This is a genomic window from Rhodoligotrophos appendicifer (assembly GCF_007474605.1).
Classification (GTDB): domain Bacteria; phylum Pseudomonadota; class Alphaproteobacteria; order Rhizobiales; family Im1; genus Rhodoligotrophos; species Rhodoligotrophos appendicifer.
Map to the genome: position 1 here is coordinate 228,951 of NZ_VHKL01000001.1, position 56,886 is coordinate 285,836.

General features: G+C 61.1%; 56 protein-coding genes and 1 tRNA gene (2 of these 57 running past the window's edge). 29 read left to right on the forward strand and 28 right to left on the reverse strand.

Annotated elements, in window-relative coordinates:
• The 6 genes from FKM97_RS01035 to FKM97_RS01060 form a co-directional block, all read left to right on the forward strand.
• Positions 1–1,227 carry the 3' portion of a heavy metal translocating P-type ATPase gene (locus FKM97_RS01035; RefSeq protein WP_143957281.1) on the forward strand. The gene continues 1,113 nt to the left of window position 1, outside the view, so the window shows 1,227 of its 2,340 coding nt (coding positions 1,114–2,340); the start codon falls outside the window, past its left edge; its stop codon occupies positions 1,225–1,227.
• A gap of 264 nt (positions 1,228–1,491) precedes the next feature.
• Positions 1,492–1,665: a Flp family type IVb pilin gene (locus tag FKM97_RS01040; protein WP_143957282.1), complete on the forward strand. Its 174-nt coding sequence runs from the start codon at positions 1,492–1,494 to the stop codon at positions 1,663–1,665.
• Between the two features lie 122 nt (positions 1,666–1,787).
• Positions 1,788–2,300, forward strand: a complete 513-nt coding sequence (locus FKM97_RS01045) for an A24 family peptidase (protein ID WP_143957283.1) — start codon at positions 1,788–1,790, stop codon at positions 2,298–2,300.
• Between the two features lie 56 nt (positions 2,301–2,356).
• The gene (locus tag FKM97_RS01050; RefSeq protein ID WP_246104888.1) at positions 2,357–3,751 is read left to right on the forward strand and encodes a leucyl aminopeptidase family protein; all 1,395 of its coding nucleotides are present in this window, start codon (positions 2,357–2,359) and stop codon (positions 3,749–3,751) included.
• A gap of 71 nt (positions 3,752–3,822) precedes the next feature.
• Entirely contained in the window at positions 3,823–4,173 is a 351-nt protein-coding gene (locus FKM97_RS01055) for a MarR family winged helix-turn-helix transcriptional regulator (protein ID WP_143957284.1), read from the forward strand.
• The gene (locus FKM97_RS01060) at positions 4,170–5,018 is read left to right on the forward strand and encodes a C40 family peptidase (protein WP_143957285.1); all 849 of its coding nucleotides are present in this window, start codon (positions 4,170–4,172) and stop codon (positions 5,016–5,018) included. The genes FKM97_RS01055 and FKM97_RS01060 overlap by 4 nt, the downstream gene beginning before the upstream one ends.
• An 84-nt stretch (positions 5,019–5,102) precedes the next feature.
• Here FKM97_RS01060 and pheT read toward each other — a convergent pair whose 3' ends face one another.
• The 4 genes from pheT to rpmI form a co-directional block, all read right to left on the reverse strand.
• Positions 5,103–7,505, reverse strand: coding sequence for a phenylalanine--tRNA ligase subunit beta (gene pheT, locus FKM97_RS01065; protein WP_143957286.1), 2,403 nt, complete (start codon positions 7,503–7,505; stop codon positions 5,103–5,105).
• Positions 7,502–8,575, reverse strand: a complete 1,074-nt coding sequence (gene pheS, locus FKM97_RS01070) for a phenylalanine--tRNA ligase subunit alpha (protein ID WP_143957287.1) — start codon at positions 8,573–8,575, stop codon at positions 7,502–7,504. The genes pheT and pheS overlap by 4 nt, the downstream gene beginning before the upstream one ends.
• A gap of 116 nt (positions 8,576–8,691) precedes the next feature.
• Positions 8,692–9,045 carry a 50S ribosomal protein L20 gene (gene rplT, locus FKM97_RS01075; RefSeq protein WP_143957288.1) on the reverse strand — a complete coding sequence of 118 codons (354 nt, stop codon included), beginning with the start codon at positions 9,043–9,045 and terminating at the stop codon, positions 8,692–8,694.
• A gap of 27 nt (positions 9,046–9,072) precedes the next feature.
• A complete protein-coding gene (rpmI, locus tag FKM97_RS01080; protein WP_143957289.1) occupies positions 9,073–9,273 on the reverse strand; it encodes a 50S ribosomal protein L35 in 201 nt (66 codons plus the stop codon).
• Between the two features lie 321 nt (positions 9,274–9,594).
• Here rpmI and FKM97_RS01085 point away from each other — a divergent pair, with 321 nt between their 5' ends.
• Positions 9,595–10,506, forward strand: a complete 912-nt coding sequence (locus FKM97_RS01085) for a DMT family transporter (protein WP_143957290.1) — start codon at positions 9,595–9,597, stop codon at positions 10,504–10,506.
• A gap of 127 nt (positions 10,507–10,633) precedes the next feature.
• On the opposite strand, the gene infC is transcribed toward FKM97_RS01085, so the two are convergent.
• Positions 10,634–11,173 (reverse strand): translation initiation factor IF-3, encoded by a 540-nt coding sequence (infC, locus tag FKM97_RS01090; protein ID WP_143957291.1) that lies wholly within the window; start codon positions 11,171–11,173, stop codon positions 10,634–10,636.
• Positions 11,174–11,343: 170 nt separating this feature from the next.
• On the opposite strand from infC, the gene FKM97_RS01095 reads away from it, so the two are divergent.
• The gene (locus FKM97_RS01095) at positions 11,344–12,159 is read left to right on the forward strand and encodes an alpha/beta hydrolase (RefSeq protein ID WP_143957292.1); all 816 of its coding nucleotides are present in this window, start codon (positions 11,344–11,346) and stop codon (positions 12,157–12,159) included.
• Here FKM97_RS01095 and FKM97_RS01100 read toward each other — a convergent pair.
• Genes FKM97_RS01100 through FKM97_RS01115 form a run of 4 tightly spaced genes read right to left on the reverse strand, consistent with a single transcriptional unit; the run spans position 12,131 to position 15,830 of the window.
• A complete protein-coding gene (locus FKM97_RS01100; protein ID WP_143957293.1) occupies positions 12,131–12,997 on the reverse strand; it encodes an SDR family oxidoreductase in 867 nt (288 codons plus the stop codon). The genes FKM97_RS01095 and FKM97_RS01100 overlap by 29 nt on opposite strands.
• Entirely contained in the window at positions 12,994–14,109 is a 1,116-nt protein-coding gene (queG, locus tag FKM97_RS01105) for a tRNA epoxyqueuosine(34) reductase QueG (protein WP_143957294.1), read from the reverse strand. Before queG ends, FKM97_RS01100 begins: the two co-directional genes overlap by 4 nt.
• A gap of 24 nt (positions 14,110–14,133) precedes the next feature.
• Positions 14,134–14,823, reverse strand: coding sequence for a glutathione S-transferase family protein (locus FKM97_RS01110; RefSeq protein ID WP_143957295.1), 690 nt, complete (start codon positions 14,821–14,823; stop codon positions 14,134–14,136).
• Between the two features lie 38 nt (positions 14,824–14,861).
• Entirely contained in the window at positions 14,862–15,830 is a 969-nt protein-coding gene (locus tag FKM97_RS01115) for a complex I NDUFA9 subunit family protein (RefSeq protein ID WP_143957296.1), read from the reverse strand.
• A gap of 192 nt (positions 15,831–16,022) precedes the next feature.
• On the opposite strand from FKM97_RS01115, the gene FKM97_RS01120 reads away from it, so the two are divergent.
• The 7 genes from FKM97_RS01120 to ptsN all read left to right on the forward strand — a co-directional run bounded on the left by FKM97_RS01120 (position 16,023) and on the right by ptsN (position 21,576).
• Positions 16,023–16,109 (forward strand) — tRNA-Leu (locus tag FKM97_RS01120).
• Between the two features lie 65 nt (positions 16,110–16,174).
• The gene (locus FKM97_RS01125) at positions 16,175–16,783 is read left to right on the forward strand and encodes a ribonuclease D (protein ID WP_143957297.1); all 609 of its coding nucleotides are present in this window, start codon (positions 16,175–16,177) and stop codon (positions 16,781–16,783) included.
• 165 nt (positions 16,784–16,948) lie between these two features.
• Positions 16,949–17,536: an LPS export ABC transporter periplasmic protein LptC gene (gene lptC, locus FKM97_RS01130; protein ID WP_170240674.1), complete on the forward strand. Its 588-nt coding sequence runs from the start codon at positions 16,949–16,951 to the stop codon at positions 17,534–17,536.
• Positions 17,537–17,558: 22 nt separating this feature from the next.
• Positions 17,559–18,086 carry an LptA/OstA family protein gene (locus FKM97_RS01135; protein WP_170240675.1) on the forward strand — a complete coding sequence of 176 codons (528 nt, stop codon included), beginning with the start codon at positions 17,559–17,561 and terminating at the stop codon, positions 18,084–18,086.
• An 85-nt stretch (positions 18,087–18,171) separates the two neighbouring features.
• A complete protein-coding gene (lptB, locus tag FKM97_RS01140) occupies positions 18,172–19,026 on the forward strand; it encodes an LPS export ABC transporter ATP-binding protein (RefSeq protein ID WP_246104889.1) in 855 nt (284 codons plus the stop codon).
• Positions 19,027–19,104: 78 nt separating this feature from the next.
• Positions 19,105–20,586: an RNA polymerase factor sigma-54 gene (gene rpoN / locus FKM97_RS01145; protein WP_143957301.1), complete on the forward strand. Its 1,482-nt coding sequence runs from the start codon at positions 19,105–19,107 to the stop codon at positions 20,584–20,586.
• A gap of 519 nt (positions 20,587–21,105) precedes the next feature.
• Entirely contained in the window at positions 21,106–21,576 is a 471-nt protein-coding gene (gene ptsN, locus FKM97_RS01150; protein WP_143957302.1) for a PTS IIA-like nitrogen regulatory protein PtsN, read from the forward strand.
• 31 nt (positions 21,577–21,607) lie between these two features.
• Here the strand turns inward: ptsN and FKM97_RS01155 are convergent, their stop codons facing one another.
• Both FKM97_RS01155 and FKM97_RS01160 read right to left on the reverse strand, forming a co-directional pair.
• Positions 21,608–21,871, reverse strand: coding sequence for a DUF1150 family protein (locus FKM97_RS01155; RefSeq protein ID WP_143957303.1), 264 nt, complete (start codon positions 21,869–21,871; stop codon positions 21,608–21,610).
• A gap of 87 nt (positions 21,872–21,958) precedes the next feature.
• On the reverse strand, positions 21,959–22,390 hold the full coding sequence (locus FKM97_RS01160) for an Hsp20 family protein (protein WP_143957304.1): 432 nt from the start codon (positions 22,388–22,390) through the stop codon (positions 21,959–21,961).
• 161 nt (positions 22,391–22,551) lie between these two features.
• On the opposite strand from FKM97_RS01160, the gene FKM97_RS01165 reads away from it, so the two are divergent.
• Positions 22,552–22,953 (forward strand): MAPEG family protein, encoded by a 402-nt coding sequence (locus FKM97_RS01165; RefSeq protein WP_143957305.1) that lies wholly within the window; start codon positions 22,552–22,554, stop codon positions 22,951–22,953.
• Between the two features lie 4 nt (positions 22,954–22,957).
• Here the strand turns inward: FKM97_RS01165 and FKM97_RS01170 are convergent, their stop codons facing one another.
• Both FKM97_RS01170 and FKM97_RS01175 read right to left on the reverse strand, forming a co-directional pair.
• Positions 22,958–23,767 carry an MBL fold metallo-hydrolase gene (locus FKM97_RS01170; RefSeq protein WP_143957306.1) on the reverse strand — a complete coding sequence of 270 codons (810 nt, stop codon included), beginning with the start codon at positions 23,765–23,767 and terminating at the stop codon, positions 22,958–22,960.
• Positions 23,768–23,868: 101 nt separating this feature from the next.
• Entirely contained in the window at positions 23,869–24,765 is an 897-nt protein-coding gene (locus FKM97_RS01175; protein WP_143957307.1) for a DMT family transporter, read from the reverse strand.
• Between the two features lie 175 nt (positions 24,766–24,940).
• Here FKM97_RS01175 and FKM97_RS01180 point away from each other — a divergent pair, with 175 nt between their 5' ends.
• The 5 genes from FKM97_RS01180 (at position 24,941) to FKM97_RS01200 (ending at position 30,017) form a co-directional block, all read left to right on the forward strand.
• On the forward strand, positions 24,941–25,732 hold the full coding sequence (locus FKM97_RS01180; RefSeq protein ID WP_246104890.1) for a DUF1194 domain-containing protein: 792 nt from the start codon (positions 24,941–24,943) through the stop codon (positions 25,730–25,732).
• Between the two features lie 51 nt (positions 25,733–25,783).
• A complete protein-coding gene (locus FKM97_RS01185; protein WP_143957308.1) occupies positions 25,784–26,386 on the forward strand; it encodes a DedA family protein in 603 nt (200 codons plus the stop codon).
• Positions 26,387–26,391: 5 nt separating this feature from the next.
• Complete coding sequence (locus FKM97_RS01190; protein ID WP_143957309.1) at positions 26,392–28,422, forward strand: hydantoinase/oxoprolinase family protein; 2,031 nt, start codon at positions 26,392–26,394, stop codon at positions 28,420–28,422.
• Between the two features lie 83 nt (positions 28,423–28,505).
• On the forward strand, positions 28,506–29,273 hold the full coding sequence (locus tag FKM97_RS01195) for a class II aldolase and adducin N-terminal domain-containing protein (protein ID WP_143957310.1): 768 nt from the start codon (positions 28,506–28,508) through the stop codon (positions 29,271–29,273).
• 165 nt (positions 29,274–29,438) lie between these two features.
• Positions 29,439–30,017, forward strand: a complete 579-nt coding sequence (locus tag FKM97_RS01200) for an HPF/RaiA family ribosome-associated protein (RefSeq protein ID WP_143957311.1) — start codon at positions 29,439–29,441, stop codon at positions 30,015–30,017.
• A gap of 59 nt (positions 30,018–30,076) precedes the next feature.
• Here FKM97_RS01200 and FKM97_RS01205 read toward each other — a convergent pair whose 3' ends face one another.
• The 3 genes from FKM97_RS01205 to FKM97_RS01215 are packed head-to-tail and all read right to left on the reverse strand — an operon-like array spanning position 30,077 to position 34,618.
• Complete coding sequence (locus FKM97_RS01205) at positions 30,077–32,170, reverse strand: SpoIIE family protein phosphatase (protein ID WP_143957312.1); 2,094 nt, start codon at positions 32,168–32,170, stop codon at positions 30,077–30,079.
• A 2-nt stretch (positions 32,171–32,172) separates the two neighbouring features.
• Positions 32,173–33,858 (reverse strand): MFS transporter, encoded by a 1,686-nt coding sequence (locus tag FKM97_RS01210; protein WP_143957313.1) that lies wholly within the window; start codon positions 33,856–33,858, stop codon positions 32,173–32,175.
• On the reverse strand, positions 33,845–34,618 hold the full coding sequence (locus tag FKM97_RS01215; RefSeq protein WP_143957314.1) for a hypothetical protein: 774 nt from the start codon (positions 34,616–34,618) through the stop codon (positions 33,845–33,847). Before FKM97_RS01215 ends, FKM97_RS01210 begins: the two co-directional genes overlap by 14 nt.
• Positions 34,619–34,764: 146 nt before the next feature.
• Between FKM97_RS01215 and FKM97_RS01220 the strand changes: the two genes are divergently transcribed.
• Genes FKM97_RS01220 through FKM97_RS01235 form a run of 5 tightly spaced genes read left to right on the forward strand, consistent with a single transcriptional unit; the run spans position 34,765 to position 40,254 of the window.
• Positions 34,765–35,397 (forward strand): hypothetical protein, encoded by a 633-nt coding sequence (locus FKM97_RS01220; RefSeq protein WP_143957315.1) that lies wholly within the window; start codon positions 34,765–34,767, stop codon positions 35,395–35,397.
• Position 35,398: 1 nt separating this feature from the next.
• Complete coding sequence (locus FKM97_RS01225; protein ID WP_143957316.1) at positions 35,399–37,393, forward strand: MFS transporter; 1,995 nt, start codon at positions 35,399–35,401, stop codon at positions 37,391–37,393.
• Positions 37,390–38,400: an ABC transporter substrate-binding protein gene (locus FKM97_RS01230; RefSeq protein WP_143957317.1), complete on the forward strand. Its 1,011-nt coding sequence runs from the start codon at positions 37,390–37,392 to the stop codon at positions 38,398–38,400. Before FKM97_RS01225 ends, FKM97_RS01230 begins: the two co-directional genes overlap by 4 nt.
• A 49-nt stretch (positions 38,401–38,449) precedes the next feature.
• Complete coding sequence (locus tag FKM97_RS26170; protein ID WP_170240677.1) at positions 38,450–39,130, forward strand: GNAT family N-acetyltransferase; 681 nt, start codon at positions 38,450–38,452, stop codon at positions 39,128–39,130.
• Positions 39,127–40,254: an alanine racemase gene (locus FKM97_RS01235; protein ID WP_170240678.1), complete on the forward strand. Its 1,128-nt coding sequence runs from the start codon at positions 39,127–39,129 to the stop codon at positions 40,252–40,254. Before FKM97_RS26170 ends, FKM97_RS01235 begins: the two co-directional genes overlap by 4 nt.
• 21 nt (positions 40,255–40,275) lie before the next feature.
• Here the strand turns inward: FKM97_RS01235 and FKM97_RS01240 are convergent, their stop codons facing one another.
• Together FKM97_RS01240 and FKM97_RS01245 are read right to left on the reverse strand one after the other, a co-directional pair.
• A complete protein-coding gene (locus tag FKM97_RS01240) occupies positions 40,276–40,611 on the reverse strand; it encodes an STAS domain-containing protein (protein ID WP_143957319.1) in 336 nt (111 codons plus the stop codon).
• Between the two features lie 9 nt (positions 40,612–40,620).
• A complete protein-coding gene (locus tag FKM97_RS01245; RefSeq protein ID WP_170240679.1) occupies positions 40,621–42,285 on the reverse strand; it encodes an ATP-binding protein in 1,665 nt (554 codons plus the stop codon).
• A 113-nt stretch (positions 42,286–42,398) separates the two neighbouring features.
• Here FKM97_RS01245 and FKM97_RS01250 point away from each other — a divergent pair, with 113 nt between their 5' ends.
• On the forward strand, positions 42,399–43,502 hold the full coding sequence (locus tag FKM97_RS01250; protein ID WP_143957321.1) for a RuBisCO large subunit C-terminal-like domain-containing protein: 1,104 nt from the start codon (positions 42,399–42,401) through the stop codon (positions 43,500–43,502).
• A 22-nt stretch (positions 43,503–43,524) separates the two neighbouring features.
• Positions 43,525–43,971: a cupin domain-containing protein gene (locus FKM97_RS01255; protein WP_143957322.1), complete on the forward strand. Its 447-nt coding sequence runs from the start codon at positions 43,525–43,527 to the stop codon at positions 43,969–43,971.
• Here FKM97_RS01255 and FKM97_RS01260 read toward each other — a convergent pair.
• On the reverse strand, positions 43,968–44,387 hold the full coding sequence (locus FKM97_RS01260) for a hypothetical protein (protein ID WP_143957323.1): 420 nt from the start codon (positions 44,385–44,387) through the stop codon (positions 43,968–43,970). The genes FKM97_RS01255 and FKM97_RS01260 overlap by 4 nt on opposite strands.
• A complete protein-coding gene (locus FKM97_RS01265) occupies positions 44,384–45,229 on the reverse strand; it encodes a TIGR02587 family membrane protein (protein ID WP_143957324.1) in 846 nt (281 codons plus the stop codon). Before FKM97_RS01265 ends, FKM97_RS01260 begins: the two co-directional genes overlap by 4 nt.
• Before the next feature lie 189 nt (positions 45,230–45,418).
• Here FKM97_RS01265 and FKM97_RS01270 point away from each other — a divergent pair, with 189 nt between their 5' ends.
• Complete coding sequence (locus FKM97_RS01270; protein WP_246104891.1) at positions 45,419–46,615, forward strand: lytic murein transglycosylase; 1,197 nt, start codon at positions 45,419–45,421, stop codon at positions 46,613–46,615.
• An 11-nt stretch (positions 46,616–46,626) separates the two neighbouring features.
• Here FKM97_RS01270 and FKM97_RS01275 read toward each other — a convergent pair whose 3' ends face one another.
• The 8 genes from FKM97_RS01275 to FKM97_RS01310 all read right to left on the reverse strand — a co-directional run.
• Positions 46,627–47,013, reverse strand: a complete 387-nt coding sequence (locus tag FKM97_RS01275) for a hypothetical protein (protein WP_143957326.1) — start codon at positions 47,011–47,013, stop codon at positions 46,627–46,629.
• Between the two features lie 142 nt (positions 47,014–47,155).
• Entirely contained in the window at positions 47,156–48,610 is a 1,455-nt protein-coding gene (locus FKM97_RS01280) for a UdgX family uracil-DNA binding protein (RefSeq protein WP_143957327.1), read from the reverse strand.
• 9 nt (positions 48,611–48,619) lie between these two features.
• Positions 48,620–49,831 (reverse strand): putative DNA modification/repair radical SAM protein, encoded by a 1,212-nt coding sequence (locus FKM97_RS01285; protein ID WP_143957328.1) that lies wholly within the window; start codon positions 49,829–49,831, stop codon positions 48,620–48,622.
• A 486-nt stretch (positions 49,832–50,317) separates the two neighbouring features.
• On the reverse strand, positions 50,318–51,259 hold the full coding sequence (locus FKM97_RS01290; RefSeq protein WP_143957329.1) for a 2-hydroxyacid dehydrogenase: 942 nt from the start codon (positions 51,257–51,259) through the stop codon (positions 50,318–50,320).
• Between the two features lie 26 nt (positions 51,260–51,285).
• The gene (locus FKM97_RS01295; RefSeq protein WP_143957330.1) at positions 51,286–52,929 is read right to left on the reverse strand and encodes an ABC transporter ATP-binding protein; all 1,644 of its coding nucleotides are present in this window, start codon (positions 52,927–52,929) and stop codon (positions 51,286–51,288) included.
• Positions 52,930–52,962: 33 nt separating this feature from the next.
• Entirely contained in the window at positions 52,963–54,078 is a 1,116-nt protein-coding gene (locus tag FKM97_RS01300; protein ID WP_205014695.1) for an ABC transporter permease, read from the reverse strand.
• Between the two features lie 69 nt (positions 54,079–54,147).
• Entirely contained in the window at positions 54,148–55,257 is a 1,110-nt protein-coding gene (locus FKM97_RS01305) for a microcin C ABC transporter permease YejB (RefSeq protein WP_143957331.1), read from the reverse strand.
• A gap of 3 nt (positions 55,258–55,260) precedes the next feature.
• Positions 55,261–56,886, reverse strand: partial view of an extracellular solute-binding protein gene (locus FKM97_RS01310; protein ID WP_143957332.1) — the 3' portion only. It continues 210 nt past the right edge of the window; the window shows 1,626 of its 1,836 coding nt (coding positions 211–1,836); its start codon lies off the right edge, out of view; its stop codon occupies positions 55,261–55,263.

Consider the following 56,886-nt stretch of genomic DNA (forward strand, 5'->3'; position numbering starts at 1 on the left):
GCCCCCATCCAGCGACTGGCCGATCAATTCGCCGGCTGGTTCGTACCGGCGGTGATGACAGTGGCGCTGGTGGCTTTCGTGGCCTGGGCGAGTTGGGGCCCTGAGCCGCGATTGGCTTATGCGCTGGTGATAGCGGTGTCTGTGCTGATCATCGCCTGTCCCTGCGCCCTGGGACTGGCGACGCCTATGGCCATTATGGTCGGCACCGGCCGGGGCGCACAGATGGGCGTTCTCGTGAAGAGTGCCGAAGCACTCGAGCGGCTGGCAGAGACGAATGTCCTTGTTGTCGACAAGACCGGCACATTGACTGAGGGGCGCCCTCGCCTGACCGATGTCATACCGGCCGAGGGGATCTCCGAGGCCGACCTTCTCGGCTTCGCTGCCGGCCTCGAAATCGGTAGCGAGCATCCGCTTGCGGAAGCGATTGTCGGGGGTGCCAAAGAGCGGAATGTGACGCCCGTTACGGTGACGAGCTTCGATTCCGTCACCGGCAAGGGGGTCAAGGGGGTCACCGGGGGCCGCAACATCTTCCTGGGGAATGATGTGTTCATGGCCGACCAGAAGGTGGCCATCTCTGAATTGTCTGACCGACTGGACTCCCTTCGAGCGGAGGGCAAGACCGTGATGCTGTTGGCGGATGATAGCCGCCTCTTGGGTCTCGTGGCCGTTGCTGATGCCATAAAGGAGACTGCACCAGCGGCCATTCGGGCCTTGCAGTCGGAGGGCCTCCGCATCGTCATGGCAACGGGGGACAATGCGGTAACCGCAGCAGCCGTGGCCGCAAAGCTCGGGCTGGACGAGGTGCGGGCCGGCGTGACTCCCGAGGGGAAGGTATCGCTGGTGAAGGAGCTGCAGTCCCAGGGGTTCAAGGTAGCCATGGCGGGAGACGGCGTGAACGATGCACCGGCCCTCAGCGCTGCAGATGTCGGCATTGCCATGGGGACGGGGTCCGACATCGCGCTGGAGAGCGCTGGCGTAACCTTGGTGAAAGGCGACCTCAACGGCATCGTCCGCGCGCGCAAGCTCTCAAGAGCGGTCATGCGCAACATCAAGGAAAATCTGTTCTTCGCTGCCATCTATAACGTGCTTGGCGTACCCGTTGCGGCAGGCGTGCTCTATCCGATGATTGGATTGCTCCTGTCGCCCATGGTTGCGGCAGCGGCCATGAGCCTCTCCTCGGTCTCTGTGATCGGCAATGCTTTACGGCTGCGCCGCGTCAGTCTTTGAGCCTCTCATGACAGCTGGATTGACTGTGGGGAGATCGCCACGAGGGAGCGACTTGATCTTCGACAGCTTAGTTAAGTAATCAAGAATATATTGTTCTGAACACCAGTTGTTAACTGTATCGGCAACTCGGATCTCGACTGCCGTATTGCCGATCACCCTTTAGGACTGCATTAAATTACCTGCTGTACGTTCGTCTTCAGTTCAGATGAAGAAAGCCGCAACGGCGCCGTCGAACTGGTGTTGTCAAACGTTCGGAGAGTCTAGATGTCGAAGTTCGTAAAGTTCTTGAGGGATGACTCCGGATCCACTCCTATCGAATACGGATTGATTGCAGCCGGCATCTCGCTGGCAATCATCGCGGTGGTCTTCAGCATGGGATCGACCCTTGTGACGTCATTCGCGGAAATCCGTCAGGAGCTGGCTGGCAAGACCGAGTGACTTGGGGATCGGGATGAAGTTCAGGGCTCATCCCACACGATCTACGCAGGGAGGCAGGACGGCTGCGACGCAGAATTCGCAGCCGTCCTCCGTTTGAGACGACCGATCCGTGATCGAGGGTGATGAGCGATAAGATGATCGAGAACCCGGCGCTCCTGGTTTTCCCATTGCTGGTGATCATTGCCGCCCTGAGCGACCTTCTCACGATGCGAATCCCGAACTGGATCTCATCAGCGCTGATCATCGGCTTTGTCGTTCTTGGCCTCTTGATGGGCATGACTTGGCAAATGGTGGGCGCTCATCTTATGACGGGCGTCCTTGCCCTTGCCGTCTGCTTTGGATTGTTCAGTGGCGGATTTCTCGGAGGCGGCGATGCCAAGCTGATCGCCGCCGTGTCGCTGTGGATCGGCTGGACGAACGCTGCGTCGTTCATCCTTGCGACAGCATTGTTCGGCGGCATTCTGGCGATGATGATCCTGTCCTGCCGGCGCTTCCCGTTGCCGGCAAGCCTGATGAGCCAGGCTTGGATCCAGCGCATCGCCTTGGGCCCCGGCGCGATCCCTTATGGCATCGCTATCGCCATGGGCGCGCTTGTGGTTTATCCCAACACGGTGTGGGTTCATTTGGCTGGCTAGCCGACGAGATCCCCGGTTTGATACACGGCGGAACGCCTCCTGCTTGAGAGGAACGGATGACTGATTTTGATAAGTTGCTCTTGGGCGCCGACATGTCCGGCTCTGCAATTCCCATCTGGACGGTGACCAAGGAAACAGCAGCCGAGACCGTCAACGAGCTCTCGCCCTTGCAGGCCGCCTGGGCTGCGGCCCAAGGGTTCGACGGAGGCGCGGGCAAGCTCGTTCTCATCCCGAACGATCAAGGCCAGATTGGCGTCGTCCTCTACGGTCTGGGCGCCGCAAAGAACAACGACGACGCATTTGCGGGCGGCAAACTATCCTCGCTCCTGCCGGAAGGCGTCTACCGGTTCGCCGGCACTATGACTTCGGCCCGCTTGGCCGCTCTTGGCTGGCTCCTCGAGGCTTACCGGTTTGACGCCTACAAGAAACTGACGCCTTCGCGAGCCGCTCTGGTCACGCCGGAAGGAGTGGATCGTGAAGAGATCTTGAGCCAGGCGCGCGCAGTCGCCCTTGCCCGTGACCTGATCAATACCCCCTCCAATGATATGGGCCCTTCGGAACTTGAAGCGGCCGCGCGCACGCTCAGCGAAAGCCACGGCGCTGTCATATCCGTGATCACGGACCAATCGGAACTCGAGCATGATTTCCCGATGGTTCATGCCGTAGGCCGGGCCAGTGAGCGGCTGCCGCGCTTGATCGATTTCACCTGGGGACCGGCCAGTGGCCCGAAGGTGACCCTGGTCGGTAAGGGCGTCTGCTTCGACACCGGCGGCCTGGACCTTAAGCCGGCCTCGAACATGCTGATGATGAAGAAGGACATGGGCGGGGCTGCGAACGTGCTCGCGCTCGCATCGATGATCATGGATGCGAAGCTCCAACTGCGGCTCCGGGTTCTGATTCCCGCCGTCGAGAACAGCGTCTCCGGATCCGCCTTTCGTCCTGGCGACATCCTCCAGAGCCGCAAGGGGCTGACGGTCGAGATCGGCAACACCGACGCCGAGGGCCGCCTCGTGCTCGCCGATGCCCTCAGCCTGGCCGATGAGGAAGAGCCGGAACTGATCATCGACATGTCGACCCTGACGGGGGCCGCCCGCGTGGCGCTGGGCCCCGACCTCCCCGCTTTCTTCACAAGTGACGAAGCGTTGAGCCAGGAGCTTTCCGATCATGCAACGGCGGAGAACGACCCCGTCTGGCGCCTTCCACTTTGGAGACCGTATGCAAGCTGGCTCGACAGCAAGGTCGCCGACATGAACAATGTCTCCGACGGCGGCTTCGCCGGCGCCATCACCGCTGCTCTGTTCCTCAAGAAGTTCGTCGACCCGCAGCATTCCTACATCCATTTCGACATCTTCGGCTGGACGCAGAAGCCAAAGCCTGGGCGCCCTGTTGGCGGCGAGGCTCAGGCCATCCGCGCCCTCTTTGCGGTCTTGAAGAACCGCTACGGGCGGTAAGGCTTGCGCCGCCGCAGCGAAGCGCCGTAAAATGATACGGTACCGTAACGGTCGGGGGAGCGGGTCTGCTGGTGAAGTCTTCCCTGAGCACGATCCAGGCACTGAGGCTCTGGCAGGCGGTCAATCTCGAGCAGGTCCTCGATGACCAGCCGGACCTGTCGGTACGTCAGGTCACGATACTGCTGACGGTCTATCTGGAGCCTCCGCCCCACACGGTCCGCGGCCTTGCTGCGAAACTCTCGGTATCGAAGCCGGTGATCACCAGGGCTCTGGACAGCATGGGGAAACTGGAGTTGATCAGTCGTCGACGTGACGAAAGCGATCGCCGGAACGTCCTCATTCAGCGTACGGTCAAGGGGTCGCTTTATCTGGAGCGGTTGGCCGATGTCATTGCCAAGCATGCTGGAGGTTTGACGCCATGAGCTTGCAGCTGGATCCCAGACTCCACCCTTACCGAAGCGACCTCGCCGCCAAATGGCTGGAGGGACAGGTCGAGGCCGACCGCTTCGTCGACGCCAGGAAGATGCAGGTTTCTGCACCTTCGGCACCGATGCGGAATCGTCCGCGCTTTGATGCGTCCTTCGCCACCGAAGCCTTGCTGGGGGAAACGGTCCACGTCCTGGACCAGCATGAGGGTTGGGCGTGGTGCCAGCTCGAGGATGACGGTTATGTCGGCTATATGTCCATCGATGCCTTGAGCGAGGCAGACGCACTGCCCACCCATAAGGTGGCCGTGCCGTTCACGACCCTCTATCCAGCGCCGGACATCAAGACGCAACCCGCCCGCCCCATCGGCATGGGAGCGAAGCTCGCAGTTACGGGCCAGGCGGGGAAGTTCTCTGCCCTGAGCAACGGACACTTCGTGTTCTCGGGGCACCTTCTGCCGATGGGCGAGACTCGCGCGGATTTTGTGGAGATCGCAGAGGGTCTCCTGCGCGTCCCCTATGTCTGGGGCGGAAAGCAATGGACCGGGATCGACTGCTCGGGTCTCGTTCAACTCGCGATGCAGACGGCCGGCTTGCGCTGCCCCCGCGACAGCGACATGCAGGAGGCGAGCCTCGGCCAGTCCATCGATACGCACGGTTTCGATGAGCTTCACCGGGGCGATCTCGTCTTCTGGCCTGGCCATGTGGGCATGATGGTCGATGCCGACATCTTGCTCCATGCCACCGCGCATTACATGCAGGTCGTCATGGAGCCGCTGTTCGAAGCCGTTGAACGCATCCGCGAAGGAGGCACCGAGATCAGAAGCATTCGGCGGGTTTAGGCGGTCGGTTGCAGGGACCCCGGCCGAGGCGTGCCTCGCCGGAATCCTCAACTAAGGGAAGACAGGATCGAGCCCGAAGACCCCCTAACCTCGCAGCTGTCCACCCGTCGCCTTCTCGACCGCCGCGATGATCTTGGCGGCCACCGCTTCGATTTCCTCCTCGGTGAGGGTCTTGGCTTTGGGCTGCAGGGTGACCTCGACAGCGATCGACTTCTTGCCCGTACCCAATGCCTTCTCCGCAGCCTCTCCTTCAAAGAGGTCGAAGACGGCGACGCCGGTAATCAATTGCTTATCGACCCCCTTGACGGCCCGAACGAGCTTGTCGGCAGGAACCTTGCTGTCGAGAACAAAGGCGAAGTCGCGGGTCAACGCCATCAGATCGGACTGGGCAAGCGCCGGTCTTGCAGTCCCCTTCGAGCGCTTCTCCGGAACGGCGTTGAGCACCAGCTCGAAGGCAACCAGCGGCCCCTTGACGTCGAGCGCGTCGAGCACGCGGGGGTGTACCTCGCCGAACCAGCCCAGCTGATTCTTTGGACCCAGTTGCAATGTGCCGGAGCGCCCGGGATGGAACCAGGCAGGTGCGCCCGCGACGACCTGGATCGACTCGAGCGACGCGCCGATGGCATCGAGAAGGGCCAGAGCATCGGCCTTGGCGTCGAAGAGATCGACCGCCCGAGGCTGTGCCGACCAGTGCCGAGGCCCCATGCGGCCCCTGCGCACGCCGGTCGCACGCAGCGTCTCGTCCTCCGGCTCGTCTCCGGCATAGGCCTGACCGACCTCGAACAGGCCGACATCGCTGAAACCACGGGCGATATTGCGCCCGACCGCGGCGATCAGGGTCGGCAGGAGTGACGGTCGCATGTCCGAGAGCTCCGACGAGATCGGATTGGCGAGCTCAAGCGCCGGCTGTCCACCGCCGAACAGCTCCGCCTGCCGCTTCGATACGAACGACCAGGTCACCGCTTCGTTGAGGCCTCGGGCGGCGAGCACATGCTCGGCCATGGAGGCGCGCCTCTGCAGGGGTGTCAGAACCGGCCTCGCCACGGCATCTGGCCGCTCCATGGCAACGGACGGGACGTTGTCGAGGCCGACGATACGGCAGATTTCCTCCACCAGATCCGCTTCACCGTGGACATCCGGCCGCCACGACGGAACGGCACAGGAAAAACCTGCTGGCGTGTCGGTGACGTCGAAGCCGAGCGCCGTGAGGATCGCCTTCTGCCGTTCGGGCGCAACCTCGAGACCGCCCAGGGTCTTTACCCGGTCCTTGCGCAGCATGAAGCTACGCTCATGGGCGGGAACCTGCCCGGCAATGACCAGCTCCGACGCTTCACCGCCGCAGAGATCGAGGATCATGGCCGTGCCGATCTCGGCACCGTTTTGTACGAACCGGGGATCCGCCCCGCGCTCGAAGCGATAGCGGGCATCCGTCTGAACGCCCAGCTTCCGCCCCGTGGCGGCCGTCCGGATCGCATCGAAATAGGCGGATTCCAGGAAGACGTTCACCGTCTCGTCGCTGCAGCCGGAATGTTCCCCGCCGATGATGCCGCCAATGGCTTCCGGGCCGGCATCGTCGGCGATGACCGTCATGCCCGGCTCCAGCGTGTAGGTTTTGCCGTCGAGAGCCAGGAACGTCTCGCCAGCTCGAGCATCGCGCGCCGAGATGTTGCCGGTCACCTTGTCCGCGTCGAAGACATGCAGCGGACGGCCATAGGCATGAGTGACATAATTGGTGACGTCGACCAGGGCCGAAATCGGCCGCAATCCGATGGCCCGCAGGCGCCGCTGCAGCCACAGAGGTGAGGCCCCGTTCTTCACGCCGCGGATCATGCGGCCGACGAACATCGGGCATCCCTCGGGAAAACTGATCGAGACGCTGATCGGCGAGGTGAAGCCGCCGGGTACAGGAGCAGCCGCAAGCGGCTTCAGCGTCCCGAGCCCCTTGGCGGCAAGATCACGCGCGATGCCGTAAATCCCGAGGGCATCTGGCCTGTTGGGTGTGACGGCAACATCCAGCACGGGATCGTCTAAGCCTAACGCCACCGCGGCGGGCGTTCCTACGGCGAAGTCCTCCGCCAGGTCGATGATGCCGTCATGGTCTTCCGAGATCAGCAGCTCGCGCTCGGAGCACAGCATTCCGTTCGACGTGACCCCACGGATCTCGGCCTTCACCAGGTCGAGGCCGGTCCCCGGCACATGCGATCCGACGGGTGCGAAGATGCCGCGGAGGCCGGTCCGCGCATTCGGTGCACCGCAGACAACCTGCAGGATGCCCTCCTCCGTCTCAACCGTGCAGACCCGCAGCCGCTCGGCATTGGGATGCTGAACCGCCTCGCGCACATAGGCGACTTTGAACGGTGCCAAGACATCGCGCATGTCGGTGACACCCTCGACCTCGAAACCGCACCCGACGAGACCGTCGAGGATCTCCTCCAGGGAGGCGTCGGTATCGAGATAGTCCTTGAGCCAGCTCAGGGTGAACTTCATGACAGTCCTCCCGCCAATGTCGGCAGGTCGAGGGCGCTGAAGCCGTAATGGCGCAGCCAGCGGAGATCGGCTTCGAAGAACGCCCGCAGATCCGGAATGCCATATTTCAGCATGGCGATGCGGTCGAGCCCCATGCCAAAGGCGAAGCCTTGATAGCGGTCGGGGTCAACGCCCGAGGCGGACAGCACCTTGGGATGGACCATGCCGGAGCCGAGGATCTCGAGCCAGCTATCGCCTTCTCCGATGCGGATCTGTGCACCGTCACGGGCATAGCCGATATCGACTTCCATGGACGGCTCGGTGAACGGGAAATGCGAGGCGCGGAACCGCATCTTGACCTTGTCCACCTCGAAGAAGGCCTTGCAGAATTCCTCCAGAACCCATTTGAGATGACCGAGATGGGTGGTTTCGTCGATGACCAATCCCTCGATCTGGTGGAACATGGGGGTGTGGGTCTGGTCGCTGTCCGAGCGGAAGGTCCGTCCAGGCGCGATGATCCGGATCGGCGGCTGCTGCGCCATCATGGTGCGGATCTGCACGGGAGAAGTGTGCGTGCGCAAGACCTTGCGGGTGCCGTCGGCACGCTCGCGCAGATAGAAGGTGTCGTGCTCTTGCCGCGCTGGATGCTCCGGCGGGATGTTGAGCGCGGTGAAATTGTAGAAATCATCCTCGATATGGGGACCTTCAGCGACGGCGAAGCCGAGATCGCCGAAGATCTGGATGACCTCGTCATAGACATGCCGCACGGGATGGATGGTGCCGCGCATTTCCGGCCGCACTGGCAAGGTGACATCCACGGTTTCGGCGGCAAGGCGCGCATCTAGCGCCGTCTCCTTGAGCGCGTCGCGGCGACGGAGCAGCGCCTCGGTGACGCGATCCTTCAAACCGTTCAGCAGGGGCCCCTGCGTCTTGCGCTCCTCGGGACTCATGGCGCCGAGACCCTTCATGAGTTCGGCGACCGACCCCTTCTTGCCCAGCACTGCGATGCGGGCGGCTTCGAGCGCCTGCTCGTCAGCCGCCCCCCCTATGGCGGCCAGGATCTCCCGCTCCAGCGTAGCGATCTCTTCCATCAAAATGGTCCAATCAATGAGAATCAGCGGTCAAACGCGAAATGCCGAGCGCAGGCGCGAAGCAATGCCTCGGCATGGGCTCGGCAATCAGCCGGATGAACCGTCGTGCGAGAGCGTCAGAGCGCGGCTTTTGCCGTCTCGACCAGGGCCTTGAATGCCGCAGGCTCACGCACGGCGAGATCGGCGAGAACCTTGCGGTCCACCTCCACACCGGCCTTGTCGAGCCCGTTGATAAATCGGCCATAAGTGAAGCCCAGCTCGCGCACCGCTGCATTGATGCGCTGGATCCAGAGAGCGCGGAAGTTGCGCTTGCGGACGCGACGATCGCGATAGGCGTATTGATTGGCCTTGTCGACCGCCTGCTTGGCGACCCGGTAGATATTCTTCCGGCGGCCATAATAGCCGGCGGCTTGCTTGATCACCTTGCGGTGACGGGCGTGGGCGGTAACGCCGCGTTTCACACGTGCCATGGTATGTCTCCTCTATTCCTGCTCTGCTCAGCGCCCGTACGGCATGAACTGCCGAACGATGCCCGCATCGCATTCCTGGAGGATCGTGGTCCCGCGCTGGTCGCGGATCTGCCGGTTGGTCCGCTTGATCATGCCATGGCGCTTGCCGGCCTGATTGGCGCGAACCTTGCCGGTGCCGGTGAAGCTGAAGCGCTTCTTCACGGCCGACTTGGTTTTCATCTTGGGCATTTTGCTTCCTTTCAAACACAGGATATGGACGCCTTGATCTTTTCCCTTCGGACAGATCCGGAGGAAATCGAGAAGGCGTCGCTTCATCTGAAGCTTTCGGAGCCGCCACGGCATGCCCTTAACAAGGCCGGACGGCTCGATGCGAAGGCGTTATAGAATGAGACGCTCCTCCGCGCAACTGTCTCCACGCACATCCGATGACGCAGTTTCCCCTTGCCGGAATCCATTCATCAGCGCCAGATGGCCGGCCAAGAACAATAGCTTCGCCTCAGCTCCTCCCCGGAACATCCTGCGAAGCCAACTCGCTCAGGACAGTTCATCATGTCGCCCCGCCTCCTCGGCAACCTCGCCGGTGTCACAGGAATGCTGGTTTGGACCACGAGCCTGCCCGCGACTGCGGAGGTTCTGAAGACGTGGCATCCGCTGTTGGTTGTCCCGGCTCGCATGTTTTGCGGCACGCTCTTCCTGTTTGCGATGCTAGCCTTGCGGGAGCGCCAGCCCGACTATACGCGCCCCTCGATCTGGGGGATCACGATCGCCGGCGCATATCTCGCGATTTCCACGATTCTGCTGGTCGTCGGGCAGTCTCTGGCCAGTCCGGTCTCCGTTGGCATCATCATCGCTGCGATGCCCGCCGTCTCGGCGGTCATCGGGCTCTTCACCGGGGCGGAGCACCCGAACGCGCAAATCGTGACGGGCATTCTTCTCGCCTGCATCGGCGGCGCAGTGACCACGCTCGGAGCCGGGAACGACCTGGGGGCTCAGGGCGCCGCCATAGGCCTCGGCGAAATCCTCGTGCTGCTCTCCACAGTTTTCTTCATCCTGTTCACCAGGACCTCCATCATCCGGCTTCCGGATATGAGCGACCTAGCCCGCGCCGCAACGACCATCGCGGTCGCCACCGTCATGACTGCCATCGTGGCGGCCGTGATCGCGGCGACAGGCATCCTGCAATTGCCCTATGAGTTGGGCGGGATGCAAATCGGGCTCATCGTCTGGCTGGGAATTGGCACCATGGGAATATCCCTGGCATTCTGGGTGACCGCCTGCCGCCTGCTTGGCGTGACGGTCGCCTCTATGCACAACAATCTGGTGCCCTTCTACGCGATCCTGTTCAGCCTGATCCTGGGCCATGCGGTATCGCCCGCGCAGCTGGTCGGCGGATTGCTGGTGATCAGCGGGGCCATCCTGGCGCAGCTGCAGTTCAAGACGGCGAAGTTTCGGATCAGATAGCGCGCGCGGGTCCATGAGCCACACCAAGATCCCGGATCTGCGCAGCATCACATCGTGCTGCAGCGAGTCCGGGACACTATAGTCATGCGGCATTCGTCCCGTCTGGGGAGACGATCTCTGGCAGGCCTTACCGCGGCGCCAGCACCATGATCATCTGACGGCCTTCGAGCCGAGGCTCCAGTTCGACCTTCGCCTGATCGAAGATGTCGTCGCGCACGCGCTCGAGCAGGCGCATGCCGAGATCCTGATGGGCCATTTCACGACCGCGGAAGCGCAAGGTGACCTTAACCTTGTCGCCTTCCTCAAAGAAGCGCGCCATGGACCGCATCTTGACTTCGTAATCATGCGTGTCGATGTTTGGACGCATCTTGATCTCCTTGATCTCGATGGTCTTCTGCTTCTTGCGCGCCTCATTGGTGCGCTTCTGGGTCTGGTATTTGAGCTTTCCATAATCGAGGATCTTGCAGACCGGAGGCTGCGCCGTGGGCGAGACCTCTACAAGGTCCAGGCCGGCGAGGACCGCCATCTCGATGGCCTCTTCGGTCTTCATGATGCCGCGCTTTTCGCCTTCCTCATCAATGACGAGGACCTCGGGGGCGGTGATCCGTTCGTTGGCGCGCGGCCCGTCGTCACGGGTCGGCGGCGCTCTAAAAGGTCTACGGGCTATGTTTCTGTCTCCTTAAGTTGTTTATCGGAACGGGCGGCAACAGCGATTGTGATACTCGCACAAGGGCTGAAATATTTTGTCGGCCGAGGTGCATATCAATCTTTAAGTCGCAGCATCAAGTCAAGCACGCGCTTGCGTATAATCGTGCAAAAAGCAATCGAGGTTACCCCGTGAACGCAGTATTTGCCTTTCACCCCCGCAACGAAGGCAAATTGGCCTATATCAGCGACGGTTCGCCGGCCTCCGACCGCTGTAGTCTGTTTTGGCTCGGCGGGTTCAAATCCTCCATGACCGGAGAGAAGGCGACAGCCCTTGCGACTTGGGCCGAAAGCACGGGCCGCCATTTGCTCCGTTTCGATTATTCGGGCCATGGCGGGTCTGAAGGCGATTTCCTCGACGGCAGCATTTCCCTCTGGCTGGACCAGGCGATCGACATGTTTAGAACTCTGGCGCCAGGGCCGCGGATTATCCTCGGCTCCAGCATGGGCGGCTGGCTGGCATTGCTGTTGCTCCGCCGCTTGAAGATTGATTGTCCCGACGATGCGGCCAGGATCAGAGGGCTGATCCTGCTCGCTCCCGCTATAGATATGACCGAAGCCCTGATATCTCAAGCGATGACGCCAGAAGAACACGAGCAACTGGCGCGTCATGGGAAGGCGGAACGTCCTTCAGACTATGATGACGGCCCCTATGTCATCACCCGAAAACTTCTTGAGGATGGGCGAAGTCACCTCTTATTGGGAACTGCATTTCAAGTTTGTTGCCCGGTCCGCATTCTCCACGGCGACGCCGACCCGGATGTTCCATGGCAGCACGGACTGAAGACCTTCGAAATGCTGGCGGGGAAAGATGTGAATTTCGCTTTGCTGAAGGGTCGCGATCATCGGCTGTCGGATCCAAGGTCCCTGAAGCTGCTCGTGGACACGGCCGCCGAACTTTGCTCTGCAGCGGATGACGTTACAGCCCCTCCTCCAGAAGCGCCTTGAGACCTTCCTCATAGGTGGGATAGCGAAATTGATATCCTAACTCGTCCTTCACCCGCCTGTTCGAGACCCGCTTGCTGTCCGCATAGAAGGCGCGGGCCATGGGCGACATTTCGGCGTCCTCGAAGGCGATCTTGGGCGGGGGTTCAACGCCCAGCAGCCCGGCCGCATGGGTGACGATGTCCTGCGGCGGCATCGGCCTGTCGTCGCAGACATTGTAAGCGCGGCCAGGGGACGGATGCGCTATGGACGCATTGAGGATGCCCGCAATGTCGTCCACATGGATGCGGCTGAACACCTGTCCCGGCTTGATGATCCGCTGCGCTCGCCCCTCCCGCAGCATGAGGAACGTATTCCGCCCCGGGCCATAGATGCCACCCAGGCGAAAGAGATGTACCGGAAGGCCCGACTGACGGTGCAGGTCCATCCATTGCGTCTCCGCGAGCACCCGCCGTCCGCCTCTCTCGGTCAGGGGCACCGTCTCCGTCGTCTCGTCGACCCAGCCGCCGTCATGATTTCCATAGACGCCAGTGGTCGAGAGATACCCGACCCATCCGAACTGAGAGGCATGCGCATTCAGGTCGTCCGCAAGACGCCTCACGACAGGATCACCATCGGCATCCGCCGGAATGGAAGACAGGAGATGCGTGGCTCCAGCAAGCACATCACCCTCGACGCCGGCTGTAACGTCGAACAGTACGGTCTCGAAACCCTCCTCCTGCAGGAGACGCGCCCTCTCTGCACTGCGGGTCGTGCCGGTCACCGACCAGCCTTTCGCCTTCATGCGGCGCGCAAAGGCCAAGGCGGAATAGCCCATCCCAAGACACAAGAGCTTGCTCATTTTGGACACTCCCATTCCGCCGCCACCTGGGGATCGGCATCGCCGCGTCCTATCATGGCCAGTTGTGCAAATTCCTGTTCCGGAAGGAGCCTCCGCAGAGCCCAGACCGCCATGGCCCGCACCAGAGAGGAGGCATCCGACAAGCGCTCGCGGGCCGCGGTGACGAGGTCTCTGTCGCCGGAATTGCCGATCGCGATGAGAACATTGCGTACGAACCGATCTCGCCCGGCGCGCCGCACCGGTGTCCCCGTGAAAAGCTCCCTGAACCGCTCGTCGTCGAGCCGCGCCAGATCCTCCAGGCGCGGCTGCGCCAACGCCTCACGCGCCTGAAGCTTCGTATCGGAAGCAAGCTGCGCGAATTTGTTCCAGGGGCAGACCGCCAGACAATCGTCGCAGCCGAAGATCCGATTGCCGATGGCTGTTCGGAATTCCGCAGGGATGTGCCCCTTATGCTCGATCGTGAGATAGGAGATGCAGCGGCGGGCATCGAGCTGGTAGGGAGCCGGAAACGCGTTGGTCGGGCAGATGTCGAGACATGAACGACACGAGCCGCAATGGTCGATCTCACCGACATCCGGCTCGATCTCCGCGCTCGTGGCCACGGCCCCGAGGAAGAGCCAGGAGCCGAAGCCCCGCGACACCAGGTTCGTGTGCTTCCCCTGCCACCCGAGGCCTGCAGCTTCCGCCAGCGGCTTCTCCATCAGCGGTGCCGTATCGACGAAGACTTTGACCCCGGCACCGGTTTCCCTGGCGATTGGCCGTGCCACTGCCTTCAGCCGCTTCTTGATGAGTTCGTGATAATCGGAGCCCATGGCATAGACGGAGATGACCCCGTGGGATCTTTCCGCGAGGCGGTGCAGCGGATCCTCTCGGGGTCCGTAATTCTTGCCCAGCATGATCAGGCTGCGGATCTCAGGCCAGAGCACCTGGGGATGCCCCCGTCGCTCCTCCGTCTCCTTCATCCACTCCATATCGCCATGCCGGCCTGCGGCGATGAACGCCGCGAGGCGTTCGCGCGCCAGCGGAACGGCGTCGGGCGTTGTGAAACCCACGACATCGAACCCCTCCGCCTCCGCCAAACCACGGATTCTTGCCTTCAGCCCGTCGATCATGATCTGAGATAGGGTTGGACCCGGTCAGAAGTCCAGGTCGGCATAGGTTCTGGGCGGCGGCATGCCCCTTATGTGATCTGCCAGCAAGGGCCTGAACGACGGCCGCGACTTGATCCGCTGGTACCAGTCCTTTGCGGCGGTATTGGCCCCCCACGGCACGTCCCCGAGATAGTCGAGACATGAAAGATGCGCCGCAGCGGCGAGATCGGCCTGGGTGAGGTCGTCCCCCGACAGCCAGTTTCTGTGCTCAGCGAGAGCACCGATATAATCGAGATGAGCACGGATATTGTGCAGTCCCGCACGCACCGCATTCATGTTGGTCGCGCCTCCGCCTCGCCCCGGGGCCGCGAACCGCCGTTCGACCTTCTCCGTGAGGATCAGCCGGCTCACCTCGCGGTGGAATTTGACGTCGAACCAAGCGACGAGCCGCCGCGTCTCCGCGCGCTCCAGAGCGGTCTTGCCGAGCAGGTTCCGGCCGACCGGCAGACCGCGTGTCTCTTCCAGATAATCCGCAACCGATTCGATGCCGGGAATGATCGTATGGTCATCCTCCACGAAGATCGGCAGCAGTCCCGTCGGATTGAGGTGCAGCAGCTCCTCGCGCCTTTCCCACGGCTTCTCCTCGATGACGTCGGCGTCGATTCCAAGCTCCCCGATCAGGAGTCTTATGCGGCGCGAGAACGGGTCGAGCATGGTGTGGATCAGCTGGGGCATTCCTGCGGACGGTCTTTCGTAAGGAGGGATAGTTGGGATCAGGCGCGGGTACGCGCATAGCTTCCAGTGCGTCGATACTGTTCAAGATACCGCGGCACAATCGCCTCCGGACCCTGCGGGAAGATGCCGAGGCCCTCGAGCGTCCGCCCCTCGTCAACGGCCTCGCGGCTGACGACATTGTCATGTTCGAGAAGCTTCACCTGATCCATCGTCAGCATGGGCTTCGGCAGGATCTGCAGGACGCTGGCCTGCAGCTTGGCGACCGAAAAGGGAATCGGCACGAGCAGACGTTTCCGTTGGACGGCCTTCAGGACGAATTCCATGATCTCCTTCATGGTCATGACCTCGGGGCCGCCAAGTTCGTAGATCATCCCGTCGTTTCCGCCGTGATCGATGAGCTTGACGACCGCCTGCGCGATGTCGCCCACATACACCGGCTGGAACTTCGTCAGGCCTCCGCCGATCAGCGGCAGAGCGGGCATCACACGCGCCATGCCCGCGAAGCGGTTGAAGAAATCATCTTCTGGACCGAACACGACGGACGGACGCAGAATCGTCGCCCTGGGAAACGCTTTCAGGACTCGGGCCTCCCCCTCTCCCTTGCTGCGCGCATACTCCGACTCCGATTGAGGATCGGCACCGATGGACGACAGATGAATGAGGGTGCGCGCCCCTGCCGCCGCCGCTGAGCGCGCCACCGCCTCCGCGCCGAAGACATGCACGCCTTCAAAATTCTGGCGACCGCTGGGATACAGAATCCCGGTGAGGTTCACCACGGCATCGGCACCTGCACAGGCCGCATTGATCGACGCAGGATAGCGAACATTGCCCTGCACGGTCCTGATCTGTCCCACCATGCCGAGCGGCAGCAGGAAACCAGCGAGGTCTGGCCGCCTGACCGCAACGCGAATCCGATAGCCATTCTTGGCCAGCGCCTGGACGATGTGGCGGCCGAGGAAGCCGGACCCGCCGATCACTGTCACCAGTTTGTTCGATGTGGACGTCACTGATATTTACCCCGTGTCCTGCACGCGGATGTCTGAATGGGCCCCACCGCCCGCGTCAGCCAGCCTTTTACCGCTCCCGTCCGAGATTGCAACGCTCGCGTGGGATTGTAACGTGAACTGCATCTATTGAGCATTTCTAAAAAACCCATCAGTTGACAACGCAGGGCTTGACCCCCTATGTCATCGCCCGTTGCCCAGGTGGCGGAATTGGTAGACGCACTAGCTTCAGGTGCTAGCGAGGGAAACCTCGTGGAAGTTCGAGTCTTCTCCTGGGCACCATTTCCCTCAAATCGCCCGTATCGGATTCGTCCCGGCCGGCAGGGGCGTTGTGAGGAAGGAAGTCGATGATTACCTTGCATCGCGGCGACCTGCCGCCCGGCCTCGATTTCGGTGCCTCTGTCGCCATCGATACTGAGACATTGGGTCTTCGGCCGCACCGCGACAGGCTTTGCCTGGTTCAGCTGTCCTGCGGCGACGGCACCGCCCATCTCGTGCAACCTGATCCCGCGACCTTCGCAGCACCGAATCTTGTAGCCCTCCTGCAGGACACGGGGGTGACGAAGATCTTTCACTATGCCCGCTTCGACGTCGCTGTGTTGCGGCATTATCTTGGCGTCGACGTAGCGCCCCTCTATTGCACGAAAATCGCTTCAAAACTGACGCGCACCTACACCGACAGGCACGGCCTGAAGGATCTCTGCCGCGAACTTCTGGGCATCGATATGTCCAAGCAGCAGCAGAGTTCGGACTGGGGCGCCAAGGATCTTAGCGATGCCCAACTCCAATACGCCGCATCCGACGTTCTCCATCTTCATGCCCTGAAGCAAAAATTGGATGAGATGCTGGAGCGCGAAAACAGGACGGTCATGGCCCAGGCCTGTTTTGATTTTGTGCCAGCGCGCGCCTCGCTCGACCTTGCAGGTTGGCCCGAGGAGGACATATTTGCACATTGATCGGCGCGAACTCTGGCTGCGAGGCGTTACAAACAACGCCTTCCGCATTGGCCGATAGAACGGTCTTGAATGGTTTCCTCGACGAGGCACGACGCTGACAGCACTGCGGACGTCAAGACCTCGAGGCGACGGTCCCGCCCGCGCCTGACGATTGCGCGCGCCATCATGTGGCTCTTGGCAGTGGTCCTGCTCGGGTTGATCACGGCTTTTGTCGTTCAACTCGGCGAGTTTCGCACGCCCTATGATGCGCCCCCGCCGGAAGTTCCAGTCCGCGATCCCAAGGTATCCACCGCGCAAACGGCTCAGTTCACGGGTTTCGACAAAGACAACCAACCCTTTTCCGTGACCGCGACAACGGCGTCTCAGGACAAAGCCAATCCCGCCCGCGTGATCCTGAACGACGTCACCCTTCAGCTGAAGATGAAAAACAGCGGGGACACTCTGTTCGTGACAGCCAAAGAAGGCGTATTCGACAACAAGGCCAAGACTCTGGACTTGAAAGGCGATGTTCACATCGTCAATAGCGCCAATTATACCGCCAACATGTCGACGGCCAGGGTCCTTCTGGGGGAAAAGAGACTAATTAGCGAAGATCCTGTAGAGGTTAAATTTCCCAGCGGCGATATTACGGCCGGTGGAATGGAGATGCGTGATGACGGTCAGCAAGTTTACTTCACCAACAGAACCCGCACCGTTTTCTCCGAACGGTCACAGCGGGAAGACGCTCAGAAGAAGCTCAAGCAGAAAAACTAGCACCCTCTCTTGCGTGGCGGTTGTGGCGGCGCTTTCGGTGTGGCCGGTCGTCGCGATATCGCAGACGACGCCGAGCGCCAATGCGCCAGCCACCGCCAGTGGGGCGACGGGAGCTGTTGACGGGACGAAGTTGAAGGACGCCAGTGCGAAGGCTTCGGGGGCGGTGGACGTTGTCGCCGACAAGATGGAGCTCCAGCAGGAAAAGAAGCAGGCGATCTTCACCGGCAACGTCGATGCGACGCGCGGCAACGTCAATCTGAAGGGTGCCAAGCTCGTGATCGACTACGACGAAACCAAGACCGGCGACACCAGCGAACGCAAGTTCAAGACGCTGAGGGCCGACGGCAATGTGGTCGTCACCAGCAAGGGTCAGGTCATCCACAGCGACTGGGCCACGATGGACATTGCCGCCAACAAGGTCGTCATGGGCGGCAAGGTGGTGGTGACGCAAGGGGAAACCGTCCTGCATGGAACGCAGCTGAACATCGATCTCGATACTGGCCAGAGCCAGCTGTCCGGCGGTCGCGTGCGTGGCCGATTTGTACCATGAGGATCTTCAGGGTCCGTTCAGATGAAATACGCTCAATCAAAGACATCAGCTTCATAGAAAATTAATCCAAAGCGGCGGTAATTGGGTGGAACGGAACGACGTGGACAAGCCGGCGACATCGTGGGGAAATCGCTCCACCGAAACCGATTATCGATCGCGGAATCATGCTGACCTCTTTACGCAGCAAACTGATCCCGACTGGAACGGCAACTTTGGTGGTGAGGGCCTTGTCGCGCATTCGCTCGGCAAGAGCTTCAAGCGACGACCTGTCGTTAGGGGTGTAAGTCTTTCGGTTCGGCGTGGGGAAGCGGTGGGACTTCTCGGGCCCAATGGTGCCGGGAAAACAACGGTGTTCTACATGATCACCGGGCTCATCGCGGCGGACTTCGGCTCTATCGAGTTCGACGGCACCGACATCACGCATCTGCCGATGTACCGCCGTGCGCGGTTGGGCATCGGATATCTACCCCAGGAGGCCTCGGTCTTCCGGGGGCTCACGGTGGAAGAAAACATTCGCGCGGTTCTGGAGCTCACGGAAAAGAACCGGAAGACGCGCGAAAGCATGTTGCGCGGGTTATTGGATGAGTTTGCGATTTCCCATCTCCGGAATACGCCAGCTGTTGCACTCTCTGGCGGAGAGCGTCGACGGGTGGAGATCGCCCGAGCCCTCGCAGCCCGGCCCCAATTCATGCTCCTCGATGAGCCCTTCGCCGGGATTGATCCCATTGCGATCGGCGATATACGCGAACTGGTGCGTCACCTCACCGCTCGGGGAATCGGGGTGCTTATTACGGATCACAACGTTCGAGAGACCCTCGAACTCATCGACCGCGCGCTCATTATTCACGAGGGTCGGGTCCTGATGGAGGGCTCACCGGAAGAGATCGTTAACAACAAGGAAGTTCGACGTCTTTATCTGGGAGAACAGTTCACCTTGTGATGCTATACAACGCGCCGGTCAGTTGTGTAGTTGTCTCTTAGACAACTGGGCTCATCGGGAGTTGGGGCACTCGAGGTTATGGCGCTGAGAGCCAAGCTAGAGCTCCGCCAGGGCCAGTCCCTGGTGATGACGCCACAACTGCAGCAAGCGATTAAGCTGCTGCAGATGTCGAATCTCGAACTTGCGCAATATGTCGAGACCGAACTGGAACGCAATCCTCTGCTGGATGGCGATGTGGCAGCCGATGACGACCTGACTGAGCTGCCTCCATCGCAAGATCAATCTCCGGTCCAAGAGAGGCTGGAGGCTCTCGATACTGATCTCGACAATGTCTACTCCGACGAGGCGACGGCGGACCGGCTTGAGCGCGACATCGGGCCGAGCCTGTCAGACTCCGGCTGGTCGACTCTCTCCTCCGGTCAAGGCGGCCATTCGGACTCGTTGGACGGCGACATCCAGGCGACGCTGAGCCAAGAAGCGACCCTGGGCGAACATCTCGAGCGGCAGCTTGGCGAACTCATCAGCGACCCTGCCGAGCGCCTGATTGGTCTCCAAATCATCGGCATGCTGGACGAGGCTGGTTACCTCGCCACCGATCTTTCCACCATCGCCGACACTCTCGGTGCGTCCCTGGAGGCGGTGGAAGCCTGCCTGAAAAAAATCCATACTTTCGATCCGCCTGGAATCGCCGCGCGAAACCTCAAGGAATGCCTGAGCATCCAGCTCTTTGAGCGGGGCCTGCTGACGCTGGAGATGGAGGCGTTGATGGACAACCTTCCATTGCTGGCCGCGCGGGACTTCGCCAAGCTCCGGAAGATCTGCGAGGTCGACGGCGACGAACTCCGGGAGATGATCACCGAGATCCGCCATCTGGACCCGAAACCCGGCGCGGCCTTTGGTTCGACGATCATCCAGCCCGTGATCCCGGATGTCTTCGTTCGCTTGGCTCCCGACGGCACCTGGATCATAGAGCTCAACAGCGAAACCCTGCCCCGGGTTCTCGTGAACAATCAGTATTATTCCTCCATTGGCCGAAGCGGCGCTCGCGAACAGGATCGAGAATATATCTCGGAATGCCTCGCCAGCGCCAATTGGCTGGTGAAGAGCCTCGAGCAGCGGGCGAGAACGATCTTGAAGGTCTCCCGCGAGATCGTGCGTCAGCAGGATGCTTTCTTCGTGCACGGCGTCCAGTTTCTGCGTCCGCTTAATCTGCGGATGATCGCCGACGCGATCGAGATGCATGAGTCGACCGTCAGCCGCGTGACATCCAACAAATACATGGCCACGCCCCGCGGAACCTTCGAGCTGAAATACTTCTTCACGACCGCCATTGCGTCCGCCGAAGGTGGCGAATCACACTCCGCCGAAGCCGTGCGGCATCGAATGAAAGAGCTGATCGAGAGCGAAACGGCCGCCAGCGTCCTGTCCGATGACCGCATCGTCGAACTCCTTCGCGGCTCCGGCATCGACATCGCCCGAAGAACTGTCGCCAAATATCGCGAAGCATTAGGTATTTTATCTTCAGTACAACGCCGAAGAGAGAAGCAGGACTTCGCATGATCCGTAATATTTTTGCTCCATCCAAGTGATATTTGGTACATTTTTCAATAGGTGCAGCGAGATCCGGCAGATCGCCGAAGTTGCATTTCTTTAGATCCGTTTTGACAACCCACCCGGATGCATCAAAAGGAAGCCATTGACTTGTCGCGGCGACCTCATTACCTAGAGGCCGCCGCCGTGGGGGCGACCGTGATTTCAGTGCCAATCACGTTTTGGCATGTGCACGAAACATGGTAAGCTAATTGTTAATTGAGGGTGGATTTGAGGCGGTAAGGATCGAAGCCTTCGCCTCTCGGGACAGAAACAGAAAGCGACGGGCGGCGCTTCTGGAAGGATGAAAATCCATTTGTGGACATGGGTGTGGGAATCCGAATCGGATATCCGGTGCAGCCCTGTGCTTTGGCAATCAACAGCGTCAGCAAGCGACAACCACGTCGACATTTTGGAGTGAGATCGTTGGCTCTTTATCAGCTCAAGGGCGTAGTCACCGAGACTGTGCACCTTAGGAGACCCAATACCATGCAATTGTCCGACATTCTCTCGGCCGATGGAGTCGTGCCTTCGCTCAAAGTGAGCAGTAAGAAGCAGGCTCTTCACGAGCTGGCGGCAATTGCATCGAAGCAGACCGGACTGGATGTCCGCCAGATCTTCGATACGTTGCTGCAGAGAGAGCGGCTGGGGTCGACCGGACTGGGCCAGGGCATCGCTATCCCGCACGGGAAGCTTCCAGGCTTGTCCAAACTTCACACCGTTTTTGCGAGAGTCGCTCAACCGATCGAGTTCGATTCGGTCGATGATCAGCCCGTTGACCTCATTTTTGTGTTACTGGCGCCGGAAAGCGCAGGCGCCGACCATCTCAAAGCCCTCGCACGCATCTCGCGCCTGTTGAGAGACCCAGAAATCGTTGCAAAGCTCCGGGGGTCGGACAGTAGCGCTGCCCTTTATTCAATTCTGACTGAGCCGACGGCCTCTGCCTCGCACGCAGCTTGAGTCCTCAGAAACGCTACTCCCAACGACGGGACTAATGGACGCTCATCGGCTGAAGGTCGTGCTCGAAAGCATTCGCCACGGCGGCCTCATGACTCCCGGCTATGGCGACGGGCGTGCCATCAGCCGCATAGAGCGCAAAGAGACGGACATCGTCCGGCAGGGGGCTCATGGGCCCGATGAGCTCCGCCGCTTTCTCGTTGGCGATCTCGCGGACGTATCCGACCTTACCGCCGCCGAGCAAAGCAAACTCGGTTGCACTCATCAGCGGCTTAGCCGCAACGTCCTGACTATTCATAGCGATACTCCTGTAACGCACTAACGGCACACAACTGTGCTGCCGAAGAACACTCTTATTGCCAACGCTGAGAGGGAAGATTCAGTTTCATCCTCGCCCTTCGCGGATATCAATCGTCTTGACCAGCTTCTCCTGCTGCCGCCGCACCAGATCGACAGCCAGCATGCCATGTTCGAGAGAGGCACCCATCACTTCGATGCCATCGGCGAGAACGAAGGTCTTGAGAAACTGCCGTGCAGCGATGCCACGATGCAGATAGGCCCTTGAGCCATCATCCTTCTGCTTGCCTCGCACCACCAGCTGATTCTCTTCCACCTGCACCTGCAATTCGTCTCGGCCGAAACCCGCCACCGCAAGCGTAATCCGCAGATGCTGCGAGGCGTCCGTATCAGCAGTGAGCCGCTCGATGTTGTAAGGTGGGTACCCGTCGCTCGCGGTTTTACCCAAGCGATCAAGCAATCTTTCGATATCGTCGAACCCCAAGAGCAAGGGGCTCGAGAAAAGAGAAACGCGAGACATCGAAAAGCCCTCAGACAAGCAGCTTACGAATTGCGCCGGTGGATGTTCACCCTTGCGGCCACAGAGACGATGACCCGATCATGGCATCAACGCCTTAACGAAATCCAATATGGCGTCTCATTTCCCCTCGTTCAAGCTGATGAAAACTCGGAGAACGTTTCATGTCCACAGAACTTGTGATGCTCGCCTGGGCCGTCATCCTCGGGATCGCGCAGATAGCCTTTTCAGCCGGCCTTGTTGCCCAGCGACTGGGATTCGTGTGGGCGGCTGGGGATAGGGATGACCCTCGCCCGGACGCCTTGAAGGGCGTCTCAGGCCGCCTGCGGAGGGCGCAGAACAACTTCCTAGAGACCTTCGTATTCTTCGCCGTGGCCGTCCTGATGGTGGAGGTCACAGGCCGCCATAGCCCCGCAACCCTGTGGGGCGCCCAACTCTATTTCTGGTCCAGACTGATCTATGTGCCTCTCTACGCCCTCGGGACGCCCTATATCCGTACATTGGTCTGGGGGATCTCCATCGTCGGCTTGCTGATGGTGCTCTACGGCGCAATGGCCGGCGGATGAGCCGCTAATAGCCAGGGAGTACGAGAACCTTCGGTCTCTGAGGCAGCGTCGCCATCGATATGACGGTGCTCGCCGTCGGACTGATCTCGATGTCAAAGTCATCCCGCATGCCCTCAACGAAGCTGTTCAACGTCCCGGCACCGAAATAATGCATCGGGATCACGAGCTGAGTGCGGAGGGTCTTGAGCACCTCGATCATGGCACGTTGATCCATCGTGTAGGTGCCGTCGACGGGGACAAGCACCACGTCGAGACGGCCGATCATGCCGATGAGGTCTGGCGTCAGTTCATGATGGAGATGGCCCAGATGCCCGATGCAGAGATCGGCGACTTCGAAGATGAAAATCGAATTCCCCCCGGGCTCGCGGCCACCGCTCCAGCGACGGATATCCGTGGGCACGTTGCGGATGGTCACGTCATCGACGGTGAGATGGTGCTTGGCGGGTTCACCATTGGTGCCCCAACCGCGCAGAACATGCTTGATCGCAGGGTCCGGAAAATCCGTGTAATGGCTGCTGTGGGCGTGGTTCATGGTGACGACGTCGGGGATCACCCCGGAACCGGCATATCCCGCAAAATCGGTGGCAATCCGCACACCCTTGGGCGTTTCGATGAGAAAGGTGGAGTGCCCGACGAAGGTGAGGCCGACCTGATCGGCCTCCAGCGCCACAGTCCTGAAAAGGCTGAGGGCACTAGGCGGAGATCCATCCGCTACGGCGAGGCAATGGCTCATGCCCTGAGCACCGGCCGGCGCAATGATTGCGCTCAAGCTCAGAGCCATGACGACGGACAACGCTTGGGCAAACCACCGCATCAGTGCCTCGCTTCTTCCCTCGATGAGCAAGAGCATAGGAAGACGCCGCACCGTTAGCCACTGAGCTCGTTCTCAAGACATCGTGAGCAGCCGTCCGAGACCTAGGAAGCGATTTTTGCAGCGGATCTTCGGGTGAGAATGCTCGACCGCCATTCCATGCCCACAACGATGGCGCCACTCATCACGATAAGCGCTGCACCGAGAACGACTCCCAGATCGGGCACATCGTTCCAAATCCAGTATCCGAGCCCGAAGGCCCAGATCAGGCCGGTGAATTCAAGCGGGGCGATGGTGCTCGCGGGAGCGCGCCGGATCGCCTCGAAGACAAGGCCCTGCGCCGCGCCGCCGATCACGCCCATGGCGATGAACAGGATCGCGTCGTTAAAAGAGGGAGTGACCCAGTGCCAGGGCAACATCACAAGCCCCAGCCCGACGAAGCCGAGATTGGTGGCCAGCATGTTGACGGTCGTCTTCTCGGCCACGTTTGACTGGCGGACGAGGATCACCGCATAGGCCCAGAGCCCGGCCGCCGTCAGCGCGAGGAGAACTGCGAAAGTCGATTCGCCGAGATTGGGACGGCATGCGATGACGACGCCCACGAATCCTAGGCCGATGGCGATCCATTTCGATAGGGCGACTTTCTCGCCCAGCAGCGGGACGGCCAGCATGGCCACGACAATGGGCGACGCGAAATAAATGGTCGTCAGCTCTCCCAGTCCGAGCGAGCGCGCGGCTGAATAGTAGCAGGACCAAGCACCGATCAACACGGCAGCACGCAGGAACAGGAACCGCCGAACCGGTGAGGTCACGGTTCTCTTGACGAGCCCCCGCCCTTGCCAGATGCACAGAAACACAGCGATTATGGCGCTGCGAATGAACATGATCTGCCAGATCGAATAGTCCGCCACCAGCCACTTCACGATCGCATCGTGGAAGGGAAAGAGCGCGAATGCCGCGAAGGCGATGAGAACTCCGAAGAGGCTCGTGCGCTGATGCACCTCTCGACCCCGCTGCGAAACGATTGCCGAGAATAGATATTCGGTTCCTGATGCGCTGTCGTCTCATGTCTCTGCATAGGCCTATGCAGGCTTCGCATTTCCCGATGGCTAACTTTCGCCTGATTGACCATTCTCAATGAAGCGCCTTGTCGAAGATGCCTCACGGGAGCCGCCGGTGTTGATCCTTCGAATGCTGAGCTTGACCCTGGCCTTTCTACTCGGCCTTTGCGGCGTATCTCGAGCGGCGGATCTGGACGTTGATTTGGAGTTGATCCTGGCGGTCGATGTATCCTGGTCGATGGATCTCGATGAGCAGGCCCTGCAGCGCCAGGGTTACATCTCCGCTCTGCAGCATGCGGATGTGATCAATGCCATACGCTCGGGTCTGACGGGCAGGATCGCCGTCACTTACATCGAATGGGGCGGTCCCTATAATCAACAGATCGTGGTTCCCTGGACGACGGTGGACGGGATCGAGGCCGCACGCGGCTTTGCGGCCCAACTGGACTCCGCATCCATTTCAAGGTTTCGCGGCACGTCCATTTCATCCGGGCTTTTGTTTGCATCGCCCATGTTCGAAAACAATGGCTTTGCCGGCATGCGACGAGTGATCGACATTTCCGGTGATGGCCCCAACAATATGGGCATCCCCGCAACCGAGGCCCGCGATTCCGTCCTTTCCAACGGAATTACGATCAATGGTTTGCCGATCATGCTGAAAGCCCATGACGGCTTCTATTCGATCGCGGATCTCGACGTCTATTACGAGGACTGCGTGATCGGCGGCCCCGGAGCCTTCATCGTGCCTGTGCAGTCTCTAGAGACCATTGCGGAAGCCATCCGCCGCAAACTTGTGCTCGAGATCGCCGGCCGGCCGGCCGAAGTGATCTTCGCCGCCGAGCAACGTCAATCGCGACGTATCGACTGTCTCATCGGTGAAAAGCTGTTCCAGCGCTGGATGCAGTGATATAGCCGGGCCTCGCTCGACCGAGTGGCGCTTTCCAAGGTTATTCCACAGTTGCATCACGACCTCAGCCCTTTCATCCAGAGCTATGGTGACCTTGCGGTCTTCATGGCGATCTTCCTTGAGGCTTTTGGGCTGCCTCTGCCGGGCGAGATCATGCTCATCACCGGCGGAGGTCTGGCGGCCCGTGGTGAAATCAACCCCGTCCTGTTCTTTGTCAGCGCCTGGGTGGCGGCAGTTCTGGGTGACAATATCGGCTATGTCATAGGCCGCCTTTTAGGCCGCACCACCATCATCCGCTACGGCAGCAAGATCGGAATCACCGCGCCGCGCTATGAATGGGCGGAGGAAAAGTTCAACCGGTTTGGCCCCGTCATCGTGGCCGGCGCACGCTTCGTGGCCATCCTGCGCCAGATCAACGGCATCGTCGCCGGCAGCCTCGGCATGCACTGGCTCACCTTCATGATCTTCAATGCGATCGGTGCTGCACTTTGGGTGGGGCTCTGGGGCTCGGCGGCTTTCTTTCTCGGTTCCCACCTCCAGATATTCCTGCATATCGCCAAGCATCTCGGCACCGTCGGCGCGATCGTGCTCGCTATCTTGGTCGCGGCAGGTCTCTGGTGGCATTTCAAGCGCCCCATCAATCCGAAGGCATAAGAGACATGGCTCTTCTTCTCGGAGTCGACACCGGCGGGACCTATACGGATGCGGTGATCTTCGACGATGCCGCGGAGACCCGCTCGGCGGGCGTCGTCGCTAAGGCCAAGGCCCTGACCACCCGACGCGACCTGGTGGTCGGGATCGCCGGCGCTGTCGACAAGGTTCTGGCAAGATCCGGCGCGGCGGCCGCCGATATCTCTCTCGTGTCGCTGTCGACAACACTTGCCACCAATGCGCTCGTGGAGGGCCAGGGCGGCCGGGTCTGCCTCGTTTTTATCGGCTTCGGAGAGCAGGATCTCGCCCGTGCCGGTCTCAAGGAGGCATTGGGCGACGACCCCGTCATCTTGCTGGCCGGTGGTCATGATCCCTTGGGCGAGGTTCAGGCACCCCTGGACGTCGCAACTCTCGAAGCACGGCTCGACGATGTCGGCACGACCGTAACGGGATTTGCAGTTGCAGCTCATTTTGCAACCCGAAATCCCGACCACGAGCTTAAGGCGGCCGACATCATCCGCTCAAGGAGCGGCCTTCCGGTGACGTGCAGCCATGAATTATCGGCGAAGCTCAACGGGCCCAAGCGCGCCCTCACCTGTGTCCTGAACGCCCGCCTGATCAGCATGATCCACCACTTGATCGCCGCCACGGAGGGCCTGCTGCAAGCGCGCGGGATCCACGCTCCCCTGATGGTCGTGCGCGGTGACGGAGCCCTCATATCGGCTGACTACGCAAAGTTGAGGCCCATAGAGACGATCCTCTCCGGCCCGGCCGCCAGTCTGGTGGGTGCCGCCTATCTGACGCATGCCCCCGATGCCATCGTCTCCGACATCGGCGGGACCACCACCGATATCGCCGTCATGATCGACGGGCAACCGCGCATCGATCCGAGCGGCGCGCTGGTCGGCGGCTGGCGCACCATGGTCGAAGCCGTAGCCATGTACACGCACGGCCTCGGTGGCGACAGCGAAGTTTCGCTGGATGCCGACAATGCCTATGCCGGAACCATGAAGCTCGGCCCCCGTCGGGTCGTACCGCTTTCCCTGTTGGCGATCAGCCATGCAGCCCAGGTCCATGCAGCGCTCGATCGCCAGCTGGACCAATCGCGCGCTCAGGAATTCGATGGCCGCTTTGCCTTAGTCTCAACCAATATGCTGTCGGGGCTTTCCGGCCTTGGCGAGCGCGAGCGCATACTGCTGGAGCAGATTGGCGAGACGGCCGCACCATTGGATCGGCTCATCCAACGTCGGCCGGATGTTGCAGCGCTGAATCGCCTGGTCACCCAAGGCATTGTCAGCCTGAGCGGCCTCACGCCATCGGACGCCTCGCACGTGTTGGGCATTCAGGAGGGTTGGGACGCCGAGGCGGCACGCAAAGGCGCCGCGCTGTTCGCCTTGAAGAAGAATGGCCAGGGCAACCTCATCTGGCCGACCCCCGCCGCGGTTGCTCGGAGCGTGATCGACACTCTTACGCGGCGATCTGCCGAACTCCTGCTGGACGCAGGCTTTGCCGAGGACGGATTTCAGGAGCCGCACCTCAGCCGCTCCGCCCTCGCCCGAGCATGGCTTGATCGCCGGCAGGGCCAGGTCAGCGTCCAGATGCGTTTGACGACACCAGTCATCGGCCTCGGAGCGTCATCCCCTGTCTACTACCCTGCGATCGCAGAGCTTTTGGGCGCCGACCTGTTGGTTCCGGAACATGCAGACGTCGCGAACGCGGTCGGCGCCGTCGTCGGGAACGTGAAGATCAGGCGCGAAGTCATGGTGTCGGAGCCGGTGGACGGTCAATTCCGAGTGCATGTCGCTCACGCGCCCAAGACCTTCACGTCGCTCGAAGAGGCCGTCACATATGCGGAAAGCATGGCGAGGGACTGGGCCCACCGGGAAGCGCTGGAAGCCGGCGCCGCCGAGGTTTCGGTCCGCGTTGAGCGCAACATCGAGATCGTCACCATTGAAGGCCAGCAGAAATTTGTCGACGGCTCCGTCACCGCAGTGGCGACAGGTCGCCCGCGCATGGCGCGAGAAACTGTTGCCGCATGAAGAATTTGCTGATCTGATGCTGTCGAGTGTCCGGGTCGATGCTACTCTTCCCCGGCTCAAGACTTCATCTGAGGAGAGATCGCATGTCCACCGTGACGACGCTGAAAACCAACCGGCAAAGCGAGTCGGAGCTGTGGCAGATGCGCGTGGACCTGGCTGCCGCTTTCCGCTTGGCGGCCGAAATGAACTGGCATGAAGCAATCGCGAACCATTTCAGCCTCGCCGTGTCGCCGGATGGCAAGCAGTTCCTCATGAATCCCCGCTGGAGGCATTTCTCCCGCATCAAGGCCAGCGATCTTCTGTTTCTCGACAGCGACGACCCGGAGACGATGAACCGTCCGGACGCACCAGACCCCTCAGCGTGGTGCATTCACGGCAATCTGCATAAGTCGTTGCCGCATGCGCGCTGCATTCTTCACGTTCATCCTGCCTATGCGACCGCCATCTCGACGCTGGCCGATCCCGACATCAAGCCCATCGACCAGAACACCGCACGCTTCTTCAATCGCGTCGCCATCGACCTGGATTTCGGCGGCATTGCCGATGACAACGAGGAAGGCGAACGCCTGGTGCGCGCTTTGGGCAATGCCAGCCGCATGATGATGGGAAATCACGGCGTACTGGTTGTCGGCGAGACCGTCGCGGAAGCCTTCGACGACCTTTATTACCTTGAGCGGGCCTGCCAGACGCTTGTGCTGGCTTATTCGACGGGCAAGCCCCTGAACGTGCTCTCCAACGAGATTGCCGAGAAGACCGCCCAAGGGTGGGAGCGCTACAAGCCAAGCTCCTTCGCCCATTTTGAACAGATGAAGAAAATCCTCGACGACAAGGATCCTTCATACGCGGAGTGATGGACGCGGCGGCCTCACGAGCACCGGCGTCTCGACACCATTGCGACATGCTCCGTCAAATTAAGGTCGACCTTCGCTCTTACCGAAGGCTGGTGCAACGCCCGTGGGAACCGCCTCAAGCGTCCGCACGTTGGCCCCATGCAACTGCTGGAGTGTTAACAGACGATGGATACCCCCATTCAAATCTCGTTCAAAAACCTCGACAGCTCAGAGGCACTTGAGAACCACATCCGCGAGAAGGCTTCGAAACTGGAGCGATTTCACCACAAGATCGTCTCCTGCAGAGTGGTAGTACACACACCGCACCGAAGCGCCGGTCAGGGAAAACCTCCCATGGGACTGTCGTTGGAAGTCGAGGTTCCGGGGCGCACCTTGGTGGCGAAGAGCGGCGACGGGATCTACGACACCAAGGAAGGCAGCATCACCACGGTCGTGAACAAGGTGTTCGAGGCGATGGAGCGCCAGCTGAACGAAGTCTCCGACATCCGCAGCCAGCAGGTGAAGACCCATGAAGGCGCGGGCGACACGGGTAAGGTCGCACGTCTCTTCCCGGAGCAGAACTACGGCTTCATCGAGGCTCTGAACAGCCCGGACCTTTATTTCACGCGGAATGCCGTCATTGACGACGCCTTCGACGATCTGAAGGTCGGTATGATGGTGAGGTTGACCCGGGCCACTACGGAGGGCCCCATGGGTCCTCAGGCCAGCTCGGTCCGCCGCTTGTCCGGCGAACAGGTGGGCTGACCCATCGGCCCATGGAACCGGTGCCCGGGATCGTCCCGGGCATCCAACATGGGCAAGATCTATCCGCGGTATTTTACGACCAGCAAGGTGACGTCGTCGGACTGGTCGTGTCCGCTCTCGAACGTCTTCACGGCTTCAGCCGTGGCGCGCGCGAGCGGGGCTGGTTCGTCCTCGAGATGGCTCCGCAGGGTTTCCTCCAGCCGCAGCTCTCCGAACTGATCCCCCGCGTCGTTGAACGCTTCGGTGACCCCGTCGGTATAGAGGACCAGGCTTTCTCCGGGCTCGAGCACCAGCCGCCGGGTGGTGAAGTCGGTGTCGCTCACGATCGCCACCGCGATGTCATCGCTGGGATCAAGGGCCACGACGCCCTTGGCGCCGACACGATAAGGGGGATTATGCCCCGCATTCACATATTCCACCGCCCCGGTTGCGGGGTCCAACACGCAGAAGAACAGCGTCACGAACATCATCTGATCATTGCCGGCGGTGAGCAGCTCGTTGAGCTGACGGACGCAGACGGCGGGATCGTTTTCGAAGAGGGCGATGGCCTTCAGCAGGGTCCGCGCGATGGCCATGAAGAAGGCCGCGGGCACGCCCTTCCCTGACACATCCGCGATGAGGAAGGCGAAGCGCCCGTCATTCTGGTCGAAGAAGTCGTAGAAATCGCCGCCGACTTCGCGCGCGGACTCCATCAGCCCGAACACGGAAAACCGCTCGCGATCGGGAAAGTCGATGGGAAGAACGGACCGCTGCAGATCCCGTGCGATCGCCAGCTCCTGTTGCAGGCTGGCGAGCTGCGTCTCGCGAACCAGCGCTTCTCGCAGCCGCGTCACCAGTTCCGAGAGCCGGCGGTGCTGATCGACGACTCGCCCCGACATTTGCTGGAGGACCGCAGCCAGGGGGCCGAGTTGATCGTCTTCGCGAATGAGCCTCGCCATCGATTGCGATTGATCGCTGGCACCCTCCGTCTTGGGCAGTGCGCCGCTGGTGGCGGCGACGATCCGTCGGAGGTCCGTCAGCACTTCTTCGCGTGCGCCCGGTTCCAGAGTGCTGGCGAGATTTTCCATCTGACGCCGGACGAAACGCTCTTGCCGTCGCCGCTGGAGCTCGCGTTGCCGCCGGGTGTCGTTGAGGGCGATGAGGTTCTGACGGAGTCCCTGAATGGCCGTGGCGATGTCGCCGATCTCATCGTCGCTTTCCTTGGTGAGATTGGCCGAAGTGTCGCCCCTGGAGAGAGCACCCAGCACCGACACGGCCCGATCGAGCGGCCGGAAGCTCAGCCGAAGATAAAAATATAGGCCGGCCAGCAGGACAACCAGCATGATGATGGCCGCCCCGACCGTCAGCATTGTCAGCCGTCGCAGGGCAGTGAGGCTCTCAGTGGCATCTTGCACCGTGACCAGCAGACCTGCGGTCCCTGCCGAAAGATCGTCCAAGGGGATGGCTGTAACCGCAAAGAGTTTACCGTCCAGCTCCGCCTGCGTGACCGTAGCGACCCGCTGCGGCAGATCCAGGTGCAGTTCCCCCCACAACCCGTCGGCCGTCCCCTCCACCAGCCTGCCGCGGGTGCTGAGCAGGAAGACATCGGCATTCATGGCGGCCGCAAACCGCTTCAGGGCCGCATTTGCGGAGCCCGCAAGCGCCAGAACTAAGCTTTGTTCAGCGACAGGATAACGACGCGCCGCAATGACACGGAACCGGTCGGAAGCAATCTGGCGGATGCCCTGCGGCATCGCCCCCGCCTGCACCGCCCTGATGGTACTGACGTCCAGGAGCCGCGGCGGTTCGGCTGCCGTTGAACTGGCGAAGACGATCTGTCCGTTCCCGTCAAGGATTTGCAGATCGGTCAGCTCGGAGGACGCAAAGCGGGGAATGGTCCAGGCGGTCGCCAAACTGCGCATCTCGGAGACATTGCGAGCGGCGACCGCTCGCTGCAGATCGGGATCGGCAATGATCTGATCGGCCAGCTCGATCAGCGGCTGTATGTGATCGTCCAGGATCTCACGCCACAGAGCGGCCTGCCCCGTTGTGCCGATGCGCGTATAGGGAACCTCCGCGAGCCGCTCCCGCTGCAAGCCGGCCAGGACGAGCCCGCCGAATGCGATTGCGAACACGACCGTGACAAGGAGAGTGACGCGGGTACGCAGGAGCATGTTCAGTCAGCCCCCGCCGCTGGCCGCGCTCTGGAAGTGAAGTGGCTTGCCATCGCCAGGACCAGACCCACGGCCACCGGCGCGATCAAGTCATTGACAGTGTAGCCGCCGGAGAGGCCGAGCACCACGATGCCTGCGATCATCCCCGCGGGCAGTCCGCCAAACGCAACACCCCTTTCCGTGCGCCCACCGAAAATGGCCGCCAGGCAGACCAGGCCAGTCAGCGCAGTCGCAAGGCCTCCGGTGAGATAATCGTCATAGCCCGGACCGCTTGGGATCCAGACGAGAATGACTGCACCGCCGATTGCGCCGAGGGAGGCCGCAGCCAGCCAGCCCGAGAGCTCGGCTCCATGCGGATGAGGAGCGTCAACGCCAGGGCGGTTCCGCAGCAGCGGCATCAGTGCGGCGGAGAGAACGAGACCGCAGCCGATAGCGAGGAACCCCATTCGTCGGCCCACCGCCTCTCCGACAAGCCCTCCGAGCAGGGGCCCGGCGCATAAAGCGGCAAACACGGTGAGCCTGACGATAGGCTTGGAGAGACTGGCGCTGTTCAGCGCTGCAGCAAGGAACAGCCCCAGCCCTGCGCCGGCACAGGCGCGCAACAGCACGAACAGCAAATAGGAATGGGACCAGGCAACGAACGCGGTGGCGATGCCCGCCAGGACCAATCCGGCCCACCCACAAGCGTGTCGCACATGGCCCGGGAGACGGCTGGCACCTAGCGCCGCGATCGACACGGCTGCGATCTCCGCCATGAGGACGACGCCAGGCCACCACGCCGCCGACACGGCTGACCATTCCCGATCGATGGCATAATTCGCGATGAAGGGGGCGGCCGCCATGTAGCAACCGACCACGATCGAAGCCGGCCATGCGGCAATCTTGGCCCTGGCCACGAAGGACGACGGCCCCGCGCCTGCCGCAGTCTGCTCGTTGACCTCAGCGAGAAGGGGATCCAGCCTTTCCTTGAGGCTTCCGTCGAAATCGATGGCCTGGACCGTGGCAGCGGCATCCTCTAGACGCCGCTGGGCCTCTCGGACCGGTTCGATGCAGCGATCCAACCCGCGCAGGGCAGCGACGACGATGCCGCGGCCGATGGGGGGTGGTGCGGTCTTGAAATGCCCGTCTCGCGCCAGGGCAAGGGTATGGGCAAGCTGACGCTCTGCAGTTCTGAGATGGTAGACGAGAAACAGGTAGGACCCGAGCCCTGCCAGCACGCCGCAGAGAAGGGCTGCGACGGCGACGGCGGCTTCAAGCCGGCTAACCGCGCCGGCAACCAGGGGGGATGCCACCTGAAGAATCAAGCTTCCTGCCGGCTGCGCCGCGACCTGAAGGGGAAAATTGAGCCCCTCGATGTCCCCACCCGTGGAAAATAAGATCTTTCCTGCCGCATCGACGATGGCCAAACCCTCAACCTGCGGCGCCCCGTCAGAGACGTGCTTGAGATACTCGGTAACGCCGTTCAACCGGTCGAGGGGAATTCCGTAGCCCAGCGCCTTCTCGATCTGGCTGGTGACGGCCCGGCCAACCGCCTCGGCGCCTCCCTGAGTCGCCTCCGAGAGCACCGGAAGGCTCTCTCGCTCGGCTCCCTGCAACATGGCATAGCCGCCTGCACCGACGCAGAGCGCGACGATCACAGCGAGCACGCCCGCCAACAGCCAGGATGGGAGCGCCTCAAGCCGCCGCATCTTGCTCCTTGTCCTCGTCCAGCGCCAAGATCGCGGAAACCGTCCGGTCCAGCTCGACCACCCGTGTGGCGACCGCCGCGCGCGCCTCGTCGGCAAGAAGGCCAAGGCCGCTGGTTGCGGCAACCGGCGACGTGCTGCTGAGATGAGACCGAACGTCGCGTAGCGGCGCCGTCGCCGCTCTTAACAACGCCCATGCGGAAAAGATGACGACGAGAACGGCACAAGGCAGCGCAATGGCCATCCGGCTCGTGAGGATCGATCCCACCGCGTCGGCGTGAAGCTCCCGAGAACTTCCCGCAAGGGTAATGGCCACATGTCCGACCGGCTCTCCGAAATCGTTGCGGATCACCTCGCCGACGACGATGTCCCCAAACTCCTCGACCCGCCAGCGACCGTAACCGAGGCTCCGCCGAATTGCCTCGTTCCAGCTTTCGCGCACCGGTTCTCCGATGCTGCCCCTGTCGGTGTTGAACTGTGAGGTGCCATTGGGCGAGAAGATCTCGACCGCGAGGATTTCGCTGTCTGCAGCTTGCGCTTGTTCGATCAGATCCTGGGCGATTCGGATTTCCGGCAGCGCCAGTCCGAGATTGACGTTTGCCTCGATCGAATCACGAAGCTGTGTGAGCACGAATTTGAGGTTGGATTCGGCCACTTGCACTTGCGAGCGGTCCAGGCTGCCATAGATCAGGAATGCGCAGAGACACAGTCCTGCGGCGGTTAAAAGCGCCAGGGCACAGATGAGGCGAGTGACGGGAGCCATCGTTACGCGATCGGCCTTATGGAAAAGACCGTTTGACGGTAACGGATGAGTTCCCCAATGTCACCGCTGGACAGTATTTCGCCATAATCTGGTCTCGCGGGCCACGCTTTATCTGCGAGATCATGCGACAGTAAGCGCTAGATCCCATGCTCCGCCTCGCTTTTCGAACGTTGCCGCTTTTCGCCGTCATCGTTGGCTTTGCCATAGCTCTCGGCGCGTACATGAATTTCAGCGGCGTTCGCGGTGCCTATCTCGAACTGATTCGCTCCCGCATGGAGGTCGTGGCCAAGGAATTGGATCGGGATGTGGATTCTGCGGTATCATTGGGTATCCCGCTTTCCGAGCAGATCACCCTCCCCGCCCTGTTGGCGCGCCAAGCCAGTGCGGACCCTCTGATCCTGTCCATCGATGTGGCCTCGCCTGAAGGCAAGACACTCTTCAGCAGCAAGCCGGACCGTGACGGAGCAACCGAGCCGTCCGATCATGACCCCGAGGCGCATGTTCTCAGTCATCGCATTTTGAACGATTTCGGTGCTTCGGTCGGCACGGTGGTGATCCGCTACAGCCGGGCGGAGACCTCGGCCAAGATCAGTGCGCTGGGCAAGGAGATCATCGGTCGTGCAGTGCCGGCAGGAGTGTTGGCCGTCTTGGCAGGATGCTTGGCGGCATTCCTCGTTCTGACCCGGTTGCACAACAAGGCCCGCACCGCGTCGCACCAGAATTCAAGCGACGCCATCGCTCGAGCCGAGTCCGAGCTTCACACGGTGGAGGCGAGCTGAGATGCGCAGCCTTCAGATCCGCCTCTCCGTAGCCCTCGTCGCCATCCTCATAGCGGCGCTTGCCTTCTTGTCCGTTCAGACCGCAAACCGCGCTGAAGGACTTCTTCTGCCTGAGGTGGAACGTAAGGCGGAGACTGTGGCGGGCTCCATCACGAGTCTCATCGATCGCGCGCTGGAAGTCGGCATACCCTTCTCCGACATTCAGGGCCTGGAGCCCTATCTGTCGCGAGTGCTGGCGGCGAACCCGGACTTCCAGTCGATCGGCATCGAGGATCTCGGGGGACGTCAGCTCTTTTCCGTTGGCACAAGATCCGGGGCAGGCGAGCAACCTGGGGTGCGCCTTCCCATAGGAGCGCAAGGCGCGCCGGTCGCCTATGTCTCCGTCGGGCTCGACCCGGCGTTTGCTCAGGAGATCGTCTACAAGCTGTGGATCGACCTCGCCATCGTCATGGTGGTCACGGCACTGGTGGCTCTGGAGCTTGTCTATATCAGCTTCGGTGCCGGCCTCTACGGCATCATCGAAGGCGTGGAGGCGAGGCTCCACAGCCTCGACCACGAGGATCTGCGCAAGCACCCCCCCGTCAACAATGATTCCGAGTTCGGACGCTTGGCGAATTTGATCGATGGACGCCTTGCCGCCGTGAACCAGCGATACATGGCCCTGCGCGATTCCCTGGCGACGAGCATCGGCGCCGCCCGTAGGAACGCGCTCGAGCTCGTCCGCAAGCGATTCAAGCTGGGAGACAATCCCCTGACGGCACCATTGTCCGTCGTTGCGATCCGCGCCCCGCTCTTCGTTTTTATGTTTGCCGAAGAGCTCACCCGCCCGTTTCTGCCGATCTACATCCAGCGCATTGCCACGCCCATACCGGGCCTTTCACCCCAGTTGGTGATCAGCCTGCCCATGGTGGTCTTCCTGGCCATCGTCGCCCTGACGCAACCAGTGCTCGGCGGGTTGACGGAGCGCTTCGGCCGGCGCCGCTCGCTGATTTGCGGAGCGGCATTCGGCGTCGCCGGCTACTGTGCCTCCGCCTTTGCCTACGACATCCTGGGGCTTGCGCTGGCGCGGGGATTGGCCGCCATCGGCTTCGCCCTGGTCTTTGTCAGCGCCCAAGGTTATGTCATCGACAGCACCAGTACGAGCCAGCGGGCTCGCGGCATGGCCGTGTTCATCGGTGCCATCCTGGTCGCCGGGCTCTGCGGCCCCCCCATCGGCGGCATCATCGCCGATCGCCTGGGCATCGAGGCCGCCTTCCTCATAGCGGCTTGCATGGCCGGCGCCAGCCTGCTTCTGGCATTGATCTGCATTCCGGAAATTCCCGGCCATAAGCCCTCGGGTCCACCGATCCGCTGGCGGGATTTCACGGCCACCCTGAGCTCACCCTCTTTGGCCGTCCTGCTCTTCTGCTGCGCCATGCCTGCCAAGATCATCCTCGTGGCCTTCTGCTTCTTTCTTATTCCCTTGCATATGGAGGCACTGGGTCAGGATCAGGCCGCCATCGGCCGGATGCTGATGATCTATCCCCTGATCATGGTCATGCTGGTGCCGACATTCGCCTCCCTCGCCGACAAATGGAACGCCCGCCTGGCCTTCGTCGCCGGCGGCGGCCTCATCGCCGGGCTGGGGAGCTTGGTGGTCTTGATCGATGCCACCAATGTTTTCGTGCTGGGGACGATGCTGCTGTTCCTCGGTATCGGTCAGGCCATCAGCATTGCCCCACAATCTGCCCTTGTCGGTGAATTTGGCAGAGACACGAGCCGTCCCGTCGGCGATGGAGCGCTTTACGGGATATTCCGGCTGGTGGAGCGGACCGGCAACGCGCTGGGCCCGGTGATCGCCGGTTTCCTCCTGGGGCTCTACGGCTTCACGGTCACGGTCGTCCTGATCGGTGCCCTGATGGCGGTCGGCTCGATTTGCTTTGGCGCCACCACATCCGGCTTCCGCAGTCGGAAACAAAAGCCAGTATCCCAACCCATGGGGAGCGAACCTGCATGAAACGCCGGCACTTCCTCGGACTGAGCCTTGCGGCTTCAGCATCGATTCTCACAGCGTCTGCCCACGCGCAAACGACATCAGCCGCGCCCAAGCGCATTTACCGCATCACCTATCGCGGCCGAACCGCAGTCGAGGAAGGCTTCGACGACTACCTCGCCGCCAATGGTGCCAAGGTGGAGTTCATCGAACGCGACGCGCAGCGCGACCCCTCGAAGATCCCCGGCTTCGTGCAGGAGATCCATGAGATGAAGCCGGACCTGGTTTACACCTGGGGCACGCCGGTAACCCTGGGAACCGCGGGACGCTACGATGCTGCGGAAAAGGCGAAATACATCACCGAGATCCCGATCGTCTTCGCCCTGGTCTCGGCGCCCGTGCAGGCGGGCATCGTCAAGAGCACGGAGCATCCGGGGCGCAACGTGACCGGCGCAGTCCACGTCGTCCCCACCGAAACCCAGCTGCGAGCGATGGAATCTTATCGCCCGTTCAAGAAGCTCGGCGTTCTCTACAGCCTCAACGAGCAGAATTCCGTCTCCATTGTGGAGGATCTCAAGAAACTTCAGGGGAAGCTCGGCTTCGAGCTTATCGAGCGCACCTTCCGAATGGTCGACGGCAAGCCGGTGGCCGACGGCATTCCCGAGCTGATCGCGGAGATCAAGGCCGCCGGTGCCGATTGGCTTTATCTCCTCCCCGATACCTTCCTGGGCACTCAATATTCTGTGGTGGCGCCGGCGGCCCTCAGCGAGAAACTGCCGACCTTCGGCGCGGCGGAACTGGCAATTCGTGAAGGGGGCGCCCTCGTCGCCCTCGTGGCCCGCTATTATTCCGTGGGCCAACTCGCCGCGTCCAAGGCTCTGAAAATCCTGGAACAAGGCATTCCACCCGAAGACATTCCGATAGAAACGCTCAAGCGATTTTCGTTGATCATTAACATGCCCGTTGCAAAACAGTTGGAACTCTATCCCCCAATTGAGATGCTGAATTATGCAGAGGTCCTGACGAGCTGATCTGGTACGGCTCGGGGACCATAATCCAGGGGAAGTCCGTGGGGGCGGCGTGACAGTGACTTCGACGGCGGCAGAGACGGCAGCCATGAATTGGCGCGTCCTCGGAATGGAGGACGTCGAGGCAATCTACCGGCTTCACATCGCCGCCACGGATGCTGTCGGCCGGCCGGATTTTATCCGTCCGGAGACCCTTGAGTTCTTCGTGAAAATGCTCTCCGGCGCAGGCATCATCGTCGGCGTTCACGACCTTCATGGCCTTCTGGCCTATGGAGTTCTGCAGTGGGACCTGTCGATCGAGGAGGATCCGCGCCCTGCTCTGCAGCTCACGGAAGCGGATTCCCTTGCCAAACTGGCTGGCGCCTCCGTCAGGCCGGGAACTTGGGGCAGTGGCTTGCATCGCCGAATGATCGACTGGCGCCGCGAGGAAGCCCGAGCCCGCGGCTTTCGGCATCTCTATGCGACCTCGGCACCTGGAAATGAGCGAAGCTGGACCAATCTCATCGAGGAAGGCCTGCAGATCCGCAGTATCCGGCAGCAATATGGGGGCCATTTACGCTACGTTATGGCTACGGATCTGGAAGACACTCGCCCATGGTCCTGCCAAGTGTCATGGTGCGACGTGAAAGATATTGCCGGCCAGAACACGATGTTGGCACAGGGCCTCGTCGGCTTCGCCTGGGAGAATCGCGAGGGCCGACGGATGATTTGCTATGGGCAGCGCCAGCCATGATCATGGGGCGACCGCCCATCCCCGGGACCCACCAGCCACTCAGCCACGCCACCCTTGAGGTAAACCTCGGCGCCGTGGCTGAAAACTACAAGGAAATGCGCCGGCGCTATGAGGGCACGGTACTGTCGGCCGTCGTCAAGAACGATGGCTACGGCTTGGGCCTGGAGCCGATCGTCCGTCGCCTCTCTGCGGAAGGCTGCACGCATTTCTGGGTGCTCGATCTAGCCGAAGGTCTTCGCGCCCGGGCGAGTGCGTCAGACGAAGCCGAGATTTGTGCTCTCCACGGCCTTCAGAACACAGCACCGGAGGAATTCGATCGACAGCGGGTTGTACCGGTCCTCGCGACGTTGGAGGAAGTCGCAGCAACCGCAGCAGCGGCCCGCCGCCTTGGCCGGCCTATCGTGGTGTCGGTTCAGCTGGATACAGGCCTGGGCCGCCTCGGCCTCTGCGAAGCCGAGGTCGCGATCTTGGCAGACCGCAGAGAGTGGCTGGACGTGCTGGAAATCAGGACCTGGGTCTCCCACCTCGCCTCCTTCGACGTCCCCGACGCGCCGTCCAACGAGGAGCAGCGCGAGAAGTTGGTGAATTGGGTCGGCCGCCTGAAACCTGCCCCGATCAGCCTGGCCTCCTCCGCGGGGATCTATATGGGCGCGCATTGGCACTTCGACGTCGCCCGCGTGGGAAGTGCTCTCTATGGCGTTCAGACCTCCGCCATTTGGCAGGACGGACTGCGCCCTTGTTACACTCTCCGAGCGCCCCTGCTGAGGGTCACGGAGATGCCGGAAGGGGCGTGTGTCGGTTATCGCCGGATGACGAGGCTCGGCAGAAGGTCCCTGATCGCAACGGCTCAGATCGGGTATGGCAACGGCCTTCCCCAGGCTCTGGCGAAATATGCCAAGGTCGACATTGCCGGACACCAAGTGCCCATAGTCGGCGGAATCGCCATGAATCTAGCAATGATCGATGTGACGGACGTACCGCGCGGCCTTGTGGACACCGCAACCGTTGCAACCTTTCTCGATGAGCGTCACACTGTCGATGATCTGGCGAGACAGATGGACTGCGCCCCCAATGCCATCCTCACCCAGGTCGGCGCCTGCACGCCGCGGATCTATCGAGATTGACCGGCGTCCGACCCGCCCCTGTCATGACCGCAGGGCAGCTATGGCACCATCCGTGGTGGGGTGGATCTGGAACAGCTTCGCAAACCCGCTGATCGTGAAGACTTCGTTCACTGGGCCGGTCATTCCCGATAGCGCCAGAGGGCGGCCCCGGGCCTTACTCTGCTTTGCCGCCATCAACAGCACCCGCAGCCCGGCGCTGGAAATATAGGTCAGTTGCGAGAAATCGACGACGATGCTGCTCTCGGCATCGAAAGCCGGCAACAAGACGGCCTCCAGGTCGCGGGCCGTATTGCTGTCCACTCGGCCGATCGGCGCAATGACGCTGATCCCTTCGCGCATCTCGCGGCTAATTTCCATTTACGCCTCCTATTGGCCGCTTGTCGCAGCTTTTTCTACGAGTTTGGTGAGCATGAGTTCGTTGCGGCCGTCTCGCCGCACATAGTCGATGCCGTCCATCATTTCCCGGACCAGGAATACGCCAAGCCCGCCGATCTCTCTGTCGTCTACATCGGCATCGAGGTCCGGCACCGGCGCTTCACGTGGATCGAACGGCGCAGCATCGTCGCTGAGCCGGACGACGACTTCAGGTCCATGTCGCTCGATGCGGAGATCGATCACATGCTCTTGTTCGTCCTTAAAACCATGGGTGATCGTGTTGGTCAGCAACTCGTCGAGCGACAGATTGAGGGCATGAGCAACGTCCGGACCAAACCCGTTCGCCTCGCAAAATGCTTCGACCGCCTCGGCGATCCGCTCGATCTCGGAAAGCGAATTGGCAACGCTGAGATGCAGTGCGGGGACAACCGGTTCTTCGGACACTGGAGGCCTTTTCCCATCCCTGATCGGATCGACCGTGAGGAGATCGATCACCCGATAGATCGTCTCGTGCCCGAACCGCTTCGGCAATGCCACCATATCATGATACTCGACACGATAGCGCGGCGAATAGGGAGCTCCCGTCATCGCCGCTTCATAGGCTCTTTCGTCCATCTCCGCCCTGAGCAAAGCGACGAAATTTTGCGAGGCGAAGACCTCTCCCGGGACGGCGATCGGCTCGATGCGCGCGGCCCGATTGACGTGGTGGCCGAAGATCATGCTCCGGCCGGTCAGGGGATGGAGACCGACGAAGACGGGACCGGCATGAAGGGCGATCCGAAACCGGGGCGAACGCTCCAGCCCATAGGTCTTCGGATCGATCTCGCGGACGGCCCGGGTCAATGCGGAGGCATAATCGGCGAGATCATGTGCTGTCTCTCCGGCCGCATGCACGGCATCACCCCACGTATTGATCAGGATCGGCGCCGGCGCCCGCAGATCCACCTCCTGCTGCGCCTCGCTCAAGAGGTCGAACAGCAACGGCAATTCCTCGTCGCCGAAATTGGTGAAGGTCGCAATGTCGGCGAACAAGATGGCCCGGATGGCCCGGGGGCTCAGCCCCACTTCGAGGCCGAATCGCTGCTGGCTCGACGAAGACGATAGTGGTGTGCCGCGCAGGTCGTCCAGATCGATGATCTGCAGCCGCTCCAGCTCCGGCCAGTGATCCATGAAATCTGCGGGGCTGCCGGGTTCGGGCGGGGCGCTGGGACTCCACAGCAGCAGCAGGGTGACCTGCGTATCGAGCGCCTCCGCCTGGAGCCGGGCGATGCCCTGAAGGACCTGATTGTTGAAACGGATCAGCAATTCGTCGCCCAGCAGGCGTTCCTCGCAGCTGATGTTGACGCTCGCAGCGCGATGGCAGAGCTGCTCGAATCGATCGATCCACTCGCGGCCCCCAGGCGCCACATACTGGCTCACGAAATCGTCGCGCTCGCAGGGGATGTGGATGTGGAGCTTGCCGCCCCGGCGGACGACCTCTTCGCCGAAAATGATGTCTCCTCCGGCGGAGGCGGAGGCGTAGCCGATGAGATCGCCGGGTCCATCAAGCTTGGTGCGCAAGGCCGACCGCACATCGCCCACCAGCGATTCCGGAAAGACTTCGCCGTCTGGATCGAGCCGCTGGCCTGCGAAAAGAATGATCTTCGGTGCTGTCATGGGCGACGCCGTCCGTGGGCTGGATCGGGAAAGAGCGAGGTGGTGCGCCATCTTGGCGCGATTTTTCTTAACGGTCAGCGTATAACCACCGCCCAGCAGCAGGGGAGACAGGTGTGACTGCGAGGCTGAAGGCTATCTACCATGTCCGGGGCGAGGCGGGGAGCATCGAAGCGCGAGCCCAGGCGATCGCCGTCGAGCAAAGCGTCGAAATGCCCGTCGATGCCATCGACGATGCGTTCGTTCTGTCCGAGATCGTCGGTCGGGTGGAGTCCATAGCGGAGATCTCGCCGGGAACATTCGAGGTGGAGGTAGGCCTGAGCGCCGAGACCATCTCCGACGATCCCGGCCAGCTCCTGAATATGCTCTTTGGCAACACTTCCCTGCATGACGACGTGACCTTGCACGACATGGTGCTTCCACCGGAGGTGATTGCCTGCTTTGGCGGCCCCCATCAGGGATTGGACGGCCTGCGCGCTCGGGTCGGCGCACGGGATCGCGCCCTCACCTGCTCGGCGCTGAAGCCCCAGGGCCTGCCGTCACCTGACTTGGCCGACCTCGCGCATAGACTGGCGTTGGGCGGGCTGGACTATATCAAGGATGACCATGGACTGGCCGATCAGGCCTTCAGTCCCTTTGCGCAAAGAGCCGCCGCCTGTGCCGAGGCAGTCCGCCTCGCATCGGAGTTCACCGGCCACCAGACCCGCTACATACCCAGTGTCAGTGGCCATCTGGATAGGATGCGGCAACAGCTCGAATTCGCTCGCGACGTGGGCATCGACACGGTCATGATCGCTCCCATGATTGCAGGCTTTTCAAATGTCTGGCTCCTGGCGCGGGAGTATCCGGATGTGGCTTTCCTCGCCCATCCCACCATGGGCGGAGCTTCTCGCATCGCGCCGACGCTGCTGATCAGCCGCCTCTTCCGCCTCGTGGGTGCCGACGGCGTAATCTTTCCCAACAGCGGCGGGCGGTTCGGCTATTCCCGCGAGACCTGCAAGGCCATCGCCGCCAGGGCACTTGAACCCTGGGAATCGTTGCAATCCAGCGCTCCAATTCCCGCCGGCGGCATGACGCTCGAACGTGTCCCGGAGATGCTCTCATTCTATGGCGCCGACGTCATCCTGCTGGTGGGCGGCGCGCTGTTGTCCGCCCGGAGCGAGCTGGTCGCTGCGACGAAGGCCTTCACAGCAGCGGTGGCCGATCATAATTATGCCTGAACCACGGAGCGTGAGCTGACAGATGATGCACCGCAAGGCGCTGGACGGATTCCGCTGGGATGGCATCGACCATCTTCCCTACAAGGAAGAGGGCTCGGTGCCGTTCAAGGATATTTCACGCCAGGTGCTGCTCTCGGCCCCTGAATTGAGCGGAGAGCTGCGCTATTTTGAAATGGGCCCTGAGGGTTTCTCAACCTTGGAGCGACACGAGCACATGCACGGTGTCATGATCTTCCGCGGCGAGGGTCATTGCCTGGTGGGCGACGAGGTGCGCTTTGTCCGCGAACGCGACCTCGTGACCATCCCCCCCTGGACTTGGCATCAGTTTCGCGCGACCGCAGGGGTCGCGTTCGGCTTTCTGTGCATGGTCAACACCCAGAGAGATAAGCCGCAACTTCCGAGCGACACGGAGCTGGAAGAACTGCGGACCAATCCGACGGTTCGGGCCTTTCTGGACGGAGAAATCTAGGGTCTGGTAAAGCTCTGGACCCTGATCTGCAGCTGATGCTCCGCCGGTGCACGTGTGAACTGAAGGCCCACGCGGCGCTGCGACTGCTGCGGAACGTAGTCGAGTGTCGCTTCACTTTCCTCCAAGACCGTCTCTCCGTCGCGGAGTTCCGCCGATATGACGACCCCCGCGGCTGCAGCATCGCCCTTGTTGTAAACATGAGCAATAACAACAAACCCCGCATCGACCTTTTGCGTTTCAGTCTGCTCGACGATCAGGTTCGGGATCCCGGGTGGTCGCGTGAAGTTGGAGTAAAGGAGGTAGCCGATGATGGCGACCACGAGAACGCCGCCAAAGCTTGCGAAGACCCATTCAAGCGGAGAGGTGCCGATACCCAGAAGCTCTTCGGAGTCGTTGTCGGGCTTGTTGTCGTTCATAGCGCCAGCCTCGCGACGGCAGCACCGATCGCCCCGGGGAAGCTCAACACGACGGCCATGATCAAGATGATCTGCAAACCGTTTTCGTCGGTCCGCGCGAAGACCCATAGAAGGAACAGGGAGACCATCAGCACCACGGCATAACCTGCCACTGTGAACCGCAGAAAGACTCCCCAGAACGTCTCCTCTGGCTTGCGACTGTGCGACCCTTGGAACTCGACGAGATAGACGAAGGCGTGCATGAGAATCAGGGAGGCGACGATCAGGATCACTTGCTGAAACGGTGACATGGAATAGGCGATGAGCTCGACCTCCTCCGTCGGCGCAATATTGAGCGACAGGAAAACCGCGCCGACACCCATGAGGAACAGCTCGCCCCAATAGCTGGGATTTGACTTTCGCCGTTTCTCCTTGCCTTTGCCGCCGCCAAGCTGGTTCTGGGCGAGCAACGCGCCGATGCTGCCGGGCACCATCTGCAGAGCCACCTTTCCCACCATTTCGCGTGTCGACATTTCCCCCGTCAGTTGGCCGAACACCCAAAGGATCGACAGCGCCGTGACGAAGGCAACCGCGACCCCGACAAGTGCATCGGCAATATCATCGCGCAGGCACACCGTGGAGCGGAATCCTCCATAGCGCGAGAGACCGACAAGGGCGGGGACCACGACAAGCAGCAACAACCCCAACCGCAGCGGATCCATGACGAAGCCGAGCTGCCACATCTCCATGGTCATGATCATCGGCAGGGAAAAGATCAGCGCACCGGCGATCGCCCGCGCGACGCCGACCATGAAATCCTCACGGGATCGAATGACGATCCTCGGTCCTGTCGCGGCGATCATGAATATCTTCCCCGCGTCAGGATCAGACGCGCTCCCGATTGTGAAGTCTAAAGGCCAGGGGCACGCAAATCATAGCGTGCATTCCGACCAAGGCTCGGTTTAAACAGAATCATGCATCAGACCGTTCCCGCACTCCATAGAACTCTTCGATCTGCCAGCATCATTCTGTTGATGGGATTGGCACTTCTCATGGCCGCCGGCTCTCAGGCGAGCGCCCAAGACGCCTCCGACCGCAGACGGGTCGAGGCCGAGTTTCAACAGTGGCTACAGGCGAAGGTTTGGCCCGAGGCGAAAAAAGGGGGCATCTCAAGGGGAACCTTCGACGCGGCCTTTTCGGGAGTGTCCTTGGATTGGAGCCTTCCCGACCTCAATCCGCCAGGGGTGGCGCGTCCCAAGCCGGAACCGCAACGACAACCTGAATTCTCCAGCCCCGGGAAGTATTTTTCCGAAAAGCAGCTCGACGGCTTGGTACGAAACGGTCGTCCCTTGCTGAGGCAATGGTCCGGGACGCTCGACGCGATCGAACGGCGCTATGGAGTGCCTCGCGAGATCATCGTGGCTGTGTGGGGTCGGGAGTCCGCCTATGGCAAAGCGAAGATCCCCTATGAGGCGATCCGATCCCTCGCGACTGAAGCTTTCATGGGCCTGCGTAAGCAGGCGTTCCATTCCGAACTCATCGCTGCCCTGAGGATCCTCCAGGAGGATCATATCTCACGAGCGGAAATGAAGAGCTCCTGGGCCGGCGCTTTGGGCCAGCCCCAGTTTCAACCCTCCAAATTCTTGGGCTATGCAGTCGATTTCGACGGCGATGGACGCCGCAACATCTGGACTTCGGTTCCCGATACGCTGGCCTCAATAGCCAACTACCTGCGCAAGCATGGCTGGACACCAGGCAGAGGCTGGGGGGTCGAGATCCGGCTTCCCGGAGATGTCTCATGCACGCTGGAGGGGCCCGAACAGGGAAAACCGCTGCGGGAATGGACGGGCCTCGGCGTCCGCCAAGTCGATGGCCGCCCGCTGCGGGCGGGAGACCTCAAGGGCTATCTCCTGATGCCCGCTGGACGGTTCGGACCCGCCTTCATCGTCTCCGAGAACTTCTACGTTCTAAAGGAGTACAACGAATCAGACCTCTACGCCCTGTTCATAGGCCATCTCGCTGATCGCTTGGCGAATGACACTGCCATCGTTGAGCAATGGGGAAACATTTCCGGCTTCACCCGCAACGACGTGAAAAGGTTTCAGGAGCGTCTTGTCGCGGCCGGTTATGACGTCGGCGGCGTAGACGGACTCATCGGCTTCAAGAGCCGCATCGCAGTCGGAAAGTGGCAGGCACGGCAGGGAATGAAGGAAACCTGTTTTCCCGACCGTGCCACAGTTCTGAGATAAGGTCTCGAACCTTATTTTGCGGCCATCCGAACGCGGGTCCGGGTTTCGTTGATGACCTGGTCGTACTGCTTCATCTGAGCCGGGTTCAGAACCTTCGACATCGCCTGACGCTCCTGCCGCGCGATCTGCTGCAGGGGACCGGACGCCTTCATCAGCTTGTCGAAGACAGGCGCGGCGTTGGGATCGATGTTGTACTGCTTGAACACCGCCAACATCTGCGACTTGCTCTGCTGGATGATGGACGCCACCTGCGCCTTCTGCCCACTGTCCAGGTCGCTCAACTTAGAACCGACATTGGAATCATAGATCGTGTCCGCGGCGGCAGGACCGATGCTCAGCACCCCCCCGACGCTGAGAGCTGCAAACACCATCAGTGCGCGAATGAACGAAAGCGACATGTTCTTTCCCCTACGAACTCTGCAGATACTGACAAGTCCCATTTTGCAACTTGTTCGAACCACACTGCACTATATACATTCTGATAGCTTGCCTAGCTGAAGCGCAACCCTCATGCAAATGAGGATTAACGGCAACTTAGTCTCATCCCGCTTTGCGCTTGGTCTGTTCACGAAGCGAAGGCACGAGTTCCGCCGCAAACTTTAGATCGGCGACAAAGCGATCATATTCCCTGGCTTTGCTTTCAGCATCTGGCAGCCGAAGCATGAAAGAGGGATGAACCGTGATCAAGCCATCCATTCCATGCTTTAGAGGGATCGCCCGCCCTCGCTCTTTCGATATGGTGAGAGAGCGACCCGTAACGGCGCGCGCAGCGCTTGCACCCATGGCGACCACGAGCTTAGGCTTGGTCAATCCGATTTCCTTGTCCAGCCACCAGCGACAGATATCGATTTCTCCGGTGGAAGGCGACTTGTGGATCCGGCGCTTCCCCCGGGGTTCGAACTTGAAGTGTTTGACCGCATTGGTCACATACACCTTCTCCCGATCGATTCCTGCATCTGCCAGAGCCCGGTCCAGGAGCTGCCCAGCAGGGCCGACGAACGGACGTCCGGCAAGGTCCTCCTGATCACCAGGTTGTTCGCCGACCAGAACGACCTCTGCATGGCCGGGGCCCTCGCCGAAGACCGCCTGCGTCGCGTCCTTGTACAAGGGACAGCGTGTGCAGGCTTGTACGTCAGCCGATAATTTCGCGAGGTCGCCCGCCTCTTCCGTCCGGCGTTCGGGCGCTTTGCTGGGAGCCCAATGCTTGACCCGCTGGTGGGGGGTGGAGGGTCCTTCTGTGATCATCGTCTGCATCCGGGTGCTCGCGGCCGCTATCATCTCTGGAATGGCTTTGGCTTCCGGAAGGTTCCCCCAAAGCTTTTTCGGCATTTGTGCGAGCATGGCATCGATCTTCAGACGGGCCGGATTGAATGTTGTCCTGTAATAAAGTGTCCACCATTCTTCCAACTCATCTTCTGAGGGCGCATCCTTGCGCTCCGCACCGGGCCCGAAGGTCAGGATGGTACGATCCCAGTGCATCGACTCCCTCGGCGTGAGGATGGCCCAGTCCATGCCGGCAAACCGGTCGATGAAGAAATCTGCCACCCGCCGCAGCACACGATGCTCCGGCATGTGCCAGGCGACGAAGCGCTCTTCGCCCTCCACCAGAATCATTCGAAATCGAACATGGGCCTTCATCCTGTAGGCATCGAGCTTGACGGCCTTGGCCATCCGGACGAGCCGATGGACCAGCGGATCCGCAGCGATCTCCAGCAGGTGCCGCTCCCCATGTGAAAGACGCCAGAGACACTCGTAGAGAGAGGCGAAACACCGATCATCCGAATGGCAAACAGCCTCTTCCGCCAGAGCCACGAAGGCCTTCGGGACGAGGACCTGCCGGCCGGACGCCGGGAGCGGCTGTTCATGGAAAAGCGACTGGCTGCCGCCTCGGCGCCAATCGATTTGAGACGGCTCGATCCCTGCCGCCAAGTGCGTTCGAGCCTCCGATCTGAAGGTTTCCCAAACATTCTCGGTATCGATCGCAACGCTGCGCACGGAAGCTCCTCAGAACAGGGAGAGCTGACGCGCCGGCACAAGGCGGGCCTTGAGATCATGACTGTCCAGGAGCGATCTCGGACGGTGATCGACGGTGCTGATGAAGGGAAGGACTTTTTTCACGGACACTCCAAGGCGCCTGAGATCGTCGAGCCGCGGGCTGCAATGCTTTCGCATGATCAACAGGCGGTCGACCGTCCGAGTTCCCAGTCCGGGCACCCGAAGCAGGGCATCTCGACTCCCACTGACGACATCGACGGGGAATGCAGCACGGTTTTTCAACGCCCACGCCAGTTTGGGATCCATGTCGAGATCCAGCATCTCGTCGCCGGCAATGATCTCACTTGTCTCAAACCCGTAAAACCGGGTCAGCCAATCCGCTTGATACAGACGATGCTCCCGCTGAAGCGGCGGCGGCGCGGATGGGAGGCTCTTGCTCGAGTCGGGGATTGGACTAAAGGCTGAGTAGAAGATGCGACTCAATCCATAACTGCTGTAAAGCGTCTCGCTAGCGCGCAAGATAGCTCCGTCGCTGGTCCCATCGGCCCCGACGATCATCTGGGTGCTTTGTCCAGAGGGAGAAAAGCGCGGCGCACGGCGCTCGGCCTTAGCCTCCTCGATGCGCACCCGCACTTGCGCCATCGCTTTTCGAATCGTCCCGACATTTTTCTCAGGCGCAAATTCGATCAGGCTCTTGTCCGAAGGCAACTCGATATTGATCGATAGCCGATCGGCAAAGAGCCCCGCCGTCGCGATGAGCTCAGGACTGGTTTCTGGAATGGTCTTCAGATGGATATACCCGCGGAACAGGTGCTCTTCCCGAAGCTTGCGGGCGACTTCGATCATCTGTTCCATCGTGTAATCCGCGGACTTGATGATGCCAGACGATAGGAACAGGCCCTCGATGTAGTTGCGCTTGTAGAAGTTGAGTGTCAGCTCGACGACTTCCTCGACGGAAAATCGCGCGCGCTCAACATTGCTGGAGCGCCGGTTGACGCAGTAGGCGCAGTCGAAAGTGCAAAAGTTTGTCAGCAGAATTTTGAGCAGAGACACGCACCGCCCGTCCGGCGTGAACGCGTGGCAAATTCCCATGCCGTTCGTCGAACCGATCCCGCCCGTCCCGCGAGAATTCCGCTTACCTGCACCCGAGGAAACGCATGATGCATCGTATTTTGCAGCGTCGGCGAGAATCTCGAGTTTTTCCAGAGTCGAAAGCGCCATAATGAGTTCCTGTTTTGTTCTAAGGTAGGGCTTCGATCTCTGCGCGACAAGTCAATCTTTACACTGAGGAGACGCTGAAATGACAGAAACCCCGCCGGGGAGGTGGCGGGGTTTCTGCGTGACCGGTCCGCGCCGGAGGCGCTCGACCTGCTGGGGCCACGACGGCTTCAGATCGGAGCGATTACGTGGAGGTTACGTAAGGGGGCCGCTCACGGTCTGCGCCGAGTGCACATGATGCGGTTGGGGAGCAGTCTTGTCCAACGATCAAGAAAGAACACGGCGCTGCAAATTTGAATTTATTCTCATCGGGGCCATCTCTGGCATTCGATTTGCAGCACACTGATTAATCTGAAGGGTTCAGCAAGCAACGTGCAATACCGCCCCCGGTCGCGCGTTGTTTTGCTGGGCGGGGAGCCTTGCCGTCTCTGATGGCAAGGCTCCTTGTAATATCTATGTGCCACTTTGGGACGGCAGCCGTGCTGCTGGTCAGTACCCTTGTGCCAAATCGATACGGGCTTCAATCTCCTTTTTGGCCTCGATCCTCTTCATCTGCCGAAGAATGAATGTTGTAAGGGACTTCGGATCCGAGTCGCTTGCGATGTGGGGCGTGATGACGGCACGCGGATGAGACCAGAGGGGACTGCCGGGGTCGAGCGGCTCTTGTTCGAACACGTCAAGGCTCACCGCGTGCAAGTCGTCGCTTTCCAGGGCGTGAAGAATGTCAGTCTCGACGTGAACCTTTCCCCGGCCGGCATTGATCAGGACCGGGCCAGCCAGCGGACCGTCCTTAGCCAGCGCCTTGAACGCGTCCGCATTGAGCAATCCTTCCGTTTCCGGTGTGTGCGGAAGTAAGCAGACCACGATATCCGTTCTGTTCAAAAATGCCGTGAACTGTTCGGCGCCGCAGAAACACTCTATGCCCGCCAGCTGCTTCGCCGTGCGGCTCCACCCGGCAACCCTGAAGCCGAGCTGCCGCAGCTTTTCGGCGGCGTCACCACCGAGCACGCCAAGGCCCATGACGCCGACGCGCACATCGGCGGCGGCCGGTTGGTTTATCGAGGCCCATTTGCGACTGCGTTGTGCTTCGCTGAGCAGGAGCTGTTGACGGTGATGGAGCAGGACTTGGAGGACGACATACTCCGTCATCCGCATCGTCATGTTCGGATCGATAATGCGACCGATGGGAATGTCCGGCAGCGTCCGGTCCGCCATCAGGTGATCCACACCCGCGCCGAGGTTGAAGATTCCCTTCAAATTCGGGAAGGTCTTGAACACTCCATGAGGTGGCTTCCAGACGAGGGCGTAGTCGATCTCGGTCGGATCGCCGTAATCCGGCCAGATGCGCGCCTCACGATCCGGCGCTTGCTGCTCGATCGCCTCTTGCCAGGGGGCAAGGTCCCAGCCCTGCGCAATGTAGAGAACTGCCATGTTTTCCGCCCGCCATGTGGCCCATCTCAACTCGCGACCGGCCTCGCATGGCGATCGCTGGCGGTCAATGAAAATGCGGCCTTCAACAACGCCTTTGTGTAGTCCGTTTTCGGATTGTCGAAGATGTCTGCGGCCGGTCCGGCTTCCACGACCCGCCCGTCTTTCATGACCAGAACTTCGTTTGCGAGCGCGCGCACCACCTTGAGGTCATGACTGATGAACATGTAGGCGAGGCCGTGCCGCTCCTGAAGCTCACGCAGTAGGTCCACGATCTGGGCCTGAACCGACATGTCCAGAGCACTCGTAGGCTCGTCGAGCATCACAAAGCGCGGCTGCAGAACCATGGCCCGCGCAATCGCGATCCTCTGCCGCTGCCCACCGGAAAACTCGTGGGGATAGCGGTCCATGGCGCCGGGATCGAGCCCGACTTCCTCAAGGGCAGCCGCGACCCTTTCCCGCCGTTCGGTGCGGCTGAGGTCCCGGTTCTGCACGAGGAGGCCCTCCGCGACGATGTCGACGATCGGCATGCGCGGGCTGAGCGAACCATAGGGGTCCTGGAAGACGACCTGCATATCCTTTCGCGCCGACCTGAGCTCCGATGGCGAAATGGAATCGATCGGCTTCCCGAGAAAGGCGATGCGCCCTTCCGACGAGATGAGGCGCAACAACGCCAGTCCCAGCGTGGTTTTGCCCGAGCCGGATTCCCCCACGACGCCAAGGGTCTGCCCCTCCCTCACGACCGCCGAGACGCCGTCGACCGCCTTGATGTGACCGACCACCCGCTTGAAGAAGCCGCGCTTGATCGGAAACCAGATCTTGAGGTCCGTCGTCTCCATCACGACCGGCGCCGAAAGATTAGCGGCCGGCGGATCGCCCTTGGGCTCCGCTTCCAGTAGGCGCTTCGTGTAAGGATGCTGAGGATTGTCGAAGATGGACTGAACGTCTCCCTGCTCGACGACTTTTCCCTTCGTCATCACGAAGACGCGCTGCGCCATCCGCCGCACGATGCCGAGATCATGGGTGATCAGCAGCATCGCCATTCCGAGTTCTCGCTGCAATTCCTGCATGAGGTCCAGGATCTGCGCTTGGATCGTCACGTCCAGCGCCGTGGTCGGCTCGTCCGCGATGAGCAGATGCGGATCATTCGCCAACGCCATGGCGATCATCACCCGTTGTCTCTGCCCGCCTGACAACTGATGGGGAAAGCTGGCCAGCCGGGTCTCCGGCTCTGGAATGCCCACGCGATTGAGCAGCTCGAGAACACGCTTGCGCGCCTGGACGTCGCTCATCCCCTGATGCAGTTTGAGGACTTCGCCGATCTGGTCCTCGATCGTATGCAGGGGATTGAGCGAGGTCATCGGTTCCTGGAACACGATGCCGATGTCATTGCCGCGAATCCGCCGCATGGTGCGATCATCCGCCGACAGGATATCGACATCCTCGAAGCGGATCTTGCCCGACGGATGACTGGCTGCTGGATAGTTCAGCAAACGCAGGATCGACAGCGCGCTGACGCTTTTGCCCGACCCGGACTCGCCCACCAGCGCGACGGTCTCCCCCTTACCGATGTCGAAGGAAACATGATCGACAGCAAGCGTCGTGACCCCGCCCTGGGTGAAGGCCACGGAGAGGTCCTCGACGGTGAGAATGGGTTGAGTCTCACCGATCATGGAGATGCCTGTAGGGAGAGTTCCATTACCATATCACCGAAACGTCTTCCGCGGATCCAAGGCATCCCGCACCGCCTCGCCGATAAAGATCAGCACGCTCAGCATCACCGCGATCACCACGAAGCCGGAGATCCCCAGCCAGGGCGCCTGCAAGTTGGACTTTCCCTGGGCCAGCAATTCGCCCAGCGAGGGCGAGCCGGGCGGCAGGCCGAAACCAAGGAAATCGAGCGACGTCAACGTCGTGATCGAGCCATTGAGGATGAACGGCATGAAAGTCAGCGTCGCCACCATGGCGTTGGGCAGGAGATGCTTGACCATGATGAAGAGGTTCGAATGCCCCATGGCGCGCGCCGCCATGACGAATTCGAAGTTACGTCCGCGCAGGAACTCGGCCCTCACGACGCCGACCAACGCAACCCAGGAAAACAAAAGCAGGATTCCCAGCAGAATCCAGAAGCTGGGCTCGATGAAGGAGGCCAGGATGATCAAGAGATACAGCGTCGGAATCGAGTTCCAGATCTCGATGAAACGCTGGAACAGCAAATCCGTCCAACCGCCGAAATAGCCCTGCACCGCACCGGCCGCCACGCCGACGACGGAGGAAAAGATCGTCAGCACGAGGCCGAACAGCACGGAGATCCGGAACCCGTAGATCAACCGGGCCACAACGTCCCGGCCTTGATCATCCGTCCCGAGCCAGTTGAGGTTGCCCAGCGTGCAGTTTGGATCGGCGACACCCTGTGGATAGGCCGCGCAACGCTTCTCGGGCGTCATCATCCAGAAAGGCGGCGAAGGAGCAGGAACCGGAAGCTCCAGGTTGATGGAGCGATAATTGTACCGGATCGGCGGCCACACGATCCATCCGTTCCCCTGGATCTGCTGCTGAATGAACGGGTCGCGATAATCCGTCTGCGGAAGGAATCCGCCGAAAGTGGTCTCAGGGACATCTTGCACGACGGGAAAATAGTAATGACCCTCGTAATTCACGACGATGGGTTTGTCGTTGGCGATGATGTCGGCAAAGAGGCTCAGGATGAACAGGACGAGGAAGATCCACAGCGACCAGTAACCGCGGCGGTTGGCCTTGAAGTTGTCGAGACGACGCCGATTGATCGGTGACAGCCAACCTGTTCGAGGAGCGGCGCTCAACGCTGCAGCGCGCTCCTCGGAGGCAAGGGCGTCCGAGCCAGACGCGGTTTTGGGGGTGAGGATATCCACTCAATTTCCCCGCGTTTCGAAGTCGATGCGCGGATCGACCCACGTATAGGTGAGGTCGCTCAGCAGGTTTATGAGCAGGCCTATCAGCCCGAGAATGTAAAGGGTTGCGAAGACCACCGGATAATCCCGGTTGATCACCGATTCATAGGAGAGCAGGCCGAGCCCATCGAGCGAGAAGATCGTCTCGATCAGCAGCGATCCGGTGAAGAAGGCCGAGATGAAGGCGCCGGGAAAGCCCGCGATCAGGATCAGCATGGCGTTCCGGAAGACATGCCCGTAAAGGACCTGGCGCTCCGTGAGCCCCTTGGCCCGGGCAGTCATCACATATTGCTTGCGGACCTCGTCCAGGAACGAGTTCTTCGTCAACAGCGCGGTCGTAGCGAACGCCCCCACCACCATCGAGGTGATCGGCAGCACGAGATGCCAGAAATAATCGATGATCTTTTCGTACCACGGCATTTGCGACCAGTTGTCCGAGGTGAGGCCGCGCAGGGGAAACCAGTCGAGAAACGAGCCTCCGGCGAACAGCACGATCAGCAGCACCGCGAACAGGAAGCTGGGGATGGCATAGCCGACGATGATGACCCCGCTGGTCCAGACATCGAACTTCGATCCGTCACGCATCGCCTTCGCGATACCCAGCGGCACTGAGATTGCGTAGGAAATCAGTGTCATCCAGAGGCCGAGTGAGATCGAAACCGGCATCTTCTCTTTGATCAGCTGCACGACCGAAACGTCGCGGAAGTAGCTGTTGCCGAAATTGAAGGTCGCGTAGTTCTTGAGCATGAGCAGGAAGCGTTCATGAGCCGGCTTGTCGAAGCCGAATTGCTTCTCGAGCTCCTTGATGAACTGCGGGTCGAGTCCTCTTGCGCCGCGATACTTGGAGCCGGCGCCGACATCATCGCCTGCGCCTCTGTTGCCTCCCATGATCGTATCGCCGCCGCTGCCTCCGATCCGCGCCGTGGCGCTGACATCGGTTCCGGAAAGCTGGGCGAGCACTTTCTCCACCGGCCCCCCTGGCGCGAACTGCACGATGATGAAGCTGATCAGCATGATCCCGAGGAGCGTGGGGATCATCAGCAGAAGCCGCCGCAGGATGTAAGCAGACATGGCCTATTCGCTCAGACCGATGGCGTTGGCCCTCTGCGGGTCATACCACCATGTATCGACGATCCCGAGATCGTATGTGGCGACGGTCTCCGGCTTCCCGAAGGCATCCCAATAGGCCAGCCGATGTTTGTTGGAAAACCACTGCGGCACCCAGAAATGCTCCGCCCGGAGCACGCGGTCGAGCGCGCGGGCAGCGGTCGTCATCTCCTCGCGTGATTTGGCATCGACGACTGTGCCGATCAGCGCGTCGACCGCCGGAGACTTCAATCCGGAAAGATTGTTGCTGCCATTGTCGCCGGCGGCATCCGAGCCGAAGAAGTTCCGCATTTCCGGCCCTGGGGTCATGCCCAGCACGAACCGCGTCGTCGTGACGTCGAAGTCGAACGACTTCAGCCGCTCTTGATACTGGGCGGAATCGACGATCCGCATACGTCCCTCGATCCCGAGCAGCCGCAGATTTTTGACATAGGGGCTGACGACCCGCTCGAAGGTTGGCTCGAACATGAGGAACTCGATGGTCAGCGCCTCTCCCTTCTCGTTGACACGGCGGCCGCCTTCGTTCTTCCAGCCCGCTTCGTCAAGCAGCCGCGCGGCCTCGCGGAGCAGCGCGCGGTCTTGCCCTGAGCCGTTGCTGACGGGAGAGACATAGGGCTCTTGGAACACCGCCGCGCCAAGATCCTGCCGCAGGGGTTCCAGCAGCGCCAGCTCCTCGGCGGAAGGCAGTCCGCTGGCCTTCAGCGGCGAATTCTCGAAGATCGAGTTGGTCCGCGCATAGGAGCCGTAGAACAGGTTCTTGTTCATCCACTCGAAGTCAAACGCATAATCCAAAGCCATGCGTACGCGCGGATCCTTGAACTTGTCCCGGCGCATGTTGAGGAAAAACCCTTGCGCGCCGGAGGGCTCGTGATTGGGCAGTTCGGTCTTGATCATCTGCCCGTTCTTCACGGCCGATATGTTGTATTGCGTGGCCCAGTCGCGCGACGTGAACTCCTCGCGCAGCAAGTATACCTTGGCCTTCAAAGCCTCCAGCTCGGCCGTACGATCTCGGAAGTACTCGTATCGCACCTGGTCGAAATTGTAGCGGCCGCGATTGACCGGCAGATCCTTGCCCCAATAGTCGGGTCGGCGCTCATAGGTGATGTAATTGCCCTGCCGCACGGCCCCGACCTTGTAGGGCCCCGATCCGAGAGGCGCGTCCAAAGTGGTCTGTTCGAAGGGCTTGGCTGTATAATAAGCCTTTGACAGCACCGGCAGACCGGCAACCGTCAGCGGCAGATCGCGGATATTTGTCCCCTTGAAGGTGAACTTGACGGTATGCGGGTCGACCGCACTCGCTGTCTCGACATCGCGCAGTTGCACGCGGTACCCGGGGCTGCCCTTGGTCTTCAGCGTCTCCAAGGTGAAAACCACATCCTCCGCCGTGATCGCCGTACCGTCTGAGAACTTCGCCTCAGGGCGCAGGAAGAACACAGCGCTCATCTTGTCGTCGGCCACCTCGACACTCTCGGCGACGAGACCGTACATCGCGTCAGGCTCGTCTTGCGCTCGAGCCATGAGCGTATCGAAGGTCAGCTCCATTCCCTGCGCGGGATCGCCTCGCAGAATGAACGGGTTGAGACTGTTGAAGGT

Coding starts and splice junctions, on each gene's coding strand:
- FKM97_RS01050 (WP_246104888.1), top strand. CDS start 2,357: ATGACTGATTTTGATAAGTTGCTCTTGGGCGCCGACATGTCCGGCTCT.
- FKM97_RS01270 (WP_246104891.1), top strand. CDS start 45,419: ATGGCCGCCGGCTCTCAGGCGAGCGCCCAAGACGCCTCCGACCGCAGA.
- FKM97_RS01205 (WP_143957312.1), bottom strand. CDS start 32,170: ATGCTCCTGCGTACCCGCGTCACTCTCCTTGTCACGGTCGTGTTCGCA.
- FKM97_RS01210 (WP_143957313.1), bottom strand. CDS start 33,858: ATGCGGCGGCTTGAGGCGCTCCCATCCTGGCTGTTGGCGGGCGTGCTC.
- pheS (WP_143957287.1), bottom strand. CDS start 8,575: ATGGAAGAGATCGCTACGCTGGAGCGGGAGATCCTGGCCGCCATAGGG.
- FKM97_RS01235 (WP_170240678.1), top strand. CDS start 39,127: ATGATCATGGGGCGACCGCCCATCCCCGGGACCCACCAGCCACTCAGC.
- FKM97_RS01225 (WP_143957316.1), top strand. CDS start 35,399: ATGCGCAGCCTTCAGATCCGCCTCTCCGTAGCCCTCGTCGCCATCCTC.
- FKM97_RS01275 (WP_143957326.1), bottom strand. CDS start 47,013: ATGTCGCTTTCGTTCATTCGCGCACTGATGGTGTTTGCAGCTCTCAGC.
- FKM97_RS01165 (WP_143957305.1), top strand. CDS start 22,552: ATGTCCACAGAACTTGTGATGCTCGCCTGGGCCGTCATCCTCGGGATC.
- FKM97_RS01110 (WP_143957295.1), bottom strand. CDS start 14,823: ATGCCCCAGCTGATCCACACCATGCTCGACCCGTTCTCGCGCCGCATA.
- ptsN (WP_143957302.1), top strand. CDS start 21,106: ATGCAATTGTCCGACATTCTCTCGGCCGATGGAGTCGTGCCTTCGCTC.
- FKM97_RS01085 (WP_143957290.1), top strand. CDS start 9,595: ATGTCGCCCCGCCTCCTCGGCAACCTCGCCGGTGTCACAGGAATGCTG.
- FKM97_RS01260 (WP_143957323.1), bottom strand. CDS start 44,387: ATGAACGACAACAAGCCCGACAACGACTCCGAAGAGCTTCTGGGTATC.
- FKM97_RS01160 (WP_143957304.1), bottom strand. CDS start 22,390: ATGTCTCGCGTTTCTCTTTTCTCGAGCCCCTTGCTCTTGGGGTTCGAC.
- FKM97_RS01230 (WP_143957317.1), top strand. CDS start 37,390: ATGAAACGCCGGCACTTCCTCGGACTGAGCCTTGCGGCTTCAGCATCG.
- FKM97_RS01190 (WP_143957309.1), top strand. CDS start 26,392: ATGGCTCTTCTTCTCGGAGTCGACACCGGCGGGACCTATACGGATGCG.
- FKM97_RS01290 (WP_143957329.1), bottom strand. CDS start 51,259: ATGGCAGTTCTCTACATTGCGCAGGGCTGGGACCTTGCCCCCTGGCAA.
- FKM97_RS01100 (WP_143957293.1), bottom strand. CDS start 12,997: ATGAGCAAGCTCTTGTGTCTTGGGATGGGCTATTCCGCCTTGGCCTTT.
- FKM97_RS01040 (WP_143957282.1), top strand. CDS start 1,492: ATGTCGAAGTTCGTAAAGTTCTTGAGGGATGACTCCGGATCCACTCCT.
- FKM97_RS01215 (WP_143957314.1), bottom strand. CDS start 34,618: ATGGCTCCCGTCACTCGCCTCATCTGTGCCCTGGCGCTTTTAACCGCC.
- FKM97_RS01265 (WP_143957324.1), bottom strand. CDS start 45,229: ATGATCGCCGCGACAGGACCGAGGATCGTCATTCGATCCCGTGAGGAT.
- FKM97_RS01295 (WP_143957330.1), bottom strand. CDS start 52,929: ATGATCGGTGAGACTCAACCCATTCTCACCGTCGAGGACCTCTCCGTG.
- FKM97_RS01195 (WP_143957310.1), top strand. CDS start 28,506: ATGTCCACCGTGACGACGCTGAAAACCAACCGGCAAAGCGAGTCGGAG.
- FKM97_RS01170 (WP_143957306.1), bottom strand. CDS start 23,767: ATGCGGTGGTTTGCCCAAGCGTTGTCCGTCGTCATGGCTCTGAGCTTG.
- FKM97_RS01285 (WP_143957328.1), bottom strand. CDS start 49,831: ATGGCGCTTTCGACTCTGGAAAAACTCGAGATTCTCGCCGACGCTGCA.
- rpoN (WP_143957301.1), top strand. CDS start 19,105: ATGGCGCTGAGAGCCAAGCTAGAGCTCCGCCAGGGCCAGTCCCTGGTG.
- FKM97_RS01255 (WP_143957322.1), top strand. CDS start 43,525: ATGATGCACCGCAAGGCGCTGGACGGATTCCGCTGGGATGGCATCGAC.
- FKM97_RS01200 (WP_143957311.1), top strand. CDS start 29,439: ATGGATACCCCCATTCAAATCTCGTTCAAAAACCTCGACAGCTCAGAG.
- FKM97_RS01245 (WP_170240679.1), bottom strand. CDS start 42,285: ATGACAGCACCGAAGATCATTCTTTTCGCAGGCCAGCGGCTCGATCCA.
- FKM97_RS01125 (WP_143957297.1), top strand. CDS start 16,175: ATGATTACCTTGCATCGCGGCGACCTGCCGCCCGGCCTCGATTTCGGT.
- rplT (WP_143957288.1), bottom strand. CDS start 9,045: ATGGCACGTGTGAAACGCGGCGTTACCGCCCACGCCCGTCACCGCAAG.
- lptC (WP_170240674.1), top strand. CDS start 16,949: ATGTGGCTCTTGGCAGTGGTCCTGCTCGGGTTGATCACGGCTTTTGTC.
- FKM97_RS01155 (WP_143957303.1), bottom strand. CDS start 21,871: ATGAATAGTCAGGACGTTGCGGCTAAGCCGCTGATGAGTGCAACCGAG.
- queG (WP_143957294.1), bottom strand. CDS start 14,109: ATGATCGACGGGCTGAAGGCAAGAATCCGTGGTTTGGCGGAGGCGGAG.
- pheT (WP_143957286.1), bottom strand. CDS start 7,505: ATGAAGTTCACCCTGAGCTGGCTCAAGGACTATCTCGATACCGACGCC.
- rpmI (WP_143957289.1), bottom strand. CDS start 9,273: ATGCCCAAGATGAAAACCAAGTCGGCCGTGAAGAAGCGCTTCAGCTTC.
- FKM97_RS01045 (WP_143957283.1), top strand. CDS start 1,788: ATGAGCGATAAGATGATCGAGAACCCGGCGCTCCTGGTTTTCCCATTG.
- FKM97_RS01305 (WP_143957331.1), bottom strand. CDS start 55,257: ATGTCTGCTTACATCCTGCGGCGGCTTCTGCTGATGATCCCCACGCTC.
- FKM97_RS01240 (WP_143957319.1), bottom strand. CDS start 40,611: ATGGAAATTAGCCGCGAGATGCGCGAAGGGATCAGCGTCATTGCGCCG.
- FKM97_RS01220 (WP_143957315.1), top strand. CDS start 34,765: ATGCTCCGCCTCGCTTTTCGAACGTTGCCGCTTTTCGCCGTCATCGTT.
- FKM97_RS01060 (WP_143957285.1), top strand. CDS start 4,170: ATGAGCTTGCAGCTGGATCCCAGACTCCACCCTTACCGAAGCGACCTC.